50 protein-coding genes and 1 pseudogene (2 of these 51 only partly in view) are annotated in these 57,224 nt (G+C 73.1%); 29 read left to right on the plus strand and 22 right to left on the minus strand.

Annotation, left to right across the window (positions count from 1 at the left end):
• The 3 genes from H299_RS0113060 to H299_RS0113070 form a co-directional block, all read left to right on the plus strand.
• Positions 1-580 carry the 3' portion of an NAD(P)H-quinone oxidoreductase gene (locus H299_RS0113060; protein ID WP_027748775.1) on the plus strand. Its footprint begins 398 nt before the window's first position, so the window shows 580 of its 978 coding nt (coding positions 399-978); the start codon falls outside the window, past its left edge; the stop codon is at positions 578-580.
• Positions 581-660: 80 nt separating this feature from the next.
• Entirely contained in the window at positions 661-1,116 is a 456-nt protein-coding gene (locus H299_RS0113065; protein WP_027748776.1) for a hypothetical protein, read from the plus strand.
• Between the two features lie 66 nt (positions 1,117-1,182).
• Complete coding sequence (locus H299_RS0113070) at positions 1,183-1,749, plus strand: bacterial proteasome activator family protein (protein ID WP_027748777.1); 567 nt, start codon at positions 1,183-1,185, stop codon at positions 1,747-1,749.
• A gap of 66 nt (positions 1,750-1,815) precedes the next feature.
• Here H299_RS0113070 and H299_RS33890 read toward each other — a convergent pair whose 3' ends face one another.
• Entirely contained in the window at positions 1,816-4,050 is a 2,235-nt protein-coding gene (locus H299_RS33890; protein WP_051262419.1) for a phosphoinositide-specific phospholipase C-related protein, read from the minus strand.
• A gap of 157 nt (positions 4,051-4,207) precedes the next feature.
• Positions 4,208-5,932 carry a protein kinase domain-containing protein gene (locus tag H299_RS0113080; RefSeq protein WP_027748778.1) on the minus strand — a complete coding sequence of 575 codons (1,725 nt, stop codon included), beginning with the start codon at positions 5,930-5,932 and terminating at the stop codon, positions 4,208-4,210.
• 518 nt (positions 5,933-6,450) lie between these two features.
• Between H299_RS0113080 and H299_RS0113085 the strand changes: the two genes are divergently transcribed.
• Positions 6,451-8,163, plus strand: a complete 1,713-nt coding sequence (locus H299_RS0113085) for a protein kinase domain-containing protein (protein ID WP_027748779.1) — start codon at positions 6,451-6,453, stop codon at positions 8,161-8,163.
• Positions 8,164-8,409: 246 nt separating this feature from the next.
• Positions 8,410-9,489, plus strand: a complete 1,080-nt coding sequence (locus H299_RS0113090) for a phosphotransferase (RefSeq protein WP_027748780.1) — start codon at positions 8,410-8,412, stop codon at positions 9,487-9,489.
• A gap of 37 nt (positions 9,490-9,526) precedes the next feature.
• Here H299_RS0113090 and H299_RS0113095 read toward each other — a convergent pair whose 3' ends face one another.
• Positions 9,527-9,919 (minus strand): pyridoxamine 5'-phosphate oxidase family protein, encoded by a 393-nt coding sequence (locus H299_RS0113095; RefSeq protein ID WP_027748781.1) that lies wholly within the window; start codon positions 9,917-9,919, stop codon positions 9,527-9,529.
• A 188-nt stretch (positions 9,920-10,107) separates the two neighbouring features.
• Between H299_RS0113095 and H299_RS0113100 the strand changes: the two genes are divergently transcribed.
• Positions 10,108-10,620 carry a pyridoxamine 5'-phosphate oxidase family protein gene (locus H299_RS0113100; protein ID WP_027748782.1) on the plus strand — a complete coding sequence of 171 codons (513 nt, stop codon included), beginning with the start codon at positions 10,108-10,110 and terminating at the stop codon, positions 10,618-10,620.
• A gap of 38 nt (positions 10,621-10,658) precedes the next feature.
• Here the strand turns inward: H299_RS0113100 and H299_RS0113105 are convergent, their stop codons facing one another.
• Positions 10,659-11,321, minus strand: coding sequence for a response regulator transcription factor (locus tag H299_RS0113105; RefSeq protein WP_037758898.1), 663 nt, complete (start codon positions 11,319-11,321; stop codon positions 10,659-10,661).
• A 404-nt stretch (positions 11,322-11,725) separates the two neighbouring features.
• Here H299_RS0113105 and pdhA point away from each other — a divergent pair, with 404 nt between their 5' ends.
• The 4 genes from pdhA to H299_RS33895 all read left to right on the plus strand — a co-directional run bounded on the left by pdhA (position 11,726) and on the right by H299_RS33895 (position 17,209).
• The gene (gene pdhA, locus H299_RS0113110; RefSeq protein WP_027748784.1) at positions 11,726-12,937 is read left to right on the plus strand and encodes a pyruvate dehydrogenase (acetyl-transferring) E1 component subunit alpha; all 1,212 of its coding nucleotides are present in this window, start codon (positions 11,726-11,728) and stop codon (positions 12,935-12,937) included.
• A gap of 2 nt (positions 12,938-12,939) precedes the next feature.
• On the plus strand, positions 12,940-13,920 hold the full coding sequence (locus tag H299_RS0113115) for an alpha-ketoacid dehydrogenase subunit beta (protein WP_027748785.1): 981 nt from the start codon (positions 12,940-12,942) through the stop codon (positions 13,918-13,920).
• Positions 13,921-13,941: 21 nt separating this feature from the next.
• Positions 13,942-15,453, plus strand: a complete 1,512-nt coding sequence (locus tag H299_RS0113120) for a dihydrolipoamide acetyltransferase family protein (protein ID WP_027748786.1) — start codon at positions 13,942-13,944, stop codon at positions 15,451-15,453.
• Between the two features lie 286 nt (positions 15,454-15,739).
• Entirely contained in the window at positions 15,740-17,209 is a 1,470-nt protein-coding gene (locus H299_RS33895; protein WP_078512696.1) for an MFS transporter, read from the plus strand.
• A 65-nt stretch (positions 17,210-17,274) separates the two neighbouring features.
• On the opposite strand, the gene H299_RS33900 is transcribed toward H299_RS33895, so the two are convergent.
• A complete protein-coding gene (locus H299_RS33900; protein ID WP_037758900.1) occupies positions 17,275-18,183 on the minus strand; it encodes a LysR family transcriptional regulator in 909 nt (302 codons plus the stop codon).
• Positions 18,184-18,310: 127 nt separating this feature from the next.
• On the opposite strand from H299_RS33900, the gene H299_RS0113135 reads away from it, so the two are divergent.
• Positions 18,311-18,988: a GntR family transcriptional regulator gene (locus H299_RS0113135; protein WP_027748787.1), complete on the plus strand. Its 678-nt coding sequence runs from the start codon at positions 18,311-18,313 to the stop codon at positions 18,986-18,988.
• 65 nt (positions 18,989-19,053) lie between these two features.
• The gene (locus tag H299_RS0113140; RefSeq protein ID WP_078512727.1) at positions 19,054-20,292 is read left to right on the plus strand and encodes an MFS transporter; all 1,239 of its coding nucleotides are present in this window, start codon (positions 19,054-19,056) and stop codon (positions 20,290-20,292) included.
• Between the two features lie 33 nt (positions 20,293-20,325).
• Here H299_RS0113140 and H299_RS0113145 read toward each other — a convergent pair whose 3' ends face one another.
• A complete protein-coding gene (locus H299_RS0113145) occupies positions 20,326-21,156 on the minus strand; it encodes a maleylpyruvate isomerase family mycothiol-dependent enzyme (RefSeq protein WP_027748789.1) in 831 nt (276 codons plus the stop codon).
• Between the two features lie 117 nt (positions 21,157-21,273).
• On the opposite strand from H299_RS0113145, the gene H299_RS0113150 reads away from it, so the two are divergent.
• Entirely contained in the window at positions 21,274-22,098 is an 825-nt protein-coding gene (locus tag H299_RS0113150; RefSeq protein ID WP_051262456.1) for a carbon-nitrogen family hydrolase, read from the plus strand.
• Between the two features lie 16 nt (positions 22,099-22,114).
• Here H299_RS0113150 and H299_RS0113155 read toward each other — a convergent pair whose 3' ends face one another.
• Positions 22,115-22,618 (minus strand): LURP-one-related family protein, encoded by a 504-nt coding sequence (locus H299_RS0113155; RefSeq protein WP_027748791.1) that lies wholly within the window; start codon positions 22,616-22,618, stop codon positions 22,115-22,117.
• Positions 22,619-23,101: 483 nt separating this feature from the next.
• A complete protein-coding gene (locus H299_RS0113165) occupies positions 23,102-23,881 on the minus strand; it encodes a transcriptional regulator (protein WP_027748792.1) in 780 nt (259 codons plus the stop codon).
• 335 nt (positions 23,882-24,216) lie between these two features.
• Between H299_RS0113165 and H299_RS0113170 the strand changes: the two genes are divergently transcribed.
• From H299_RS0113170 to H299_RS0113190, 5 genes are all read left to right on the plus strand, one after another.
• On the plus strand, positions 24,217-24,675 hold the full coding sequence (locus H299_RS0113170; RefSeq protein ID WP_027748793.1) for a hypothetical protein: 459 nt from the start codon (positions 24,217-24,219) through the stop codon (positions 24,673-24,675).
• Between the two features lie 92 nt (positions 24,676-24,767).
• Positions 24,768-25,469, plus strand: a complete 702-nt coding sequence (locus tag H299_RS0113175) for a class I SAM-dependent methyltransferase (protein WP_027748794.1) — start codon at positions 24,768-24,770, stop codon at positions 25,467-25,469.
• Between the two features lie 66 nt (positions 25,470-25,535).
• The gene (locus H299_RS0113180) at positions 25,536-27,467 is read left to right on the plus strand and encodes an NHL domain-containing thioredoxin family protein (protein ID WP_051262420.1); all 1,932 of its coding nucleotides are present in this window, start codon (positions 25,536-25,538) and stop codon (positions 27,465-27,467) included.
• A gap of 59 nt (positions 27,468-27,526) precedes the next feature.
• Positions 27,527-27,922, plus strand: a complete 396-nt coding sequence (locus H299_RS0113185; protein ID WP_027748796.1) for a DUF6247 family protein — start codon at positions 27,527-27,529, stop codon at positions 27,920-27,922.
• Positions 27,919-28,209, plus strand: a complete 291-nt coding sequence (locus H299_RS0113190) for a hypothetical protein (RefSeq protein ID WP_027748797.1) — start codon at positions 27,919-27,921, stop codon at positions 28,207-28,209. Before H299_RS0113185 ends, H299_RS0113190 begins: the two co-directional genes overlap by 4 nt.
• 64 nt (positions 28,210-28,273) lie before the next feature.
• On the opposite strand, the gene H299_RS0113195 is transcribed toward H299_RS0113190, so the two are convergent.
• The 3 genes from H299_RS0113195 to H299_RS0113205 all read right to left on the minus strand — a co-directional run bounded on the left by H299_RS0113195 (position 28,274) and on the right by H299_RS0113205 (position 32,010).
• Positions 28,274-28,501, minus strand: coding sequence for a DUF6458 family protein (locus H299_RS0113195; RefSeq protein WP_027748798.1), 228 nt, complete (start codon positions 28,499-28,501; stop codon positions 28,274-28,276).
• Between the two features lie 184 nt (positions 28,502-28,685).
• Positions 28,686-30,020 carry a M18 family aminopeptidase gene (locus tag H299_RS0113200; protein ID WP_027748799.1) on the minus strand — a complete coding sequence of 445 codons (1,335 nt, stop codon included), beginning with the start codon at positions 30,018-30,020 and terminating at the stop codon, positions 28,686-28,688.
• Positions 30,021-30,177: 157 nt separating this feature from the next.
• A complete protein-coding gene (locus H299_RS0113205) occupies positions 30,178-32,010 on the minus strand; it encodes an acyl-CoA dehydrogenase (protein WP_027748800.1) in 1,833 nt (610 codons plus the stop codon).
• Between the two features lie 115 nt (positions 32,011-32,125).
• Here H299_RS0113205 and H299_RS0113210 point away from each other — a divergent pair, with 115 nt between their 5' ends.
• The gene (locus H299_RS0113210; RefSeq protein WP_027748801.1) at positions 32,126-32,644 is read left to right on the plus strand and encodes an SseB family protein; all 519 of its coding nucleotides are present in this window, start codon (positions 32,126-32,128) and stop codon (positions 32,642-32,644) included.
• A gap of 221 nt (positions 32,645-32,865) precedes the next feature.
• Positions 32,866-33,825 carry a pirin family protein gene (locus tag H299_RS0113215; protein WP_027748802.1) on the plus strand — a complete coding sequence of 320 codons (960 nt, stop codon included), beginning with the start codon at positions 32,866-32,868 and terminating at the stop codon, positions 33,823-33,825.
• 72 nt (positions 33,826-33,897) lie between these two features.
• Here the strand turns inward: H299_RS0113215 and H299_RS33905 are convergent, their stop codons facing one another.
• Complete coding sequence (locus H299_RS33905) at positions 33,898-36,297, minus strand: SpoIIE family protein phosphatase (RefSeq protein ID WP_078512697.1); 2,400 nt, start codon at positions 36,295-36,297, stop codon at positions 33,898-33,900.
• A 217-nt stretch (positions 36,298-36,514) separates the two neighbouring features.
• Here H299_RS33905 and aspS point away from each other — a divergent pair, with 217 nt between their 5' ends.
• A complete protein-coding gene (aspS, locus tag H299_RS33910) occupies positions 36,515-38,365 on the plus strand; it encodes an aspartate--tRNA ligase (RefSeq protein ID WP_051262421.1) in 1,851 nt (616 codons plus the stop codon).
• A gap of 84 nt (positions 38,366-38,449) precedes the next feature.
• Here the strand turns inward: aspS and H299_RS38310 are convergent, their stop codons facing one another.
• The 4 genes from H299_RS38310 to H299_RS0113245 all read right to left on the minus strand — a co-directional run bounded on the left by H299_RS38310 (position 38,450) and on the right by H299_RS0113245 (position 40,678).
• Entirely contained in the window at positions 38,450-38,983 is a 534-nt protein-coding gene (locus H299_RS38310; protein ID WP_078512698.1) for a hypothetical protein, read from the minus strand.
• A complete protein-coding gene (locus H299_RS0113235) occupies positions 38,967-39,470 on the minus strand; it encodes an RNA polymerase sigma factor (RefSeq protein WP_027748803.1) in 504 nt (167 codons plus the stop codon). Before H299_RS0113235 ends, H299_RS38310 begins: the two co-directional genes overlap by 17 nt.
• 141 nt (positions 39,471-39,611) lie before the next feature.
• Positions 39,612-40,250, minus strand: a complete 639-nt coding sequence (locus tag H299_RS0113240) for a class F sortase (RefSeq protein ID WP_027748804.1) — start codon at positions 40,248-40,250, stop codon at positions 39,612-39,614.
• Positions 40,247-40,678: a hypothetical protein gene (locus H299_RS0113245; RefSeq protein WP_027748805.1), complete on the minus strand. Its 432-nt coding sequence runs from the start codon at positions 40,676-40,678 to the stop codon at positions 40,247-40,249. The genes H299_RS0113240 and H299_RS0113245 overlap by 4 nt, the downstream gene beginning before the upstream one ends.
• 177 nt (positions 40,679-40,855) lie before the next feature.
• Between H299_RS0113245 and H299_RS0113250 the strand changes: the two genes are divergently transcribed.
• Together H299_RS0113250 and H299_RS0113255 are read left to right on the plus strand one after the other, a co-directional pair.
• A complete protein-coding gene (locus H299_RS0113250; RefSeq protein ID WP_027748806.1) occupies positions 40,856-41,218 on the plus strand; it encodes an MmcQ/YjbR family DNA-binding protein in 363 nt (120 codons plus the stop codon).
• 295 nt (positions 41,219-41,513) lie between these two features.
• Complete coding sequence (locus tag H299_RS0113255) at positions 41,514-43,190, plus strand: ABC-F family ATP-binding cassette domain-containing protein (RefSeq protein WP_027748807.1); 1,677 nt, start codon at positions 41,514-41,516, stop codon at positions 43,188-43,190.
• Positions 43,191-43,241: 51 nt separating this feature from the next.
• Here H299_RS0113255 and metG read toward each other — a convergent pair whose 3' ends face one another.
• A complete protein-coding gene (gene metG, locus H299_RS0113260) occupies positions 43,242-44,897 on the minus strand; it encodes a methionine--tRNA ligase (protein ID WP_027748808.1) in 1,656 nt (551 codons plus the stop codon).
• Positions 44,898-45,187: 290 nt separating this feature from the next.
• Here metG and H299_RS33920 point away from each other — a divergent pair, with 290 nt between their 5' ends.
• The 3 genes from H299_RS33920 to H299_RS39595 are packed head-to-tail and all read left to right on the plus strand — an operon-like array spanning position 45,188 to position 50,466.
• Entirely contained in the window at positions 45,188-45,961 is a 774-nt protein-coding gene (locus H299_RS33920) for an ABC transporter ATP-binding protein (protein ID WP_037758952.1), read from the plus strand.
• A complete protein-coding gene (locus tag H299_RS0113270) occupies positions 45,961-48,525 on the plus strand; it encodes an FtsX-like permease family protein (RefSeq protein ID WP_027748809.1) in 2,565 nt (854 codons plus the stop codon). The genes H299_RS33920 and H299_RS0113270 overlap by 1 nt, the downstream gene beginning before the upstream one ends.
• A gap of 51 nt (positions 48,526-48,576) precedes the next feature.
• Positions 48,577-50,466, plus strand: coding sequence for a hypothetical protein (locus tag H299_RS39595; RefSeq protein ID WP_037758954.1), 1,890 nt, complete (start codon positions 48,577-48,579; stop codon positions 50,464-50,466).
• Here the strand turns inward: H299_RS39595 and H299_RS33930 are convergent.
• On the minus strand, positions 50,350-51,873 hold the full coding sequence (locus tag H299_RS33930; protein WP_078512699.1) for an MATE family efflux transporter: 1,524 nt from the start codon (positions 51,871-51,873) through the stop codon (positions 50,350-50,352). The two genes, H299_RS39595 and H299_RS33930, sit on opposite strands and share 117 nt — an antisense overlap.
• Before the next feature lie 51 nt (positions 51,874-51,924).
• On the opposite strand from H299_RS33930, the gene H299_RS33935 reads away from it, so the two are divergent.
• Positions 51,925-52,485, plus strand: a complete 561-nt coding sequence (locus tag H299_RS33935; RefSeq protein ID WP_037758901.1) for a PadR family transcriptional regulator — start codon at positions 51,925-51,927, stop codon at positions 52,483-52,485.
• 69 nt (positions 52,486-52,554) lie between these two features.
• Positions 52,555-53,658: a hypothetical protein gene (locus tag H299_RS0113290; protein ID WP_027748810.1), complete on the plus strand. Its 1,104-nt coding sequence runs from the start codon at positions 52,555-52,557 to the stop codon at positions 53,656-53,658.
• A 23-nt stretch (positions 53,659-53,681) separates the two neighbouring features.
• Here the strand turns inward: H299_RS0113290 and H299_RS0113295 are convergent, their stop codons facing one another.
• On the minus strand, positions 53,682-54,020 hold the full coding sequence (locus H299_RS0113295; RefSeq protein ID WP_027748811.1) for a VOC family protein: 339 nt from the start codon (positions 54,018-54,020) through the stop codon (positions 53,682-53,684).
• 45 nt (positions 54,021-54,065) lie between these two features.
• A complete protein-coding gene (locus tag H299_RS33940) occupies positions 54,066-55,502 on the minus strand; it encodes a helix-turn-helix domain-containing protein (protein ID WP_158692322.1) in 1,437 nt (478 codons plus the stop codon).
• 444 nt (positions 55,503-55,946) lie between these two features.
• Here H299_RS33940 and H299_RS0113305 point away from each other — a divergent pair, with 444 nt between their 5' ends.
• On the plus strand, positions 55,947-56,870 hold the full coding sequence (locus H299_RS0113305; RefSeq protein WP_027748812.1) for an alpha-lytic protease prodomain-containing protein: 924 nt from the start codon (positions 55,947-55,949) through the stop codon (positions 56,868-56,870).
• 26 nt (positions 56,871-56,896) lie between these two features.
• Here H299_RS0113305 and H299_RS39095 read toward each other — a convergent pair.
• Together H299_RS39095 and H299_RS33945 are read right to left on the minus strand one after the other, a co-directional pair.
• A pseudogene (locus H299_RS39095) lies at positions 56,897-56,974 on the minus strand (pentapeptide repeat-containing protein); the annotation flags it as partial.
• Positions 56,975-57,022: 48 nt separating this feature from the next.
• Positions 57,023-57,224, minus strand: the end of a protein-coding gene (locus H299_RS33945; RefSeq protein WP_051262424.1) for a DJ-1/PfpI family protein. 764 nt of this gene lie beyond the right edge of the window; 202 of the gene's 966 nt are visible here — the last part of the coding sequence; its start codon lies off the right edge, out of view; its stop codon occupies positions 57,023-57,025.

Raw genomic sequence — 57,224 nt, forward strand, 5'->3', positions numbered from 1 at the left:
GATCGCCCACCTGCGGCCCGGCGAGACGGTGCTGGTGCACGGCGGCGCGAGCGGCATCGGGACGATGGCCGTGCAACTGGCGAAGGCCGTCGGCGCACGGGTCGCCGTGACGGCGGGCAGCCGGGCGAAGCTGGAGCGGTGCGCGGAGCTGGGCGCCGACATCCTGATCGACTACCGCGAGCAGGACTTCGTCGAGGAGCTGCGCGCGGCGACCGGCGGCCACGGCGCGGACGTCATCCTCGACCTGATGGGCGCCAAGTACCTGGAGCCCAACGTACGGGCGCTCGCCGTCAACGGGCGGCTGGCCGTCATCGGGATGCAGGGCGGCACCAAGGGCGAGCTGAACCTGGGCGCGCTGCTGGCCAAGCGCGGCGCGGTGACGGCCACTTCGCTGCGCGCACGGCCCGCCCACGAGAAGGCGGCGATCGTCGCGGCCGTACGCGAGCACGTGTGGCCGCTGCTGGAGGACGGCCGGGTGCGGCCGGTGGTGGACCGCACGCTGCCGATGCGGGAGGCGGCGCAGGCGCACCGGGTGCTGGACGAGAGCGCGCACGTCGGCAAGGTCGTGCTGATGACCTGACCGTGCCCGAGATGCCGGGTTCGGGGATGTGTGTGACGCTGGGTGAAGCCGCTCAACGGGTCCGGCACGGAGGGGAAGCAATGGGCCACTCGCGTCGTCACCGAGGCGGAATCGTCGGGACAGCCGGAGCCGCGCTGCTGGCCTGGGCGGCCTTGACGGCGCCGCCCGCCGCCGCCTCGTCCGCCGCCACGGAGCCGTCGCCCCGTCCGTCGCCCCCGGCGCACGCCGCGCACGCGGCCGACCCCGACCCCGCGCGCGCCGCGGACCAGGCACATCCCGCCGACCGCGCAGCGCTCGCGCACGGCACCGGCCCGGAGCCGTGGAGTCCGGAGCCGTGGAGCCCGGCGCCCGTCGCCTCCACCCCCGCGCACGACGGACGGGCGCTGGCCCGCACGGACGGCCTCGGCGACTTCGGCGAGGAGTCCCCGTCGCCCCGGAGCACCGGTCCGCTCCTGCCCGTGCTGCCGCTGGGCGCGGGGCTGACCTCGCTCGGCCTCGGCCTGGCCTTCCTCGCCCTGCGCCTGCGCCGCGCCTGACGGCCGCGCCTGCGCCGCATCGACCTGAACTCGGCGGTCGGAGGGAGGGGTGTGCAGAATGGGGGTATGACACAGCCGAGCAATGAACGGTCGCAGGAGAGCCCGCACGTCTTGGTCGTCGGCCCGGACGGCATGGCTCTCGGCAGCGCCGCCCCCCAGGGCGGCCAGGGAGAAGCCGACGCGCAGGCTGAGGTACCGGTGACGGAGATGGTGGAACAGCCCGCGAAGGTGATGCGGATCGGCAGCATGATCAAGCAGCTGCTGGAAGAGGTGAAGTCCGCCCCGCTGGACGAGGCGAGCCGGGTGCGGCTCAAGGAGATCCACTCCAGCTCGGTCAAGGAGCTGGAGGACGGCCTCGCGCCGGAGCTGATCGAGGAGTTGGAGCGGCTCTCCCTGCCCTTCACCGACGAAGGCGTGCCGACGGAGGCGGAACTGCGCATCGCGCAGGCCCAGTTGGTCGGCTGGCTGGAGGGCCTCTTCCACGGCATCCAGACGGCGCTGTTCGCCCAGCAGATGGCGGCGCGGGCCCAGCTGGAGCAGATGCGGCGGGCGCTGCCGCCCGGTTCCGTGCCGGACGACCTGCCGGGCCTGGACGACCAGGGCCACGCGCGCTCGGGCGGCCCCTACCTCTGACGCCCGCTGCCGCCCCTGCCGCCCTGAGCTGTGCCGGGGCGGCCCCAGCGCCGGGGCGTCAGGGCGTCAGGAGACGCGCGCCGCGTTCAGCTCCTCCACGGCGTCAGCCGCGTTGCCCAGGTTGGCGAAGTCGACCGCCACGAAGTTCACCGGCCGCCCCCGTTCCTCCGCGCAGCGCCGGGCACGGTCGAGGACGAAGCCCTTCGCGTTGACCTCCCCCGCGTCGATACGGCTGCCGCCGCCGTGCGTGATGAAGTGGTTGAGCAGGAACAGCTTCTTGTCCCGGCCGCCGCGATGGGGCGCGCAGCTCATCTCGTCGGGAGAGGCGAAGGCGTACGGGGTCTCCATCCCGTACTCGTAGTAGTTGCGGTACCAGGGGGCCGGGCCCTCCCCCTGCTCCGCGAACACGACCAGGCGGGTGTCCTTCTCGACCATCTCGCCCAGGCGCGGCCACCGCGCACCCGGATCGGCGTCCGGCGTGTACAGCAGGTCCTCGACGCCGGCCTTACGGAACGCGGAGGCCGTCTGCTCGCCGCTGATCCCGTTCTGCACGATCAGGGTGACCACCTCGCCCGGATGGTCGTCCAGCCAGCTGCCCACCTCTTGCAGCGTCTCGACCAGGGGGATGGCGCCGCCCCGGCAGATCGCGTGGCACAGCCAGAGTCCGGGCCGGGCCGGGCTGGCCTGGTCGATGATCCCGGTGAGCTGGCGCTGCGTGTCCGGTGCGAACTCGGAGACCTTCAGCCGCTCCGAGATCTCCTCGGGGCGCTCCCAGGTGTGGGTGTCGATCAGGAGCGCGCGGGCGCCGAGGTCGAGCTGCGTGGTGATGTCGGCGTCCTGGAGGGGGCTGATGAACTTGTCGGCGGTCGAGGACATCGCGTTGTGCGAGGCGAGGTAGGCGGCCTGGTCGTAGCGCAGGTCGCACAGCTGGGCCGAGCCGTTGCAGTACGTCCGCCCCGAACCCTGCGCCGCCGTGGGCAGCAGGGCGGGGCCCAGGACGATCGTGCTGGTGACGACCGCGCCGACGGCGGTCAGCAGGCTCCGCCGGGGGACGGGGGCCAGCCGCTTGCCCGCGGCGCGCCGCTCCCAGGCGAGCGAGACGCCGAGCAGCAGCAGCCCGGCCGCCACCGGGGTGAGCGAGGCGAGGAGCCCGGAGGTGGTCATCGAGCGCACGCCGGTCCGTTCCAGGTCCGCCACCAGGTCGACCAGCGAGGGCGGCCAGGAGTCGGGCGGCGTCCAGGTGAAGGATGCGGCTCGCCAGCGCACCAGCAGGAAGGCGACGGAGGTGAGCACGCCGCCCGCGACGAGCAGCGCGCCGAGGTTGCGCAGCCGCCGCGTACGGCGCTTCGGGCCGAAGACCCACAGGAAGACGACCGCACCGGCGCCGACGAGCACCGCGAGGCTCTGTGCCAGCCCCAGGCTGAGCTGGCTGATCTCGCGCGCAGACTTCAGCGCCCCCGTGTTCGCCCCGGACGCGCGCAGGTCGTCCGTCACGTTCCAGCGCCCGCCGTCGGCGATCTCGAGCAGGTCCTGCCGCGCCTTCTTGTCGCCGCTCCCCGCGTTCGTGCCGGGCAGGTACGGGCCGACGGCGGCGAGCGCGGTGGCCACGTCGCCGGTCGCGAGGGCGCCCTCGACCTGGGGGCGCAGCGCCGGACGCCGTTTCTCCGGCACGCTGGAGAGCAGCAGGTCCGCGGCGTCCGCGGCGGCCTTCTCGCTGAGGTCCACCCGTGGCAGGTCGGGCTTCCGGCCCTCGCCGAGCTGCTCCAGCGCGGTTTCGAGCTTCCGGAAGGTCGTGCGCCGGTCGGCGGCGGTGCTCTCCTCGACGCCGGAGACGAGGCTGCCCAGATAGATCTTGCCGAGGCCGCCCAGATTGGCCAGCACCGGTCTGAGGTCCACCGACAGGCGCAGCGTGTCGGTGTCGCCCCGGAGGTAGGCGAGGGCGGCGGCGATCTGCTCGTCCGCCAGCTGCCGCACCGTCGCGGCCGGGAGGACCGTCTTGAGGTTGGCCGTGATCACGGCTTCGGGCACCGGCAGGCGCGCGAGCAGGTCCCGGGTCACCGGCTGGGCCTGCGGGTCGACGAGCACCTCGTCGTAGAGCCGGTCGTACGCGCGCTCGTCGTCCAGGACGCCCTGGTAGAAGCCGCGGTTCAGCGCCGTGGCCCGCAGCGTGCCCGCGCAGGCGAGGGCCACGACGCACAGCACGGTCAGCACGCTCGCCGCCACCCGCGCCCGGCGCAGCCACCGCGTGTGGCGCCACCCGGCGGGAGGGGCCGGGGGAGGGGGATCGTCACTCTTCGTCACAGGAGTACGGCTACCGCCCACTTTCCCCCCTTTCCTGCTGGACCGGGCTCTCTGCGCCACACTAGGTCTTCCCGGCGCGTCAAGGGAAACCGCGCACGCACGCGTACGGCCCGGCGCCCCCCGAGGGGTGCCGGGCCGTACGCGGAGACGCGGGCCGTCAGTCCGGCTGGCCGGTGGAGACCGTCAGGTCGATCTTGTCGGTCTTCGGGTCGAACTCGTCCATGCTGTCCGGGTTCTGCTCGAGCACCATGTTCTTGCCCCAGACGTTCTCGTCCTCCTCGGTGACCTCGCCCAGCTTCCAGCCCGCCGAGCGGATGCACTCCTTGACCGAGGAGAGGTTCTTGTACGTGAACTCCGGGACGTACTTCTTCGTCTTGTCGCTGTAGTGGTCCCGAGCCTCGGTGCACTCGGTCTTGTCGATCTTCTTCGTCGTGTCCTCGGGCTTGAACTCCTCGGCCTCTTCGGTGGGCTCCGCGCTCGCCCCCGAGTCGCCCGTGTCACCGGTGTCGCCGGTGTCGCCACCTGTGCCGCCGGGGGCGACCGTCTCGGTGGGAGTGGCCTTCTGCTCGTCCGCCTCGGGGTTGCCGCCGTCGCCGCCGCTCGTCGCGACGACGACGATCACCGCGATGACCACGGCGACCGCCACCACGGCGGCGCCGATCAGCATCGGCGTGTTGTTCTTCCCGCCGTTCCCGTTCCCGCCGTGGCCGCCGTGTCCCCCGGAGGGCGACATCGTGTACGGCGGCGGGGTCTGCGCGCCGCCCCCCTGCTGGGCGTACGGGGCCGGGGTCGGGAATCCCTGCTGGCCGTAGGCCGGGGTGGGCGGCGGCGTCGTGGGCCCGTACGAGGGGTACTGCTGCGGCTGGTACGGCTGCTGCACGCCGGGCGGCGGCGGGGTGCCGGTGTCGCTGACGGGCGGGAAGACGGACTGCCCGAGCCCGGCACCGCTGGCGGCCGGACCGCCGCTGATGATGATCGGTGTGGCGCCCGAGGCCGAGCCGGAGCCGCTGATGCGGGCGCACTCGTCGCGCATCGCCTCGGCGGAGGGGAACCGTTCGTTCGGGTTCTTCTTCAGGGTGCGGGCGACGAGCGCGTCGACCGCGGGCGGCACCACCTGGTTGATGGTGGACGGCGCGACCGGCTCCTCCTGGACATGCGCGTACGCGATGGCCAGCGGCGAGTCGGCGTCGAACGGCAGCCGCCCGGTGATCAGTTCGAAGAGCATGATGCCGACCGAGTACAGGTCGGAGCGGGCGTCCACACCGCGGCCGAGCGCCTGCTCGGGGGAGAGGTACTGCGGGGTGCCGACGACCATGCCCGTCTGGGTCATCGAGGTGACGCCGGACTGCATGGCGCGGGCGATGCCGAAGTCCATGACCTTGACCACACCGCGCTTGGTCACCATGACGTTGCCCGGCTTGATGTCCCGGTGGACCAGGCCCATCTCGTGGCTGACCTCGAGCGCGGCCAGCACGTCGCTGGTGATCTTCAGCGCCTTGTCGGCGGGCATCGCGCCGAACTGCGCGACATCCTCGTCCAGCACCGTCCGCAGCGGCTTGCCCTCGACGTACTCCATGACGATGTACGGCACCATCGCGCCGTCGATCTCGTCCTCGCCGGAGTCGTAGACCGAGACGATGTTGGTGTGCGTGAGCTTGGCCACCGACTGCGCCTCGCGGCGGAACCGCTCGCGGAAGGACTGCTCGCGGCCCAGCTCGGTGTGCAGGGTCTTGACCGCCACCTGGCGGTCGAGGACCGAGTCGTACGCCAGGTACACGGAGGCCATGCCGCCCGCGCCGAGGAGGCTCTGGAGCTGGAACCTGCCCCCGCCGACCGTACGGCCCAGGTACTGCGCGGCTCCGTGTGCGCCGTCGTCGCTCATCTGACTGCTTCCCCCTTGGCGGCGCTGTACCGGCGCATGTGTGTCTGGGCGTTCCATGATCCGCGGGCCCGCCGGGCCCGGCGGCGGACCCAGGCGCCGGATCGGTTCAGCGGCCGGTCCCGTGCTCGTGCGTCCGTGCTCGTGGTCGTGCTCGTCCTGCTCTTCTGTGCTTCGCGTCGTGCTGCGTGCTCGTCTGTCCGTGCTGGTCGTACTCGCGATCCAGTGATCCCGATACTGGCCCAAGTCTGCCCGAGGGCTCCGACACGTCAAGCTCGTTGCCCGTTCCGTGACCGGATGCGCATCGTGTGCCCACATGGAAGAGACACAAGTCTCACGGATCGGGCGCGGCCTCCGGTGCCGGGGTGCCGCCGGGGTGCTGTGAACTTGCCAGCGGGATGTCGCAGCCGGTTGTATGGGAGTTCTGCCCCGGTCCCGGCACCCACCACGAGGCGGTAGCCTCCAGCGGGGGAGAGCCTACCCAACCGCATCACCCGCGGACCGATCGACGGCGAGGACTGATGGCACAGACGCAAGCCGCTGGGGGCCCCTCGGAGCCCGACGCGACGGGCGGGTCCGCGGGCGGCTCGATGCCCGATTCGCCGGAGATGTGGGGTAACGGCGGGCTCGTCGGAGACGGCCGGTACCGCCTGACGCACCGCCTCGGCCGCGGCGGCATGGCCGAGGTCTTCGGCGCGGAGGACGTCCGCCTCGGCCGTACGGTCGCGGTCAAGCTGCTCCGCTCGGACCTCGCCGAGGACCCGGTCTCCAAGGCCCGGTTCACCCGCGAGGCACAGTCGGTCGCCGGGCTCAACCACCACGCCGTCGTCGCCGTGTACGACTCCGGCGAGGAGTTCATCGGCGGCAACGTCACGCCGTACATCGTGATGGAGCTGGTCGAGGGCCACACCATCCGGGAGTTGCTGCTCAGCACCGACTCGCCGCCGCCCGACCAGGCGCTGATCATCGTCTCCGGGGTGCTGGAGGCGCTGGCCTACAGCCACCAGCACGGCATCGTCCACCGCGACATCAAGCCCGCCAACGTCATCATCACCGCGGCGGGCGCGGTCAAGGTGATGGACTTCGGCATCGCCCGCGCGCTGCACGGCGCCTCCAACACCATGACCCAGACCGGCATGGTCATGGGCACCCCGCAGTACCTCTCCCCCGAGCAGGCGCTCGGCAAGACGGTCGACACCCGCTCCGACCTGTACGCCACCGGCTGCCTCCTGTACGAACTGCTCGCGCTGCGCCCGCCGTTCACCGGCGAGACGCCGCTGTCCGTGGTCTACCAGCACGTCCAGGACATCGCGGTGCCCCCCTCCGAGGTCTCCGACGCGGTGCCCCCGGAGCTGGACGGGCTGGTCATGCGCTCCCTGGCCAAGGACCCGGACGACCGCTTCCAGAGCGCTGAGGAGATGCGCGGCCTGGTGCAGTACGCGCTGCGCATGCTCCAGGAGCAGGGCAGCCACACCGGCGGCCTGTGGAACACCGGCCCGGCCGGTGCCGGCGGGGGCACCACCCCGGCCATGGGCACCCCCGGTGTCGGCCCGCAGGGCCACCCGCAGCACGGCGAGACCTCGCAGCTCGGCCCGCCGCTGCTGATGGGCCGCGCCGACCGTGATGACGGGGGATTCGACGGCGGCCCGCGCGACGGGCGCGGACACGGCGGCGGCAAGGGCGGCGGGATCAAGTACGCGCTCATCGCCTTCCTCGTGGTGCTCGCCATCGGCGGCGGCATCTTCTTCGCGCTCAGCGGCGGTGACGGCGACGGGGGCAAGAAGGGCCCGGCGCCCGAGACCAGTTCCTCGGAGCCCAAGGAGAAGAAGACCTCCAAGGAGCCCTCGGAGCCGGCGCCCGAGCCGGAGGAGCCGGGCGACACGGGCGGCGGGGACGACGACGACTGGCAGCCCGACCCGGAGCCCACCGGCACGCTGCCCACCCAGGACCCGACCTTCCCGACCGCATCCCCCACGGGCCCGCCGAGCGAGACGGACACCGGCGCCACCGAGGGCACCCCGGGCGGCGGCGGCGACACCGACCCGGGCCAGGACGTGGGCGGTAACGAGGACCCGGCCGGGGGCGGCGGCGACACCGACCCGGGTGGCGACGCCGGCACCATCGAGGGCACTCCGGGCGGCGGTGGCGACACCGACCCGGGTGGCGACGCCGGCGGCGGCGAGGCCGGGGGCAGCGGCGAGACGGGCCAGGGAGCCCTGGGCGAGACCGGCTGAGGACGGCGGACCGGACCGCAGACGCGGCCCGGCCCGGCCACCCGGTGCCAACTCGCCCCGGGCCCAGCGGGGTTGCACCCCCTATATCACAGTCACGGTGGGCGACGGCTTCGTGGCCCGCAGTCGTTTACGATGCGGCTCGTGCAGCCGACAACCACACGCGTTCCCGCGCCCGCGCTCACCACCTGGGAGCGGTACGGCGCGGGCTCCCGGCGTCCCGCGGCGCCGCTCGCCGACCCGCTCCGCATCGCCCCCCAGGTCGTCACCGCGGTGCTCACCCGGTACCGCGTGGGCGAGGCCCTCTCCTGCGAGCCGATCACCCTCGGCCTGCTCAACCGCGGCTACCGGCTCACGACCACCCGCGGCCACTTCTTCCTCAAACACCATCTGGACGCCGACCCGGCCGACCCCGGCCCGCTGGAGGCGCAGCACCGGGCCACCGCCCGGCTCGGCGCGCTCGGCCTGCCCGTCGTGCCGCCGGTCGCCGCGCCGGACGGCCGTACGGTCACCGTCGTCCGCCGCCGCTGCTACGCCCTGCACCCGTGGATCGAGGGGCGCCACTGGCACGGCGACGAGCTGACCGACGGCCAGTGCCGGCGCCTGGGCAGCCTGCTCGGCCAGGTGCACACCCGGCTCCAGCAGGTCCTGCCCGACACCGCCGCCACGGCCGCTCCGGCAGCCCCGGCCCTGGCTCCGACCCCGGCCCCGGCCCCGGCCGACGGTGTCCCCGGGCCGCTGTCCGCCGACCCCGACGAGACCGACGCCCTCATCGACACGCTGCTCTTCCGCATCCGGTCCCGCCCGGCGCGGGACGGCTTCGACGAACTGGCCGAGCACCGCCTGCTGGAGCGCCGCCGCCTGCTGCGCCGCTACGGGGAGTGCCGCCCCCGCGCGGGCGCCGCGCCCGTGGCGGGCTGGGTGCACGGCGACTTCCACCCGCTGAACCTGCTCTACCGGGACACGGTGCCCGGCGGCCCCAGCGAGCCGGTCGCCCTGGTGGACTGGGACCGGCTGGCCGTGCAGCCCCGCGCGGAGGAGGCGGTGCGCGGTGCGGCGATCTTCTTCGTCCGCCCGGACGGCACGATGGACCTGGCGAAGGTGCGGACGTACGCGCGGGCCTACCGCCGCTGCGCGAGCGCCTCCCCCGACGAGCTGAGCGCGGCGGTGCACCGGGTGTGGTGGGAGCGGCTCAACGACTTCTGGATGCTGCGCTGGCGCTACGAGCTGCGGGACGGCCGCGCCGATCCGCAGTTCGCGGCGGCGGCGGCGCTGGTGGTGTGGTGGTCGCGGCAGTACGAGGCGGTGCGGGCGGCGTTCTGCGGCTGACAGCCGCCGCCGGGTCCGCCCGCCGCCGGTCCGCCCGTCAGGCCAGCCGCTGCACGGTCGTGAACCGCGGCTCGACCCGCAGGTACACGGGCACGAACGGCTCGGTGCCGGCCGGCGCGGCAGGCGGCCCGAACCGCGCCAGCTCGGCCGCACCCGGCTCCACCAGCCGCGCCTGACCCACGAACTGCACCGACCACACGTCCGTACGGCCCCCGCCCGCCGCGCCGATGTTGTCCGCCTCGTACGCGACGACGCTCCCGTCGAACGCCGAGTGGCAGCCGTGGCCGCGGTGGACGCGCAGCAGCACCGAACGGTCGACGACGATGTGGCGGGCGACGGTGATCAGCGGCATCGCGTGCCTGCTGGACGCGATCCTGCCGTACGGCGTGCCTTTCAGCAGCTCGATCGCGCGTGCTTCGTCGGAGGCCATCCGTCCACTGTGACGCACCCCGCCGCCTTGCCCAGCCGGTCGGGAGACCCTTGATGCGGGACCTTGGACCTATGGAGTGGCGGCGCCGCGCCCGTGCGCCGCCGCTGCCCGATGAGTTCGGCTCCGCCGGGGAGTCTGCACGGTGGCACACCCCCGACCCGCGGGGGCGTACGGGAAGGACCGGCGACATGACGGACAGGACACCGCGGACCGAACTGGCCACCGGGTTCAGCGACGACAAGGCGGTGGCTGTCCCGTGGGAGCGGGCCGAGGCGATCCTCGGAGGCGCCGAGCTGTTCTGGATCTCGACCGTGCGCCCGGACGGACGTCCGCACGTCACCCCGCTGCCCGCCGTGTGGCGGGACGGCTCCCTGCACTTCTGCACCGGGCCGAACGAGCGCAAGGCCCGCAACCTCGCGGAGAACCCGCAGGTCGTGCTGACGACCGGCACCAACACCTGGAACCGGGGCTACGACGTGGTGGTGGAGGGCGAGGCGGTCCGGGTCGTCGACGACGCCCGGCTGGCGGAGCTGGCCGGGGCGTGGGAGGCGAAGTACGGCAGCTTCTGGCACTTCGAGGCGCGGGACGGGCACTTCCACCACGGAGGCGGCAAGGCGCTGGTCTTCGCGGTGGAGCCGCACACGGTCTTCGGCTTCGGCAAGGGCGAGCCGTTCAGCCAGACCCGGTGGCGCTTCGCCTGAGCCGCCCTGCCCCCCGGGCCACCCCCCAGGGGGCAGGGTCAGCGCTCGTCCTCGGCCTGCACGCGCGCCACGTACGCCGCCGCCTGCGAGCGCCGGGCCATGCCCAGCTTCGCGAGCAGGCTGGACACGTAGTTCTTGATCGTCTTCTCCGCCAGGTGCAGCCGCTCGCCGATCGCCCTGTTGGTCAGCCCCTCCCCGATCAGGTCGAGGATTCTGCGTTCCTGGTCGGTGAGCCGGGCCAGCGGGTCGTCCTGCCTCGGCTGCGCGCCCTGCCGCAGCCGCTCCAGCACGCGCTGGGTCGCGTCCGGGTCCAGCAGCGACTTGCCGGCCGCCACGTCCCGTACGGCGGTGAGCAGCTCGGTGCCCCGGATCGCCTTCAGGACGTAGCCGGAGGCGCCCGCCATGATCGAGTCGAAGAGGGCCTCGTCGTCGGCGAAGGAGGTGAGCATCAGGCACCGGACCTCCTCGGACCGGGACCGGATCTCGCGGCACACCTCGACGCCGCTGCCGTCCGGCAGGCGTACGTCCAGCACCGCGACGTCGGGGCGTACGGCCGGGATGCGGGCCAGCGCTTCGGCGGCGGTGCCCGCCTCGCCGACCACCTCGATGTCCGGCTCCATGGCGAGCATGTCGTGCACACCTCGCCGGACCACCTCGTGGTCGTCGAGCAGGAATACCCTGATTTTTCCGTTTCCGTGCACGTTTTCAGTTTCCCATACCGGTCTGGGCCGTGCCGCTCGTGGCTGCTCGCGCCCGGCTGTGCCTGGCCGTGCCCGGTTGCGCCCGCGCGTGCCTGTCCACAGCTCTTCCCGTTCTCCCCGCGCCCGAGATAACGTGCGAGTGTCCCGTGGGCTTGCGAGGCTGTGACCAGCGATGTTCGAGACCTTCGTGGTTTTGCTTGGATTTCCAAGCAAAATCGCAGGTCAGGGCCCCTTCGCGGAGTCGCGGAGGGCTGGGTAACTTGTCCTTAGCGGGCCCCGACGGAGACACCTTGTCACCGCTCGGTTCCGTCCGCGCCGCACCCGACCCCGTGCGCCGTTCGGTACCGGGCGAGCCGCACTGGCCACCCGGAGACCCCGGGGGCCGGAAAGACGGAGGAGCACACGTGACCGTGGAAGGCACTGCCGCGCGCAGCAGCGCGACGCGCCGCACCAGCGGCACCGGGAAGCGCGCGAGCGCGGCCAGGAAGAAGAAGACGGCCGCGAGCGCCAGGGCGCAGGGCGAGCCCGAGCTGGTCCAGCTGCTCACCCCGGAGGGCGAGCGGGTCGAGCACCCGGAGTACGCCTACGACCCGACACCCGAAGAGCTGCGCGGGCTGTACCGCGACATGGTGCTCACCCGGCGTTTCGACGCCGAGGCGACCGCCCTCCAGCGGCAGGGCGAGCTGGGCCTGTGGGCCTCGCTGCTGGGCCAGGAGGCGGCCCAGATCGGCTCCGCCAGGGCGCTGCACGCCGACGACTACGTCTTTCCCACCTACCGGGAGCACGGCGTCGCCTGGTGCCGAGGGGTGGACCCGACCAACCTGCTGGGCATGTTCCGCGGTGTGAACAACGGCGGCTGGGACCCGAACAGCAACAACTTCCACCTGTACACGATCGTCATCGGCGCCCAGACGCTGCACGCGACGGGCTACGCCATGGGCGTGGCCAAGGACGGCGCGGACTCGGCCGTGATCGCGTACTTCGGCGACGGCGCCAGCAGCCAGGGCGACGTGGCCGAGGCCTTCACCTTCTCGGCCGTCTACAACGCACCGGTCGTCTTCTTCTGCCAGAACAACCAGTGGGCCATCTCCGAGCCCGCCGAGCGCCAGTCGCGGGTGCCGCTCTTCCAGCGCGCCGCGGGCTACGGCTTCCCGGGCGTCCGGGTGGACGGCAACGACGTGCTGGCCTGTCTGGCGGTGACCAAGGCCGCCGTGGAGCGGGCCCGGTCCGGCCAGGGGCCGATGCTGGTGGAGGCGTACACGTACCGCATGGGCGCGCACACCACCTCCGACGACCCGACGAAGTACCGGCGGGACGAGGAGCGCGAGGCGTGGGAGGCCAAGGACCCGATCCTGCGCCTGCGCAGGCTGCTGGAGCGCGAGAAGCAGGCGGACGAAACGTTCCTGACCGGCGTCGACGAGGAGAGCGACGCGCTCGCCAAGCGGGTGCGCGAGGCCGTACGGGCCATGCCGGACCCGGACACCATGGCGATCTTCGAGAACGTCTACGCGGACGGGCACGCGCTGGTCGACGAGGAGCGCGCGCAGTTCGCCGAGTACCTGGCGTCCTTCGCCACCGAGCCCGCCGACGGCAGTGCCGCGCAGGAGGTCAAGTGACCATGGCAGCCACCAAGATGCCGATCGCGAAGGCGCTCAACGAGTCGCTGCGCAAGGCGATGGAGGACGACCCCAAGGTCCTGATCATGGGAGAGGACGTCGGCAAGCTCGGCGGCGTCTTCCGGATCACGGACGGGCTCCAGAAGGACTTCGGCGAGGAGCGGGTCATCGACACGCCGCTGGCCGAGTCCGGCATCGTCGGTACGGCGATCGGCCTGGCCCTGCGCGGCTACCGGCCGGTCGTGGAGATCCAGTTCGACGGCTTCGTCTTCCCCGCCTACGACCAGATCGTCACCCAGCTCGCCAAGATGCACGCCCGCTCGCTGGGCAAGGTACGGGTGCCCGTCGTGATCCGCATCCCGTACGCGGGCGGCATCGGGGCGGTCGAGCACCACAGCGAGTCGCCGGAGGCGCTGTTCGCGCACGTCGCGGGGCTCAAGTGCGTCTCGCCGTCGAACTCCTCGGACGCCTACTGGATGATGCAGCAGGCCATCGAGTGCGACGACCCGGTGATCTTCTTCGAGCCCAAGCGGCGCTACTGGGACAAGAGCGAGGTGGACACCTCCGCCCTGCCCGACCCGCTGCACCGCGCCCGGGTCACGCGTACGGGCACCGATCTGACGCTGGCCGCCTACGGGCCGATGGTCAAGACGTGCCTGGAGGCCGCGGCGGCGGCCGCGGAGGAGGGCAAGTCCGTCGAGGTGCTGGACCTGCGCTCGATGTCCCCGGTCGACTTCGACGGCATCCAGCAGTCGGTCGAGAAGACGGGCAGGCTGGTGGTGGTGCACGAGGCGCCGGTGTTCCTGGGCACGGGCTCGGAGATCGCCGCCCGCATCACGGAGCGCTGCTTCTACCACCTGGAGGCGCCGGTGCTGCGGGTCGGCGGCTTCCACTCGCCGTATCCGCCGGCCCGGCTGGAGGACGAGTACCTGCCGGGGCTGGACCGGGTGCTCGACGCCGTCGACCGCGCGCTGGCGTACTGAGGATCGAGGAGAGTCGTGACAATGGCGAGTACGACGAGTACTTCGACCCGTATCCGTGAGTTCAAGATGCCCGACGTGGGCGAGGGGCTGACGGAGGCGGAGATCCTGTCGTGGTCCGTGCGGCCCGGTGACACGGTGTCGGACGGGCAGGTCGTGTGCGAGGTGGAGACGGCGAAGGCGGCCGTGGAGCTGCCCATCCCGTTCGACGGCGTGGTGCACGAGCTGCGCTTCGGCGAGGGCACGACGGTCGACGTCGGCACGGTGATCATCACGGTGGACACCGATCCCTCGGCGGGGCCGGTGGACGGCGGCGCTGCCGCGCCGGACACGGCCGAGGCCGGCGGGGCCGGTGGCGGCGCGGAGCAGGCGGACGCCGACGAGGAGGGCGGCGGTGAGCGCAAGCCGGTGCTGGTCGGCTACGGCGTGTCCACCAGCTCCACCAAGCGCCGTCCCCGCAAGCCGCAACCGGGCACCTCGGTGCCCGGGCAGGCCGGGCAGGCGCAGGCGGCGCTCCAGGGCGAGCTGAACGGCCACGCGGCCTCGAACGGCGGGGCGTCCGCGGCCTCGGCCGCAGCCCCGAACGGCGCGGCGGCCGGGACGGCGGACCGCCCGCTGGCCAAGCCGCCGGTGCGCAAGCTGGCCAAGGACCTGGGCATCGACCTGGCCACCCTCACCCCGACCGGCCCGGGCGGGGTCATCACCAGGGACGACGTGCACGCGGCGGCGTCCGGCGGAGCCGCCGCCCCCGCTCCGGCCGCCGCCCCCGACGCCGCGCCCGCCCCGGCGGGCGGTGCTGCCACGGCCGCCGCGCCCGTACCCGTCCTGGACGCGTCGCGCGAGATCCGCATCCCGGTCAAGGGGGTGCGCAAGGCGACCGCCGCCGCGATGGTGAGCAGCGCGTTCACCGCGCCGCACGTCACCGAGTTCGTGACGGTCGACGTCACCCGCACGATGAAGCTCGTCCAGGAGCTGAAGGAGGACCGGGACATGGCCGGGCTGCGGGTGAATCCGCTGCTGCTGGTCGCCCGCGCCTTCCTCGTTGCCATCCGGCGCAATCCGGAGGTCAACGCGGCCTGGGACGAGGCGAACCAGGAGATCGTCCAGAAGGGCTATGTCAATCTGGGCATCGCCGCGGCCACCCCGAGGGGGCTGATCGTCCCGAACATCAAGGACGCGGGCGCCCGTACGCTCCCCGAGCTGGCCACGGCACTCGGTGAGCTGGTCGCCACCGCGCGGGAGGGGAAGACCACCCCGGCGGACATGCAGGGCGGCACGGTGACCCTCACCAACGTCGGCGTCTTCGGCGTCGACACGGGCACCCCGATCCTCAACCCGGGCGAGTCCGCGATCCTGGCCTTCGGGCAGGTCAGGGAGCAGCCCTGGGTGCACAAGGGCAAGGTCAGGCCGAGGAAGGTCACCACGCTGGCGCTCTCCTTCGACCACCGGCTCGTCGACGGCGCGCTGGGGTCGAAGGTGCTGGCGGACGTGGCCGCCGTACTGGAGCAGCCCAAGCGGCTCATCACCTGGACCTGAGTCCTGAGCCCTGAGCACACCCGGTGCACCGAACGGCCGCGGCCCCCGCCCTCTCCCGGGCGGGGGCCGCAGCCGTTCCGCCGCCGCCCCGCTCCCAGAGATCTGTGAGAGCAAAAAGCTATACCGGAAGCCAGAAATTGGTCTTGGACAGTTTTCCGGCCCCCGTGTGAGCCTGGACGAGTCGATTCCCCAGGCCTTGTCCCTCGATATTCGCTGACGGCTGCCCGCGCCTTCTTCTGCGCCGTCCGCGCGAATTGAGCGGAATTTCGCACGGAAAGGTTCCACCGTGAGTTCTGCGCGCCGCAGATTCCTGCTTCTCCTGCTGTGTGTCACCCAGTTCATCGCCATTCTCGACTTCTCCATCACCACCGTCCCGCTGCCCGAGATCCAACGGGACCTGGGCTTCAGCTCGGGCGGTCTGCAGTGGGTGGTGAACGCCTACGGGGTGGCGATCGCCGGGTTCCTCCTGCTGGGCGGCCGGGCGGCGGACATCTTCGGCAGGCGCCGCCTCTTCGTCCTGGGCATGGTCCTCTTCACGCTCGCGTCCCTGGTCGGCGGATTCGCCGAGAGCCCGGCCGTCCTGGTCATCACCAGGGCCCTCCAGGGCCTGGGCGCCGCGCTGTTCTCCCCGGCCGCGTTCTCGCTGCTGACCACCGCCACGCCGCCCGGCAGGGAGCGGAACCGCGCCCTGGGGGTGTGGGCGGCGGTCGCCGCGAGCGGCCTGGCCGCGGGCGTCATCCTCGGCGGGGTCATCACCGACCTGCTGGGCTGGCGCTGGGTCCTGTGGTTCAACGTCCCCATCGGGCTGCTCGTCGTGCTCCTCGCCCGGACGCTGCCCGAGGGCAGGCCCGCGGCCGGCGAGCCGCGCCCCCGGCTGGACCTGGCCGGCGCGGTGCTGGTCGCCTGCGGCCTGGTCACCCTCGTCTACGCCTTCGCGAACAGCGAGCACGCGGGGCTGGGCGACCCGGTCACGCTCGCACTGGTGGCGGTCGCGCTGGTGCTGCTGGGCGTGTTCGCCTGGGTCGAGACCCGCACGCAGGACCCGCTGATGCCCGTCCGGCTCTTCCGGCGGCGCACCGTGGGCGGCGCGAATCTCGTCTCCCTGCTGGCCAACACGGGTCTCGGCCCGGCGTTCATCCTCATCGCGCTCCACATGCAGGAGGTGCTGGGCTTCTCCGCCATCCGGACCGGCCTGGGCCTGCTGCCGATGGGCGGCGCCTTCCTGGTCTTCAGCGCCTGGGTGGGCCCCTCGCTGGTCGCCCGGCTCGGCACCAAGCCGGTGGTGCTCCTGGGGATGGCGGTGTTCGCCTCCGGGCTCGCGCTGCTCGGGTTCTCGCTCTCCGAGAACGGTTCGTGGGCGGCCTCCGTCCTGCCCGGCGCGCTGCTCGCCGGGATCGGCTACGGGATCGCCTTCCCGGCGTGGACCGTCGCCGGGATCGAGGAGGTGGACGAGGAGTACCACGGCCTGGCGGGCGGCATGCTGACCACCACGCAGGAGGTCGGCTCGGCGGTGGGCCTCGCGGTGGGTGTCGCGGTGGCCGCCGGGGCGGTCTCCTCCGGCCACTCGATGGCCGACGGGTACGGCAGGGCCGTCCTGGTGGCGGCCGCACTGGTGACCGCCGGGCTCGTACTGGCCGCCGCGGTGCTGCCCGGACGGCGCGGCGGCGGTGGGGCGTCGGGGCCGTCCGCGGCGGCGGCGTCGGCGCCCGAGCCGGACGCCGCCGACCCCGGCCCGGCCGCCGTGCGGACCGGCTGACGGGCGCGGCCGGCCGGGTGGCCGCCGGGTGGCCGCCGGGGTGGACCGCACCGGCGGGCGGCCACTCAGGTACTACGGGGCGGCCCCAGCGACCGCACCACCTGCTCCGCGACGGCCACGAAGTGCTGCACGAGCGGCGCGCGCCCGTTGCGCCGCCAGGCGAGGGCGAGCGTGGACCGCGGCGCGTCCGTGATGTCGACGAACACCAGGTCGGGCCGGTTGTAGAAGCGGCGGGCGCTCTCGGTGGTGATGCTCACGCCGCGCCCCGCGGCGACCGACTGGAGTTCGCTCTCGAACGTGCCGGCCTCGGCGCCCACCGGCGCCGGGGCCCCGTTCCGTCGGTCGTTGAGCAGCCAGAAGTCCCGCCACGCCCCGTGCACGGGGGAGGCGATGAGCGGCTCCCCGAGCAGTTCGTCGACGGTCAGGCTCGGGGCGCCCGCCAGCCGGTGGCCGGTGGGCATGGCGGCGACCAGCCGCTCCCGCGCCAGGACCAGGTGGTCGAGTGCGACGGTGCCGTCGTGCGGCAGGCGGATGAACGCGAGGTCGGTGGTCCCGGCCGCCAGGCCCGCGGAGACGTCCGTGAAATCGAATTCACGGACGTCCACCTCGACGCCGGGAAAGCGCCGCTGGAAATCACTGAGGATGAGCGGGGTGAAATCGAGTCCGGCGCCGACGAGGAATCCGACGATGAGTTTCCCGGATTTCCCCTCGGCCGCGCGCCTGGCTTTTCCCAGCGCGTCGTCGAAGGCGTCCACCGCCGTGCGCGCGTCGGTCAGGAAATCCGCTCCGGCCGCGCTCAGGACGACCCCGTGCGGGCGCCGGATCAGCAGCCGCAAGCCCAGTTCCCGCTCCAGCAGCTGGATCTGCCGGGAGAGCGAGGGCTGGGCGACCCGCAGCCGGCCGGCCGCCCTGGTGAAACTGCCCTCCTCGGCGACCGCGATGAAGTACCGGAACTGCCGCAGGCCGACCGTCATGGTCCACGATCCTACGGGGCCGAAGGCGGCGGGCGCGGCGGCGCCGGGGCGGGCTACGTGCCCGGGGCCGCGTCCGCATGCTGGGACCGGCTTCCGTGCGCATCCCTGTTGTATCTAAGGTGTGCGCATGCCTGCCGCCCCCGCCGCCGCGCCCACCACCACCGCGCCCGCCGCCACCGCCGCGGAGCGGGTGTACGCGTACGTCAAGCAGGCCGTGCTCGACCGCCGGTACGAGGGCGGGATGCTGCTCACCGAGGGCGAGCTGGCCGAGGCCGTCGGCGTCTCCCGTACGCCGGTGCGCGAGGCGCTGCTGCGGCTGGAGGCCGAGGGGCTGCTCAAGCTCTACCCGAAGAAGGGCGCCCTGGTGCTGCCCGTCTCGGCGCAGGAGATCCGGGACGTGGTGGAGACCAGGCTGCTGGTCGAGGAGCACGCCGTGCGCAAGGTGGCCTCGGCCACCCCCGCCGGGCTGGTCGAGCGCCTGGCGGAGCTGCTGGAGCGGCACCAGGCGGAGGCCGCGGCCGGTGAGCTGGCGGCGGCGGCCGTCAGCGACCGCTGCTTCCACGCGGAGATCGTCCGCGGCACGGGCAACGCCATCCTCGTCCGGCTCTACGACCAGCTGCGCGACCGCCAGCTGCGGATGGGCGTCGCCGTGATGCACGCCCACCCCGACCGCGTCGCGCAGAACGTACCGGAGCACGCCGAGATCCTCGCGGCGATCCGGGCGGGCGAGGAGGAGGCGGCGGCCGAGGCCGTGCGGCGGCACGTCGGCCGGGTGCGGCACCTCATCCACGGTGACGTGCGGTGAGCGGCGCGCCCGAATCCCCAGCCGCTCCCGCCCCCTCCCCGCTCGGCGGCCCGCGCGCGGTCGCCATGTGGAGCATCGGCGTCACCGTCTACTTCGTCGCGATCACCTTCCGCACCAGCCTGGGCGTCGCCGGCATCGACGCCGCCGAGCGCTTCGACGTCAACGCCTCCGCCCTCTCCACCTTCTCCCTCCTCCAACTGCTCGTCTACGCGGGGATGCAGATCCCCGTGGGCCTGCTGGTGGACCGCTGGGGCACCAAGCGGGTCCTGACCCTGGGCATCGTCCTCTTCACCCTCGGCCAGTTCGGCTTCGCGCTGTCCGAGACGTACTCCATGGCGCTGGGCTGCCGCGCCCTGCTCGGCTGCGGCGACGCGATGACGTTCATCAGCGTCCTGCGGCTGGGCACCCGCTGGTTCCCCGCTCGGCGCGGGCCGCTGGTCGCCCAGCTCGCCGGGCTGGTCGGCATGGCGGGCAACCTCGTCACCACGCTGGTGCTCGCCCGGGTGCTGCACGCCTTCGGCTGGACCCCCACGTTCGCGGGCAGCGCGGCGGGCGGGGCGCTCGTCCTGGTGCTGGTGCTGCTCTTCCTCAAGGACCACCCCGAGGGCCACGAGCCGCAGCCCGTCGCGCACCTGGGGCGGGAGTACGTACGCCGGCAGATAGCGGACGCCTGGCGCGAGCCGGGCACCCGGCTGGGCCTGTGGGTGCACTTCACCACGCAGTTCCCGGCGATGGTCTTCCTGCTGCTGTGGGGCATGCCGTTCCTGGTGGACGCGCAGGGGTTCAGCCGGGGCGAGGCAGGTGAGCTGCTCACCCTGATCGTCGTCGCGAACATGGCGATCGGCCTGGTCTACGGCCAGCTGATCGCCCGTCGGCACGCGGCCCGTACGCCGCTGGTGCTGGGCACCGTCGCCGCCACGGCGACGGTGTGGGCCGCCGTCCTGGCCTGGCCCGGCCACGCTCCGGGGTGGCTGCTGACCGTGCTGTGCGTGGTGCTCGGCGCGTGCGGCCCGGCATCCATGATCGGCTTCGACTTCGCCCGCCCCGCGAACCCGCCGGAGCGCCAGGGCACGGCCTCGGGCATCGTCAACATGGGCGGCTTCACCGCCTCCATGACGACGCTGCTGGCGGTCGGCGTCCTGCTGGACGTCACGGGCGACAGCTACCGGATCGCCTTCTCCACGGTCTTCCTGCTGGAGGCGCTCGGCCTCAGCCAGATCCTCCGGCTGCGCCGCCGCGCCCAGCGCCGCGAGAGCGAACGCGTGGTCGCCAGCCGCGTCGAGGCCGTGCACGTGCCGGTCTGAGGCGGGTCTGCGGCCGGTTTGCGGCCGTTCCCGTCAGGGCGTGACCGCGAACGCGTCCAGGATCGCCTTCGCCAAGTCCGCGTCGCCCTCCGCCTTGACGTCCGCCGCGACCGCGTCCGCCCGGACCCGCCCGCACGCCAGGCGCACGTACGTCTCCCAGCTCAGCGACAGCGTGACCGCCGGGCCCAGCGACGGGCTGCCGCTGACCGTGCCCCGGCCCTCCTTGTCGACCCGCACCGTCCGCATGAACTCCACGGGCCCGCTCACGTCGATGACGACCGCCGAGTCAGCAGGCGCCCCGGCCCGCTTCGCGACGACCATCGGCAGCCCCTCGATCAGCACGTCACGGGCGATGTACGCGGCGGCCGAGTCCAGGTTGCCCGGCCTGCGCAGCGCCCGCCGGATGTCCTGCTCGTGCACCCAGACGTCGAACGCCCGCAGCATCAGCTGGCGCTCCAGGGTCACCGGCGGCAGTCCCGGCAGGACGTGGCGCACCTCGGCGTCCGGCTTCCGCTTCTCGTTCCGCAGCTGCCGCGAGCGCCGGATGATCGTGTACTCCAGCTCGGAGGTCATCTCCGGCCCGGTGTGGTGCCGCCGCACGTCGACCTGCACTTCCATGTGGCGGCTGGTCTCGTCCACCACGTGGTAGATGTCACGGGGAAGGCTGTGGATGGGGCGGGGATCGCCGAGCAACTCGCACTCGATCCCGATGACATGCGAGACGACGTCCCGGACCGACCATCCGGGGCAGTTCGTCGCGCGGTTCCACTCGCCCTCGGTGAGCGGTTTCACCAGCTCGGATATCGCCTCGATGGACTGCGTCCAGGCATCGGCGTATGGCTGAAGGCTTGGATGGTCGGACACGGGACCCCTCGGCGGTACGGTCGTGCGCGGGCTGGGTGCTCTCAAGTTACGCTGCGCGTGGGTGCCTCGGCAGCGCTTTCGTAGGACGATGCTATGCCCTTCTGGCCCCTCGACTGCATGGACGGTGGTACGGTGCGCGCTTCTTCGGCCCCTTCGACTCTCGACGTTGCTCTCGTGCAGATGCGTGTGGACGAGGACGAGGCGGTCGACTCCCGCCGTTCCCGTGCCGCCGCGCTCGTACGCGCCCAGGCAGGCGCGGACTTGGTCGTGCTGCCGGAACTGTGGACGGTCGGCGCCTTCGCCTTCGGTTCCTTCGCGGACGCGGCCGAGCCCGCCACCCCCGACGGGCCCACGGCCGCCGCGATGTCGGCGGCGGCCCGCGACGCACAGGTCTGGCTGCACGCCGGGTCCGTGGTCGAACGCGCCCCCGGCGGCGCCCTCTACAACACCTCGCTGGTCTTCTCGCCCGAGGGTGAACTCGCGGCCGTCTACCGCAAGATCCACCGCTTCGGCTTCGACCGCGGCGAGGCCGCGCTCATGTCGGCCGGCACGGAACCGGTCACGGTGCCCACCCCGGCGGGCGTGTTCGGCCTGGCGACCTGCTACGACCTGCGCTTCCCCGAGCTGTTCCGCGCCCTGGTCGACGGGGGCGCGCAGGCCCTGGTGGTCCCGGCGGGCTGGCCCGCCGCGCGCGCCGCGCACTGGTCGCTGTTCGCGCGGGCGCGCGCCGTGGAGAACCAGTGCTTCGTCCTCGCCTGCGGCACCGCCGGTACGCACGCGGACGTGCCGCAGGCCGGACGCAGCGCGGTGATCGACCCGTGGGGCGGCACGGTCGCGGAGGCGCCCGACGCGACGGAGCAGGTGGTGGGCGCGGTGCTCGACCTGGGCGAGGTGGCCTCCGTACGGGAGTCCTTCCCGGTGCTCAAGGACCGCGTGCTCTGAGGCGTCGGTCCGCGGGCTACTCCTCGTCGCCGTCCCCCTCGGCCCGCTCCACCAGCCGGTCCACGCACACGGCGACGGCGATCAGTACCACCGGGTCCGAGTCGTCCCGCTCGACCTGCACCGCGTAGGTGTCCCGCACCCGGAACCACTTGCGCGAGATCCGGGCCAGCCGCTCGCCCTCGTACTCGATGTCGTACTCCTTGCCGACCAGGTCGCCGCGGATCTCCAGCTCCTCGCCCGTCGCCAGCTCGGCCCGGTAGACGGTGCGCATCGGGGTGAACCGCTTCTCCCGCACGGTCACCATCACCTCGCCGTCCCGCTCGACGCGCATGGTGTCGCGCAGACTGACGGCCTTTTTGCGGATGACCGCCAGGACGTTCCCGTCCCGGTCCTTCAGCTCGAACGTCTCGCGCAGCCGCAGCGCCTTGCCGTCGATGAGGAAGGCGCGCTCGCCGTTCTCGTCCTCGACCCAGAAGTCGTCCCCGATCCCGAACACGCGTTCCCGTACCAGATATCTCATGCCCCACGCCTTCCCCCGGACCGGCCGGTTCTCACCGCGCCACCGGTCCGTCCGGGGGACGAGGCGGGTGTGCCACCCCGGCCGTATGACCAAGCGAGTGCGCGTACGGGCTCCTGAGCTGCAAGGTCGCTCCTGGCTCGACACCGGGGGCCGGGAGCTGTCCCTCGCCGCCCTGCGGGGGCGCATCGTGGTGCTCGACTTCTGAGTCTCTACAGATGGAACAGAGCAAAACGTCATTCCGTCACTTCGTCACTGGGGCTGTCGGAGAGTCGGCGCGAAGTTGCGCTGTGGTCACCATCCCGACCCCGGCCCCAGCTCGGAACACACTCGCTGGGTGCGACGCCATTTGCCGGGGCCCATCATCGCCCTGACCAGCGGATATCGACCGCCGCAGGCGCGAGAGCGACAGAGTTGACGCCCTGCAAAGCCCGCCGAAGGCCCCACTCCGTGGGGTCTTCGGCCCATCAGGTGCCCCGTCGGATGTCACTCCGGCAGCTGGCTGTACCTCTTCAGCGTCGCCTTGCTGGTGGACCGGTCCACCAGCCGCAGTTCCCAGGGGCCGGTATTCACGTCGAAGTCCTTGCCGAAGCCGACCCACTTCCCGGCCATACGCCGCCCGGTCGGCTCGACCAGGAGTTGGATGGCCCCGTGGTAGCGGGCCCCGTTGTAGTAGCCGTCTGCGGCAGTCTGCTCGACCCACGTACCCGTGACCACGTTGCGATCAACGGTCAGATCCAGCGTGAGTGGGCTGTCCGGGTTGCTGCTCGCCCCAGGCAGACTCTGAACGGTCAGCCGGTTCCCATGCTGGACGATCACTACGTAGTGCCTACCCTCGTACGAGTCGCCCCGGCTCGAAGAGAAGAACTCGTAGCAGCTGAGCCACACGCCCGAAAACGTCTCCTCACCCGTCTGCGCGGTGGGCTGCGCGCCTACAGAGGCAGACGCGACACCGGTTGTGCCGGTCTCCATGTCATGCCCTCCCTTCCCGTCTGCGTGGACTCGTGCCATCGGCAACGGCAGGGCGAACCCCAGTGCCTCGACCGGACGCCCAGTGACCCGTTCTAAGGCCCTGGCGTACACGCCCCGAGGCGTCTTGCTCGTGCCGGACTCCCAGCGCTGCACCAGCCGCTTGGAAGCCTCGTTCGGCTCCCCCAGTTCCGCACCTGCCCGGCGGAGCGCCTTGGCAAAGTCGTCCTGGCTTAAGCGCAGGCCGATACGCACGGCCCGCAGCACATCGTTCGGCACCACGGCGGTCGTCGTCATGACGGCAAAGCTAGACCGAACAGCCATGCAATGACACCGGTTTGACGCCCTGGAGCGCGTCATTACACCCCACTGAGTGACGCCCAGGCGACACCCGAAGCGTCGTCGTTCCGCCCGACCGGCGGCGGGAACATCGCTTCACCAACCGGACCCGGCAAGCGGAAGACCAACGATGACCATGACCGTGCGGGTGTCTCGCGACTCCGGCCAGACGTTCGGCTCTGAGGTGATCTACCCCAGCAGCAGCGCCGAGAAGCCGTTGACCCCCATGGCCTCCGCCGCCTGGCCCCCTGCAAGTGCCCCCGATGTTCCTCACAGACCAGGAAGGCACAGACGTGACGATCACCGACACGACGAAGACCGTGCACGACCTCATCACCCCGGAGCTGAGGGCCGACCTCATCACCATGGTCCGCGAGGACTTCTGGCCGGAGATGACCGACGACCAAGGCCAGCGCGGCGTCAACCAGGTGGCGGCCTTCCTCGCCGTCGCTGCGAACACCACGGAGAGGGCCACGCCCAGCCTTCGCGTGGACCTCTTCTGGCACGCACTCGTGCTCCACACCAAGGACTACGCCAGGGTCTGCGACGCGCTCGGTGGCGGATTCATCCACCACGTCCCCGACCGCAACAACGGCCACAACCCGGCCGAGGCCCGGGCCGCGATGCGTCGGACGGCCGAGATGATCCGATCGGCCGGCTTCGACGTGGACCCGGAGTTCTGGCCGGTCAACGGCGCAGCCGACTGCACCCAGAGCTACGCGGGCTGCTCCGACAGCCCTGTCGCCAAGTAGCTCCGACTCAGGCGGAGCGACTGACCCACGAGAGCTTCAGCCGCCCGGTATCGTGCCGGGCGGCTGTCGCCGTGAACGAGAACGGACAGGTAGTGACTGACGCTCGCAGCACCGCATGGGACACCTACTCGCAGAGCAAGCCCCAGCGGCGGAAGACCAACGCCAAGGGCGAGACCACATGGTTCAACTGGACCCAGTACCCGGACCACGGCCCCCGGGTCGACGTGCTCAAGCTCAACTCGGGAGACAGCGCACTCGACCTCGGGTGCGGGTCCGGAGGAAACGCTGCTCACCTCGCAATGCTCGGCATGAAGTCCATCGGGATCGACCTCTCCGCCAAGCAGCTCGACAAGGCACGCGAGCGCTGGCCGGGCGTGGACGAGATGGAACTCCACCAGGCCGACGCGCTCACCTACCTCGAGGACACGTTCACGATCTTCGATGCGGTCTACAGCGTCTTCGGCGCTGCCTGGTTCACCGACCCCGGTCTACTGCTGCCTATGGTTCACGCGAACCTCAAGCCAGGTGGCGTCTTCGCCTTCTCCCAGCGGCCCCCGGTTGAAGGGTGCTACGGCTGCCAAGCGTCATACATCCCGCGCGGGCCCGAAGAAGACCCCGCTGTCGTCAAGCGGTGGGACTACGAACCCGATGTGTGGGCGCTGATTCTCAAGGAACACGGCTTCGTGGACGTATCAGCGTCCGTGCTTGCCCCACCCCCCGGTAGTCGGCGCACAGGAACCCTGTTCGTCCGGGGCGTCCAAGGGAGCTGGTCCGTGGTGGAGCGGATCCCGTAGCTGCGCAGGGCAACGGCGTCGTACGTCCGTGATCCGGTGTTCATGGGCCAATGGCAAGCTTGAAACATGAACGATGCTGTCCCGGCGCCCACCCCCGCGCCCCGCCGTGCCCGTGTCCGTGCCCCCGAGTTGATCGGCAAGGGCGGCTGGCTGAACACCGGCGGGAAGACTCTGACGCTCGCGGACCTACGAGGTAAGTGTGTTGTCGTAGACTTCTGGACCTTCTGCTGCGTCAACTGCCTGCACGTGCTGGACGAGCTGCGGGAGCTGGAGGAGGCGCACCGCGACAGCCTGGTGATCGTCGGGGTGCACTCGCCGAAGTTCGCGCACGAGGCCGAGCCGCAGGCCGTAGTGGACGCCGTCGAGCGCTACGGGGTGCACCACCCCGTACTGGACGATCCCGAGCTGGCGACCTGGAAGCAGTACGCGGTGCGCGCCTGGCCGACGCTCGTCGTGATCGACCCGGAGGGCTACGTCGTCGCGCAGCACGCGGGCGAGGGCCACGCGCACGCCATCGAGGCCCTGGTGGGCGAACTGACCGCCGAGCACGCCGCGCGCGGCACGCTGCGGCGCGGCGCGGGCCCGTACGTGCCGCCCGAGCCCGCCCCCGGTGACCTGCGCTTCCCCGGCAAGGCGCTGCGGCTGCCCGGCAGTGGGCACCTGCTGGTCTCGGACACCACGCGGCACCAGCTGGTGGAGCTGGCGGCCGACGGCGAGACCGTCCTGCGGCGGATCGGCGACGGCACGCGCGGGCTGGCCGACGGGCCGCCGGAGCGCGCCCGGTTCAGCGAGCCCCAGGGCCTCGCGCTGCTGCCCGACGGCACGGTGATGGTCGCCGACACCGTCAACCACGCGTTGCGTGCCCTCGACCCCGCCGACGGCACCGTCCGCACGCTCGCCGGGACAGGCGGCCAGTGGTGGCGGGGCGCGCCGACCAGCGGCCCGGCGCGCGAGGTGGCGCTCTCCTCCCCGTGGGACGTGGCCTGGTTCGCGGACCGGATGTGGATCGCGATGGCGGGCGTGCACCAGCTGTGGGCGTACGACCCGGCCGAGGGCACCGTCGCGGTCACGGCGGGCACCACCAACGAGGGGCTGGTGGACGGGCCCGCTGCCGAGGCGTGGTTCGCGCAGCCCTCCGGGCTGGCGGTGGGCGGGGACGGCGCGGGCGGCGAGCGGCTGTGGATCGCCGACTCGGAGACCTCGGCACTGCGCTGGATCGACGCCGACGACCCGGCGGCGACGGTCCGTACGGCGGTGGGCACCGGCCTCTTCGACTTCGGGCACCGCGACGGCCCCGCCGCGACGGCCCTCTTCCAGCACCCGCTGGGCGTCACCGCGCTGCCCGACGGCTCGGTCGCCGTCGCCGACACCTACAACCACGCGCTGCGCCGCTACGCCCCCGCGACCGGCGAGGTGACCACGCTCGCCACCGACCTGCGTGAGCCCTCGGACGCGGTGCTCGCGGAGGGCGGCCACGGCGGGCGGCCCGACCTCGTGGTGGTCGAGTCGGGACGGCACCGGCTGACCCGGCTGCGGCTGCCCGAGGAGGCCGTACGGGTCGGGCCGGTGGCGCACCGTACGCAGCGGGCCGCGACGGAGGTCGCGCCGGGGCGGCTGCGCCTGGACGTGGTCTTCCAGGCCCCGGCCGGGCAGAAGCTGGACACCCGCTACGGGCCCTCCACCCGGCTGCGGGTGAGCGCCACCCCGCCGGAACTCCTCGCGCACGGCGCGGGCGACGGCACCGACCTGTCCCGCGAGCTGACCCTGGCCGGCGGGGTGCTGCCGGACGGCTCGGAGTCGGACGGCTCGGAGCCGTCCGGCCCGCTGGAGGGCGTCCTGCACGTCTCCGCTTCGGCGGCCTCCTGCGACGACGACCCGGCGAACCCGTACCCGGCCTGCCACATGCACCAGCAGGACTGGGGCGTCCCGATCCGCCTCACCCCCTCCGGCGCCACCCGCCTCCCCCTGGTCCTGGCCGGAATGGACGAGGAGGCGTAGGCGGCGGCCCGTATGGTGGAGGTGGCAACGGGTCCGCCGAATCCTTCTTGGAGACGTCGATGAGCATGCAGCCTGAGGCATCGGGCAATTCTCCCGGGTACCAGCAGTCCCATCGGATCGCCCAGCCTGCCGGCACTCCCGAGGAACTGCGGGCCGCCCTGGTGATGCTGGCGCCTGACGCGCTGCCGACCTTCGACGCGGAGCGTGCCACGGCGTTGGAGCAGTCCCGGGAGCAGGTGAGCGCTGCACCGCTGCGCCGCTTCGTCGGCCAATGGGCGGTGTACATCGCCGTCGAGCGCCATCCGCAACGCGCCGCACGCTTGCGCGCGCTCGAAGCCCGTGCGGCGGAGACCGACGATCTCGTGGAGGCGAGGTCCCTCGCGTCCGAGATCGGCGGCATCCTCGACTCCGCCTGCGCCGAGGCAGGGATCGAGCAGGGGCGGGGCGAGTTGTGAGCGATCAGGAAGTGTGGCGCTGGGAGTACGACCCGGACGCCGGACACGTCGTGGCTGGGCTTCCTGAGTACCTTGTGACGGAGGTCGAGCGCCTCGCGGGGGAGATGGTGGCGCTCGCAGAGGTCGGGGTCGATGTGACAGAGCTGGGCACAGGCCCCCGTCGAGGTGTGCCGGGCGGCGTGCGTCGGATTCCGCTGCTTGCCGACGGCTGGTTCTACGCCCTGCCGCTTCCTCGCCTGCGCCTCATCGCGGTCACCCGAGTCGTCCCTCCGTTCACCGACCTCTGAACCGCCGACCGGCCCTTCCAGCCCTTCCTGCCCCGCCGTGCGGCGGACACGTCGTGCCGTCGCCTCACTCCCAGGTGTGGCGGTTGGACTCCTCGATGACCGGGGCGGCCGGGCTCGGGGGCTGCATGCGGCGGCGCTTGAAGATGCTGACGTAGGCGGAGAGGCCGAGCAGGCCGACCGCCATCAGGATCAGTCCGGCCACGTCCAGATTGACGCCCTGGACGTCGAGGTCGACGGCCAGGCTGAGGATCGCGCCGAGCGCGAGCATTCCGATGCAGATGATGATGCCCATGGACTCTGCCTCCGTTCGGCTGTTTCCGGGGCGTGTGCTTCCGGGGCGTGTGTTTCCGGGGCGTGCGTGCACCGGGTACCCCGCCGGGCGGAGGTCAACCGGCCGCGCGGTGGGCGGACTTGACCGCGCCGCGCGGCCGGTGCTGCGGCCGGGCCCGCGCCCCGTCGCGCGCCCCGTCCGCGCCTCAGTCCGTCAGGAAGGCGGTCAGGGCGCTCGTCAGCAGGCCGGGGTCGTCGGCGCCGCACAGCTCCCGTGCCGAGTGCATCGAGAGGATGGCGATGCCGATGTCGACCGTGGTGATGCCGTGCCGGGCCGCCGTGATGGGGCCGATGGTGGTGCCGCAGGGGATGGCGTTGTTGGAGACGAAGTGCTGCCACGGCACCCCGGCCCGCTCGCAGGCCGCCGCGAAGATCGCCCGGCCCGAACCGTCGGTGGCGTACCGCTGGTTGACGTTGACCTTGAGGATCGGGCCGCGGTTGGGCATCGGGTGGTGGCCCGGGTCGTGGCGCTCGGCGTAGTTGGGGTGCACGGCGTGGCCGGTGTCGGAGGAGAGGCAGACGGTGCCCGCGTACGCGCGCGCCCGCTCCTCGTAGCCGCCGCCGCGTACGAAGACGGAGCGCTCCAGCACGCTGCCCAGCAGCGGACCGTCCGCGCCCGTGTCGGACTGGCTGCCGTTCTCCTCGTGGTCGAACGCGGCCAGTACGGGGATGTGGCGCAGGCGCGTGGCACCGGCGGCACCGGAGTCCCCGCCCCGCCCGGCCGCCGCCACCAGCGCCGCCACCCCGGCGTGCACGGAGACGAGGTTGTCCAGCCGGGGCCCGGCCAGCAGTTCGCGGTCGCGGCCGAGCAGGGCGGGCGGCTCGACGCTGTGCAGCATCAGGTCCCAGCCGGTGACGTCCTCGGCGGTGAGCCCGTCCTCGGCCGCGAGCCCGCTCTCCTCGACGAGGAAGCGGATCAGGTCGCCCTCGCCCGGCTCGCCGAGCCCCCACAGCGGCGTCATGTGGCGCTGGCGGTCCAGCTTCAGCCCGTCGTTGACCTGCCGGTCCAGGTGGACGGCGAGCTGCGGTACGCGCAGCAGCGGGCGGTCCACGCTGACCAGCCGGGACGTGCCGTCACGCAGCGAGAGCCGCCCGGCCAGGCCGAGGTCCCGGTCCAGCCAGGTGTTCAGCAGCGTCCCGCCGTAGATCTCCACGGCGACCTGCCGCCAGCCGCTCGCGCCGGTGTCGGGGAGGGGCTTGACGCGCAGGTTGGGGGAGTCGGTGTGCGCGCCCACGATGCGGTACGGGGTGGTGGGCCCGGCCCCCTCGGGCACGTACCAGGCCACCAGCGCACCGCCGCGCAGCAGGTACCGGCCGCCCGCCGCCGCGTCCCAGGCGGCGTTCTCCTCGACCCGCTGGAACCCGGCCTTCTCCAGGAGCCGCGCGGCGCTGTCCACCGCGTGGTAGGGGGTGGGCGAGTGGGAGAGGAAGGACATCAGGTCGTCGGTGTGTCCGCCGAGGGGGCGGCTGGCGTCGCTCATCGCTCCAGCATACGAACGCGTGCGCCGGGGGCGGGCGGGCGACCGCCGTACGCGGGACGCCGTACGGGGGCCGCGCGCCGCGCCCGTCCCGCCGGTGCCCGGACGCGCGCGTGCCCCGCTCCCTCCGACGACGGGGAGCGGGGCACGCGCGGGCCGGTCAGAACGCCGACTCGTCCAGCTCCATCACCGAGAGGTCGACCGCCTCGGCCAGGCCGCGCTGCATGGCGACGCCCGGCAGGACGTTCGCCGCGAAGAACTTCGCAGCCGCGATCTTGCCCTCGTAGAAGGGCCTGTCCTTCGCCGAGGCGCCCGCCAGCTTGCCCGCGGCGACGGCCGCGCCGCGCAGCAGCAGGTAGCCGATGACGACGTCGCCGGAGGCCATCAGGAAGCGGGTGGTGTTCAGCCCGACCTTGTAGATGGACTTGACGTCCTTCTCGGTGGCCGCGAGGTCGGTCAGCATCGCGCCGACGATCGCCTCCAGGTCGGCCGCGGAGCGGGCCAGCTGCTCGCGCCCGGCGGCCAGCTCCTCGCCGCCCGCCGCCTCGGCGAGGAACTTCTTGATCTCCTCGGAGAGCGCACTGAGCGCCTGGCCCTGGTCGCGGACGACCTTGCGGAAGAAGAAGTCCTGCCCCTGGATGGCGGTGGTGCCCTCGTAGAGCGTGTCGATCTTGGAGTCCCGGATGTACTGCTCGATCGGGTACTCCTGGAGGTAGCCGGAGCCGCCCAGGGTCTGGAGCGACTGCGCCAGCTGCTCGTAGGACTTCTCCGAGCCGTAGCCCTTCACGATGGGCAGCAGCAGGTCGTTGAGGCGCTGCTCGGCCGAACTGTCCTCGCCCGCGTGCTCCTTGAGGAGGATCTCGTCCTGCACGCTGGCGGTGTAGAGGACCAGCGAGCGCATGCCCTCGGCGTACGCCTTCTGGGTGAGCAGCGCGCGTCGTACGTCCGGGTGATGGGTGATGGAGACGCGCGGGGCGGTCTTGTCGGTGAACTGCGCGAGGTCGGCGCCCTGCACGCGCTCCTTGGCGTACTCCAGCGCGCTGAGGTAGCCGGTGGAGAGGGTGGCGATGGCCTTCGTGCCGACCATCATCCGGGCGAACTCGATGATCTTGAACATCTGGCGGATGCCGTCGTGCTTCTCGCCCAGCAGCCAGCCGCGCGCGGGCTCGTCGGCGTTCGCGCCGAAGGTCATCTCGCAGGTGTTGGAGACCTTGAGGCCCATCTTGTGCTCGACGTTCGTGGCGTAGACGCCGTTGCGTCCGCCCAGCTCGCCGGTCTCCCAGTCGAAGTCGTACTTCGGCACGATGAAGAGGCTGAGGCCCTTGGTGCCCGGCCCGTGGCCTTCGGGGCGGGCCAGCACGAAGTGGATGATGTTGTCCGAGAGGTCGTGCTCGCCGGAGGTGATGAAGCGCTTGACGCCCTCGATGTGCCAGGAGCCGTCGTCCTGCTGGACGGCCTTGCTGCGGCCCGCGCCGACGTCGGAGCCGGCGTCCGGCTCGGTGAGCACCATCGTGGAGCCCCACTGCTTGTCCGCCATCAGCTTGGCGATCTTGTGCTGCTCCTCGGTGCCCTCCTCGTGCAGCACCCCGGCGAACGCGGGTCCGGAGGCGTACATCCACACGGCCGGGTTGGCGCCGAGGATGGTCTCCGCGAAGCCCCACAGCAGCGAGCGCGGCGCGGGGGTGCCGCCGATCTCCTCCGGGACGCCCAGCCGCCACCACTCGGCGTCCATGTACGCCTGGTAGCTCTTGCGGAACGCCGCCGGGAGGGGGGCGGTGTGGGTCTCGGGGTCGAAGACGGGCGGGTTGCGGTCGCCCTCCTCGAAGGACGCGGCCAGCTCGTTCTCCGCGAGCCGGGCGATCTCCGCCAGGACGCTGCGCGCGGTCTCGACGTCCATTTCCGCGAACGGTCCGGTGCCGTACACGCGCTCGCGCCCGAGGACCTCGAAGAGGTTGAACTCGATGTCGCGGAGATTCGACTTGTAGTGCCCCATGGCGACGGCTCCGTTGTGACTCGTTCGTACCGGCAAGTATTCAATCATGATGCTACCCGTCGGTAATAAGAAGCAACCCCTCAACGCCCATGTGTGACTCGTTACTCTTGTCCGCATGTACGGCTACGACCAGAGCGCGCCCCAGGGGCACGGCCACCCGCACGCCGGGCAGCCGCACACCGGGCAGCAGTACGCGCACCAGCAGTACGCCGGTCAGCCGCAGCCGCAGCAGCCGCCGCCTCCGTACGGGCAGCAGCCGCTCTACCCCGAGCCGTCGCCGCCGTCCCTCGCGGAGGCCGTGCGCGGCTTCACCACCGGCACGATGGGTGGGGAGGACTTCCAAGGGATCTTCTCCGGCTCGCGCGTGTACTGCCCGCGCGGTGACACCCCGGGCTTCCTCGCGCTGCACAACACCCAGCAGCCGGTCATCCCGATGTTCACCTCGCTCAAGGAGCTGCGGCGGTACGCGGGCAAGGAGTCCAAGTACTTCGTGATCACCGGCGCCGAGGTGCTGGACCTGCTGCCCTCCGGGTACGGCTTCGTGCTGGACATGGAGGGGGACCACCGGGTCGTGTTCGACGCGAAGGCGGTCGAGGAGATGGTCGACTTCGCGATGCGCCGCATGTACGGCTGACGCGGCCACCGCCGCCTCCGCCCCCACGACAGCCGCCGCCACCGCCACCGCGGTGCCGTGTGCTGTGATCACCCTCACGTCCGCCCGCCTCCCGGGCCGGGTGCCGCCCGGCTGTGTGCTGGTGCCGTTCGCGGTCCCTCGTACGCGCGTCCGGGCAGGTCAGGGCTTCGTGGCATTCCGTTCAATGTTGAACTAGTCTGGGTGTCGAAGAGGAGGTCCACATGCCTGCGATCACCGTGGAGAACCCGCTCACGCTTCCCCGTGTGGCGGAGCCGGGGCCCGAGAACGCCGTGCCGCGCCCGGTGCTCGGCGTGAGCACCGCACCGTCGGGCTTCGAGGGAGAAGGCTTCCCCGTCCGCCGGGCCCTCGCGGGCATCGACTACCGGCACCTCGACCCGTTCATCATGATGGACCAGATGGGTGAGGTGGACTACGCGCCGGGCGAGCCCAAGGGCACCCCCTGGCACCCGCACCGCGGCTTCGAGACCGTCACCTACCTGATCGACGGCGCCTTCGTCCACCAGGACTCCGAAGGCGGCGGCGGCGTCCTGGGCGACGGCGACACCCAGTGGATGACCGCCGGGTCGGGCCTGCTGCACATCGAGGCCCCGCCGGAGGAACTGGTCGTCAGCGGCGGCCTCTTCCACGGCGTCCAGCTGTGGGTCAACCTCCCGGCCAAGGACAAGATGACCGCCCCGCGCTACCAGGACATCGGCGGCGGCCGGGTCCGGCTGCTCAGCACCCCGGACGGCGGCGCGCTGCTGCGCCTGATCGCCGGCGACCTGGACGGCCACCAGGGGCCGGGCGCCACCCACACCCCGATGACGATGGTGCACGCCACGCTCTCGCCGGGCGCGCAGATCACCCTGCCGTGGCGCCGGGACTTCAACGCGCTGGCCTACGTCCTCTCCGGCCGGGGCACCGCAGGTACGGACCAGCGGCCCGTGACGCTGGGTCAGACCGCCGTATTCGGGGCGGGGGACGCGCTCACGCTGCGAGCGGATGTCTCACAGGACTCGCGTACGCCCGCGCTCGATGTCATGCTTCTGGGCGGCCGTCCGATTCGGGAACCAATGGCGCACCACGGTCCGTTCGTCATGAACAGTCATGCCGAGCTGGTCCAGGCGTTTGAGGACTTCCAGGCCGGGCGGCTCGGGCGCGTACCCGCGACCAGGGCCTAGCGCGGCGCGCGGCGGGCCCGTGGCGGCACGGCTCGGCAAGACCCCCTGACCGGGCGGGTGGGATCCCCCCTCCTACTCGCCCAAGTCGGGGCGCGGCACCCCCAATCCCCCCGGCGGGGTGCCGCGCTCCGGCGCCTTCCCGGCCGCGCCCGCGTCGGACGTGTCGCCCGCGTCGGCCTCCCACAGCTCGTACCAGATGCACTTGCCGCCGCCCCGCGGATCGACCCCCCACGCGCCTGCGAGCGACTCCATCAGCAGCAGTCCGCGCCCGGAGGAGGCCAGCTCGCCGGGGGTGCGCCGGTGCGGCAGCTCGTCGCTGTTGTCCGCGACCTCGACGCGGAGCAGCCTCCCGTCCGGCTCGCCGCTGATCTCGGCGAGCATCAGGGCGTCCCCGTCGGTGTGCACCAGCACGTTGGTCAGCATCTCGGACAGCATCAGCACCGCGCCGTCCGCCTGGCCGCCGTCCCGCCAGTCGTGCAGGAGGGTCTGGAGCTGGTGGCGGGCGTCCGCGATGCGCTGGGGCTCGGCCTGCGCGATGGTCAGGACCGTGCGGCGGGCGAGGGCGTGCGGCCTGCCCTCCCCGCCCTCCTCGCCGGTGCCGGGCAGGCAGCGGAGCAGCAGCAGTGCGATGTCGTCCTCGCGGCGGTCGGCCAGCGGCCCCCTGCGGTGGTGCGAGGGCGGCCCGTGCACGGCCTGGACCATGGCGTCGGCCAGTTCCTCCAGCCCGCCCGCCTCCGGGTGCGCCGCCCATACGTCGCGCAGCCGGACCCAGCCGGTGGCCATGTCGTGGCCGCCGGTCTCGATCAGTCCGTCGGTGCAGAGCAGCATCGTCTCGCCGGGCTGGAGCACCAGCCTGGTCGTCGGGTAGTCGGCGTCCGCGTCGAGGCCCAGGGGCAGCCCGCCCTCCGTGGGCCGGATCATCATCGTGGCGTCGGGCATCCGGACCGCCGGGTCGGGGTGCCCGGCGCGGGCGATGTCGAGGAAGCCGGTGTGCGGGTCGGTCTCCATGTAGAGGCAGGTCGCGAACCGCTCGTCGCCCGCCGGGCCCTCGGCGTTCAGGCTGTCCAGGAAGCGGGAGGCGCGGGAGAGCACCCCGTCGGGGTGGTGCCCCTCGGTGGCGTACGCGCGCAGGGCGATCCGCAGCTGCGACATGATCCCGGCGGCGCGTACGTCGTGCCCCTGCACGTCGCCGATGACGATGGCCGTACGCCCCGAGGGCAGCGGCACCACGTCGTACCAGTCGCCGCCGATCTGGAGCCCGCCGCCGGTCGGCACGTAGCGGGCGGCGATCTCCATCCCCGCCACGTCGGGGTCGTGCACGGGCCGCATGGACTGCTGGAGGCCGTGGGACAGCTCCCGCTCCGTGTCGTGCAGAGAGGCGCGGGAGAGCGCCTGGGCCAGCATCCGGGCCACCGTGGAGAGCACCGCGCGCTCGTCCGGGGTGAAGGAGACGGGGTGCGAGAAGGAGGACATCCAGGCGCCGACGGTCCGGCCCGCCACGGTCAGCGGCAGATACGCCCACGAGTGGCGGCCGAAGTCCGCCACCAGCGGCCAGGCGGTGGGGAAGCGGCGGCGGTAGTCGCCGGGGGTCGGCAGGTAGACGGCCCGGCCGGTGCGCACCGCCTGGGCGCCCGGGTAGTCCGTGTCCAGCGGCATGTCCAGGAAGGGGCCCTCGTCGCCGGGGGAGTGCCCGCGGTGGCCGATGACCGTGAGCCGGTCGCCGTGGAGGCCGAAGACGGCGAGTCCGTCCGGGGTGAAGCCGGGCATGGCCAGGGCGCCGGCCACCCGCAGGACCTCCGCGGTGGAGTGGGCCTCGGCGAGCGCCCGGCCCGCGTCCAGCAGGAACGCCTCGCGGGCGCGGCGCCAGTCGCCGGTGACGGTGGTCTGCGCGGGGTTGGCCGCCCGGTCCGCGGCGTCCCGGCCGGGACGGGCGTGCGGGCCGTGCGGGGTGTCCTGGGCGCCGGGGGGCGGGTGCGGGACCTCGGAGATGAGGCCGATCAGGTGGAAGTGGGCGGCCTCGCGTACGGCGGGCGGCGGCGGCGCGGGGCCGGGCGAGGCGGTGCGGCGGGCTCCGGCGGGCGCGCCCGCCGTACGGGCGCCTTCTGTGCGCGCGCCCGCTGCCCGTGCGCCCGCTGCCCGTGCGCCGTTCTCCGGGTGGCCGCCGACGGGGCGCAGCCGCAGCCGTACGGTCCGCACGACCGCGCCGTCGTCCGTGACGACGCGGACCAGCGCCTCGGCGAGGGCGCGCTCCGCGACGGCGAGGGTGACGATGCCCTGGAACTCCACGAAGTCGACGACGTGGATGCGCGCGCGGACGGCCGCCTCGCTCACCGTGAGCGTGCCGTCGGAGCCGGACTCCCAGGGGAGGCCCAGCAGGCGGGCGGCATTTTCGTCCAGGGTCACCGTGCCGGCCGCGTTCTCCCACTGCCAGCGGCCCGTGTCCACGGCCGCCAGTACCTCCTCCGTGCGCATTGTCCTACTTTAACCAGTTCCCGGAGAGCCCCGGCCGCCGCCCCGACCGGTGCCCGCTGCGCGGGGAGGGGGAAATCCGGGCGAGTGCGGCCGGACGGGGACGGTAGCCTTTGGGGGTCCGGGCCGCCCCTCGGCGGCCCCGGCGGCACCCCAGACGCAGCGCAGAGCCCCACCCAGAACCACACCCAGACCCCGCGCCCGACGACTTGGATGAATGATGCATCGGTACCGGTCCCACACCTGCGGCGAGCTACGTGCCAGCGACGTCGGCGGCGACGTCCGGCTGAGCGGCTGGCTGCACAATCGTCGGAATCTGGGCGGCATCCTCTTCCTCGACCTGCGCGACCACCACGGCATCGTGCAGCTGGTCGTCCGGCCCGAGCAGACCGCGGTGAGCGAGCGGCTGAGCGCGCTGTCCAAGGAGAGCGTCATCCGGGTCGACGGCAAGGTCGTCGCCCGCGGGGCGGAGAACGTCAATCCGGAGCTGCCCACGGGCGAGATCGAGATCGAGGTCGGTGAGGTCGAGGTGCTCGGCGCAGCCGAGCAGATCCCGTTCACCATCAACGCCGAGGACGGCGTGAACGAGGAGCGGCGCCTCGAGTACCGCTTCCTCGACCTGCGGCGCGAGCGCATGCACCGCAACATCATGCTGCGCTCCGCCGTCATCTCCTCGCTCCGCCGCCGGATGACCGGCCTCGGCTTCAACGAGATGGCGACGCCGATCCTGTCCGCCACCTCCCCGGAGGGCGCCCGCGACTTCCTGGTCCCCTCCCGGCTGCACGCGGGGCGCTTCTACGCGCTGCCGCAGGCGCCGCAGCAGTTCAAGCAGCTGCTGATGATCGCGGGCTTCGACCGCTACTTCCAGATCGCCCCCTGCTTCCGCGACGAGGACGCGCGCGCGGACCGTTCGCCCGGCGAGTTCTACCAACTCGACGTCGAGATGAGCTTCGTCGAGCAGGAGGACGTCTTCCAGGTCATCGAGAAGGTGATGACCGACGTCTTCGAGGAGTTCGGCCGCGGCCGGCACGTGACCTCGCCCTTCCCGCGCATCCCGTTCCGCGAGGCGATGCTCAAGTACGGCTCGGACAAGCCGGATCTGCGTGCCGAGCTGGAACTGGTCGACGTCTCGCAGGTCTTCGCGGGCAGCGGCTTCAAGGCGTTCGCGGACAAGCACGTACGCGCGCTGGCGGTGCCGGACACGGCCGGCCAGCCGCGCAAGTTCTTCGACCAGATGGGCGAGTTCGCGCAGGAGCATGGAGCGAAGGGCCTCGCCTGGGTGCGGGTCGGCGACGACGCGCAGCTGACCGGCCCCATCGCCAAGTTCCTCACCGAGGAGGACGTGACCGCCCTGCTCGCGGCGGTGAACGCCAAGCCGGGCACGGCGGTGTTCTTCGGCGCGGGCGAGTTCGACGAGGTCTCCAAGATCATGGGCGCGGTGCGCGTCGAAGCGGCCCGCCGCACCGGCCAGTTCGCCGAGGACGTCTTCCGCTTCTGCTGGATCGTGGACTTCCCGATGTTCGAGAAGGACGAGGAGACCGGGAAGATCGATTTCTCGCACAACCCGTTCTCGATGCCGCAGGGCGGCCTCGAAGCCCTTCGGACCAAGGACCCGCTGTCCATCCTGGCCTGGCAGTACGACATCGTGTGCAACGGCGTCGAGCTGTCCTCGGGCGCCATCCGGAACCACGAACCGGAGGTCATGTTCGAGGCGTTCGGCATCGCGGGGTACTCGGCGGAGGAGGTCGAGCGCGAGTTCGGCGGCATGCTCCGCGCGTTCCGCTTCGGCGCCCCGCCGCACGGCGGCATCGCCCCGGGCGTCGACCGCATCGTGATGCTGCTCGCGGACGAGCCGAACCTCCGCGAGACGATCGCCTTCCCGCTCAACGGCAACGCGCAGGACCTGCTGATGGGCGCGCCCTCCGAGGTGGACGACGCCCGCCTGCGCGAGCTCCACCTGTCGCTGCGCAAGCCCGCGCAGAGCAAGCCCGCGCAGAGCAAGCCCGCGCAGAGCAAGCCCGCGCAGAGCAAGCCCACGGAGAGCAAGCCGCAGGACGGCGCGGCGGACTGATCCCGGCGGACTCTTCGACGACGCGCCCCCGGGCGCCCCGGCAGCGGGGCACCGGGGGCGCGCACCTGCCCGCGGCGTCGCCGCCTACGGGCGCGTGACGCTGCCGGGTGTGGCGCCGGCGCCGCCTCCGACAACCGGTGGCTCCGCGGGGTGCGAGGGGTCCGAAGGGTGCGGGGCGGGTGTGTTCGACTCCGCGCTGGGAGTGAGGGCGGCCGGACCGGACGGGGTGTCGCGAGGCTCGGGGCCGCTGGGGCCGCTGGTCGGGGGCTCCTCCGAGGGACCGGGGCTGGTGGGTTCGGGCGACACCGACGGTGCGGGCGGCGTGGGTGGTGCCGACGGGACCGAGGGGCTGTTCGCGGGCGGCGGGGTGAGCGGGGCCGTCGGGGACGAGGGGGCGCCGGGCGCCGAGAGCAGGAACGGCAGCGCGACGACGGCGGCGACAGCGCACGCCAGGCCTGTCCCGGTCGCAGCCCGCAGCAGCCGGCGGCGGGCCGCACCGCGGCGGACGGCTTCGTACCGGCCGGGGGGCGGACCGAGGTGGTCGGGGGCCGGCCGCAGGAGGACGGCGAGCGGGTCGTCGGCGTCGAAGTCCGGACCGTCGTCAGAGTGTGTGATCAAGACTTCTCCCCAGGTGGGCGCGGAGCAGTTCGCGGGCCGCGTGGAGGTCGGCCTTGACGGTTCCTTCCTTGCGCCCGGTCAGCAGGGACACCTCACGGATCGGCATGTCAGCGTAGTAGTGCAGCAGTATCGGGACGCGCAGCCGTTCCGGCAGCGACTGGACGAGCAGGCGCACCGACGGGTCCGCCTGCCCGGTCTCCGCGGCCGGCGGGCGGACGGTGGCCTCGACGGTGGCACGGTGCACGGCTCTGCGTTCGCGCTCCAGCTTGCGCCAGTGGTCCCGTACGAGGTTGGCCGCGGTGACGTAGAGGAAGCCGCGGGGCTGTGCCACGGACGTCCAGCGCGCCCAGAGCCGGGTGAACGCCTCCGAGGCGATCTCGTGGGCCGTCTCGTCGTCGTCGACCAGCCGTCGGCACCAGCCGGCGAGGCGCGGGTAGAGGGCGGCGAACAGCTCGGACGCTGCCTCCTCGCGGGACCGCTTCTTCAACGCTCTCCAGGGTTGTGCGGGTGGTGCGGTGTGTGCGGGCGCTCGGGAGGAAGGAGCCCGGACCGTGGGCGTACGTTCCCTCGGCCCGGGCTCAGGGTTCCCGATGGCGGCCCCGGCGGCTGGGCGTCGGCCCGTGACGGGTCAGCTGCCCGCCGGGCTGAGCGTGGCGAAGACGATCACGCTGTCGCGGTACCCGTCCTCGGTCAGGGGCCCGCCGCAGGTGATGAGCCGAAGCTCCGGACGGCCCACGTTCCCGTAGACCTCGTCCGTCGGGAAGTCCGCCTGGGCGACCGTCCGCACGCTGCTGACGGTGAACACCGCCTTCGTGCCGTTCTCCAGGCGCGCCGTGATCCGCTCGCCCCGCCGCAACCGGGCGAGGTCACGGAAGACCCCGTCCCCGAAGTCGCCGACCCTGACATGGCCGAGGATCACCGACGGGCCGGTCTGGCCCGGCGTGGGCGAGTGCCGGTACCAGCCCGCCCGGTCGTTCGCCTCGATCGGCGGCACCTCTGCGGTGCCGTCGGTGGCCAGCCCCAGCTGCATGACCCGGGTGTCGACCCCGATGGCCGGTATCCGCAGGCTCACCGGGACCGAACGCCTGAGGGCCTCCGCCGTGCCGGGGGAGGGCCGTGCGGACGACGGCGTGCTCCGGGGGTGTCCGGCCGGGCCCGGGTCTGTGACCCGGACACCCGAGCCTGAACCCGAGCCCGAGCCCGAGCAGCTGACGAGCAGCGAGGCCATCGCCGCCGTGGCGAACGCGCGCCTGGAGACCGGGGTCATGCCCCGGTCGCCCGCCGGCGGCGTACGAGGTAGACCGCCGCGCCGCTGAGGGCGAGCGCCGCGGCAGCGCCGCCGCCGAGCAGTGCACCGCCGGGCCCGGACTGCTCCTGCGCCGCCTCCGCACCGGTGTCGGGCGCGCCGTCCGGCACGGCGGAGACCTGGCTCGGCGCCGGGGTGGGCACCGATTCCTCGGGCGCCGAGTCCTCCGGCGCCTGGGACTCGGCCGGGGTCACCGGCGGTTCGCTGGGCGCGGGTGCCTCGGTCGGGGTCACCGGCGGTTCGCTGGGCGCGGGTGCCGAGGAGGGGGCCTCGCTCGGTGCGACGCTCGGAGCCGGGGACGGGCTCGTTCCGTCGGCGAACGCGGGCGCCGCGCCCGCGAACACGACGGTGCACGTGAGTGCTATGGCGCTGAGGACAGTTCGGCGCATGAGTCGCTCTCTTTCGTCGTCCCGCCGCGTTTCTGCTCGGCGCGGTGGGCTGGGGTGCGGATCGTGAGGAGAGACGAGGCAGCGGCGGAGCGCGTTGTAAAGAGATGGCAAAGTCGTCAGGCTCTCGCAAGAGGCGGGTCCCGGGCGGTTGTCAGTGGGCCTGCCTACGATGACGGGGTGACTGATCAGCAGCGGCCCGGGCCCGAGGACGTACGCCGTCTCTCGCTCTCCCTCCCCGAGACCACCGAGGTGCCGGCCTGGGGGATGCCCACCTTCCGGGTGGCCGGGAAGATGTTCGTGACGATGCCGGACGACGAGTCGTCGTTCGCGGTGCGCTGTCCCCGGATCGAGCGGGAGGAGCTGATCAAGGCGGAGCCGGAGAAGTTCTGGGTGCCGCCGCACGAGTTCAGCTCCGCGTGGGTCCGCGCCCGGCTCGCCGCGCTGGAGAACGTCGACGAGCTGCGGGACATCCTCACGGACTCCTGGCGCCAGGCCGCCCCGCCCGGACTGTCAGGGCCCGGCCCGGGCGCTGTCGGGTAGGGCGGCGCCGGGAGGCGGCGGGCGTTGCCCTCGCGCCTGGGCAGGGGCTATGGTGCCTGCGGCTCTGTTGTCTCCGATCGAGGTGGACGTTGCGCATCTGAGGTTCGCGATCACCGCGCCGTACGGCTCTCGCCGTACGCCCGTCACGCCGTAGCGCCCTCGTCGGCGCCCGTGACCTTGCGTGGAGGCGACCTCGGTGCACAGAGCCGTCCCCCGATCTCCCGGTACGGCCCGGTCGCCGCGTGGTGCTCGCAGACGAAGCCCCCGCCCACCACGCTGCGACTGCGAGAACCCCATGGCGACACCTCCCACCCCCGCCACCCCCGGCGCCTCCCTCACCTGCTCCGCCCTCTCGTTCCGCTGGCCGGACGGCACGGCCGTCTTCGACGGGCTGTCCGTCTCGGTCGGCCGGGGCCGCACCGGGCTCGTCGGCGCCAACGGCGCGGGCAAGTCCACCCTGCTGCGGCTGCTGGCCGGAGTGCTGCGGCCCGCCTCGGGGTCGGTGACCGTCGGCGGCAGCCTGGCCTACCTGCCGCAGAACCTCACCCTGGACACCGCGCTGCGCGTGGACGAGGCGCTGGGCGTCGCGGAGCGGTGCGCCGCGCTGCGCGCCATCGAGGCCGGGGACGTGCGCGAGGAGCACTTCGAGACGATCGGTGACGACTGGGACGTCGAGGAGCGGGCCGCCGCCACCCTCGGCGCGCTCGGGCTCGGCGAGGTCGCGCTCGACCGCACCGTGGGCCAGCTCTCCGGCGGCGAGACGGTCCTGCTGCGGCTGGCCGCGCTGCTGCTGGAGCGCCCCGACGTGCTGCTGCTCGACGAGCCCACCAACAACCTCGACCTGTACGCGCGCCGCCGGCTCTACGATGCCGTCGACTCCTGGCGCTCCGGCGTGCTCGTCGTCGTCAGCCACGACCGCGAACTGCTGGAGCGCGTCGACCGCATCGCCGAGCTGCGCGCCGGTTCGGTGAGCTGGTACGGCGGCGGCTGGTCCGCCTACCAGGAGGCCCTGGCCACCGAACAGGAGGCGGCGGGACGGGCGTTGCGCGCGGCCGAGGCGGACGTCCGCCGCCAGCAGCGGGAACTGGCCGAGACCCAGGTCAAGTTGGCCCGCCGCCAGCGGCAGAGCAAGAAGCTGGACGCGCAGCGGCGGGCACCGAGGATCGTCGCGGGGGAGAAGAAGCGCTCCGCGCAGGAGTCCGGGGACAAGCTGCGCGGCCTGCACGAGGACCGGCTCGACGAGGCGCGCGAGCGCCGCGAGGAGGCCGCGGGCGCGATCCGCGACGACGCCGAGATCCGGGTCCGCCTGCCGCACACCGCGGTGCCCGCGGGCCGTACGGTGCTGACCGTGCGTGAGCTGCGCCCCCGGTTCGGCAGGCTGCGCGAGGGCAGCTTCCAGGTGCGCGGACCGGAGCGGATCGCCCTGGTCGGGCGCAACGGCGCGGGCAAGACGACGCTGCTGCGCACCCTCACCGGCGAGCTGGCTCCGCACTCCGGCGAGGCCGAGACCTCCGTACCGCTGCGGTTCCTGCCGCAGCGCCTGGACGTGCTGGACGAGGAGCTGAGCATCGCGGCGAACGTCGCCCGCCTGGCCCCCGGCGTCACCGACAACCACATCCGCTCGCAGCTCGCGCGCTTCCTCTTCAAGGGGGCACGGGCGGAGCAGCTGGCGGGCACCCTCTCGGGCGGCGAGCGCTTCCGCGCCGCGCTGGCGGCGATGATGCTGGCCGCACCGGCCCCGCAGCTGCTGCTGCTGGACGAGCCGACGAACAACCTGGACGTGGCCAGTGTCGAGCAGCTGACGAGCGCGCTCGCCTCGTACGAGGGCGCGCTGCTGATCGCGGGCCACGACCTGGCGTTCCTGGAGGCGGTCGGCGTCACCCGGTGGCTGCTGCTGGACGAGGAGCTGCACGAGACGACGGCCGAGGACGTCCGCGCCCTCCTGGGCGCGACCGGACCGAACCCGGCCTGACCGGCGGGCCGCGCGCGTTCGCGGAAGGCTGCTCCAGGTTCGTGGCGGGCTTCAGCCCGCCTTCGGCTCCTCCAAGCGGGGGAAGAGGACCGCGCCCTTGGTGACCGTCGCGCCCTCCGGGAGCTGGCCCCAGCGGCCGGTGTCCTGGACGGGCTGGCCGGCGAGGGGGCCGAGGGCGGGTTCCGCGCCGAGGGAGGTCCACAGCTTCTCGGCGGTCTCCGGCATGACCGGGTGGAGCAGCACCGCGCAGGCGCGCAGGGATTCGGCGGCGGTGTAGAGGATCGTCGCGAGCCGGGCCTGGGCCTCCTCGGAGGTGTCCTTGGCGACCTTCCAGGGCGCCTGCTCGGTCAGGTAGCCGTTGACCTGCTTGATGAAGTCGAAGACGGTCGCGATGCCGCCGGAGAAGTCCAGCTCCTCGCCGATGCGCCGGTCGGCCTCGGTGACGGCGTGCGCCAGCCCGTCCGCCACGGCCCGTTCGGCGTCGCCCGCCTCACCGGGCGCGGGGAGCCTGCCGTCGAAGTACTTGCCGACCATCGCGGCGACCCGCGAGGCCAGGTTCCCGAAGTCGTTCGCCAGCTCGCTGGTGTAGCGGGCGGTGAAGTCCTCCCAGGAGAACGAGCCGTCCTGGCCGAAGGCGATGGCCCGCAGGAAGTACCAGCGGTAGGCGTCGACGCCGAAGTGCTCGGTCAGCTGCCGGGGGGAGATGCCGGTGAGGTTGGACTTGGACATCTTCTCGCCGCCGACCATCAGCCAGCCGTTCGCGGCGACCCGGCCGGGCAGCGGCAGGCCGTTCGCCAGCAGCATCGCGGGCCAGATCACCGCGTGGAAGCGGAGGATGTCCTTGCCGACCAGGTGGACGTCCGCCGGCCAGGTCTCCTCGAACTTCGCCTGGTCCGAGCCGTATCCCACGGCGGTGGCGTAGTTGAGCAGCGCGTCGATCCAGACGTAGATGACGTGCTTGTCGTCCCAGGGGACGCGGACGCCCCAGTCGAAGGTCGACCGGGAGATGGAGAGGTCCTCAAGGCCCTGGCGGACGAAGCTGACGACCTCGTTGCGCGCGGACTCGGGCTGGATGAAGCCGGGGTTGCGCGCGTAGTGCTCCAGCAGCTGGGGGCCGTACCGGGAGAGCTTGAAGAAGTAGTTCTCCTCCTTGAGCATCTCCACCGGCTTCTTGTGGATGGGGCACAGCTTCTGGCCCGCGAAATCGGCCGACTCCGCCGAGCCGTCGAGCAGGTCGCCGGGGGACTTGTACTCCTCGCAGCCCACGCAGTACGGGCCCTCGTAGCCGCCCGGGTAGATCTCGCCCTTGTCGTAGAGGTCCTGGACGAACTCCTGTACGCGGGCGGTGTGCCGGGTCTCGGTGGTGCGGATGAAGTCGTCGTTGGCGATGCCGAGGTGCTCCCACAGGGGCTTCCACGACTCCTCGACCAGCCGGTCGCACCACTCCTGCGGGGTGACCCCGTTGGCCTCGGCGGTGCGCATGATCTTCTGGCCGTGCTCGTCCGTGCCGGTGAGGAACCACACCTTCTCGCCGCGCTGGCGGTGCCAGCGCGTGAGCACGTCGCCCGCGACGGTCGTGTAGGCGTGGCCCAGGTGGGGAGCGTCGTTCACGTAGTAGATCGGGGTCGAGACGTAGTACGCCCGCCCCGCCTCCGCCGTCCCGCTCTGCCCGGTCTGCCCGGTCTGCTCAAGTCCAGTGGCCGCCATGGCCGAAATCCTAACGGGCGGTGCGGGTGCGCCCGCCCGTCGGCGGAGCGTGCCCGGACGGTCATCGTCCGCCGCCGGCGGACGGCCGCGTACGCCGGGCGGTGGACGCGGGCGTAGGGGTGTCAGGGGGTGCGGGGGTGGTGCTGGTGTCACCTGAAGAGGCCGGGTAGTGCCCTGGGAGCCGTGCCCCGCGCTCCCTAGCGTCATCGGTGACACCGGAGAGCACCGGTGACCAGAGCGCGGAGGCAGTCGTGGCAAGTCAGCACACGTACGACGAGCTGGGGTTTCCCCTGGCGAAGGAGCCCGGGGGTGACCGCTGGACGGTACGGCTCGACGACGTGCGCAGGGTCTACGGCAAGAGTGGTCGCGCCGCGTCCGTCGCCGCCCTGGACGGGGTGAGCGTCGGCTTCGCGCCGGGCAGCTTCACGGCGGTGATGGGACCGTCCGGCTCGGGCAAGTCCACGCTGCTCCAGTGTGCGGCCGGGCTGGACCGGCCCACCAGCGGGTCGGTGACGCTGGAGGGGCGGGAGCTGGGCGGCCTGCGGGAGCACGCGCTGACCAAGCTGCGCCGTGAGCGGATCGGCTTCATCTTCCAGAGCTTCAACCTGCTGCCCGCGCTGACCGCCGCGCAGAACATCACGCTGCCGCTGAAGTTCGCGGGCAGACGGCCCGACCGGGGCCGGATCGCCGACGTCATCGCGCGGGTCGGCCTCACCGACCGGGCGGGGCACCGTCCCGCGGAACTCTCCGGCGGCCAGCAGCAGCGGGTGGCCATCGCGCGCGCCCTGGCCGTCCGGCCCGCCGTGCTCTTCGCGGACGAGCCGACCGGCGCGCTGGACACCCGTACCGCCGCCGAGGTGCTGGGGCTGCTGCGCGAGACGGTGCGGGCGGAGGGCCAGACCATCGTGATGGTCACCCACGATCCGGTGGCCGCCGCGTACGCGGACCGGGTCATCTTCCTGGCCGACGGGCACCTCGTGGACGAGCTGGTGGCGCCGAGCGCCGACGCCGTCGCGGAACGCATGACGCAGGCGCAGGCCATGGCCAAGGGCGGGGTGCGCTGATGCTGGTACTCGCCGCGCGCACGCTGCGCTTCCGGATGGGCGCCGCGGTGGCGACCCTCCTCGCCCTCTTCTTCGGCGTCACGATCGTGATGGCCTGCGGCGGCCTGCTGGAGACCGGCGTACGCAACAACGCGCCGCCGGAGCGGCTGGCGCGGGCCGACGTGCTGGTCACCGGGGACCGCTCCTTCGCGGTGCCGGGACTGTCCGCCGAAGACGGCGAGAAGGCCGTGCTGGAGGAGCGGGTGCCGGTGGACGGCGCGCTGCTGGCCGCCGTACGCGGGGTGGAGGGGGTCGGGGAGGCCGTCGCCGAGCGGACGTTCGACGCGGCGCTGCTGCCCGGCGGGGGCGGGGGAGGCGGCCCGCGTACCGAGGTGCAGGCGCACGGCTGGGCCTCCGCGCCCATGACCCCGTACGGGCTGCGCGGTGACGGCCGCGCCCCCGAGGGTGCCGACGAGGTGGTGCTCGACGGGCGGACCGCCCGTGCCGCCGGGCTCAAGGCGGGGGACACGGTGCGGATCGCCGCGCGCGGCGGTTCCCGCGAGTACACCGTGACCGGTGTCGCCTCGCCTGCCGCGGGCGAGGCGAGCGTTCCGCAGCGCACCGTCTTCTTCTCGGACGAGCGCGCCGACTCCCTCGCGCACGGTGTGGTCAGCGACATCGCCGTCACGGCGGCGCGGGGCCAGGACGTCGGCGCCCTGAAGGCGGCCGTGGCGGAGGCGGTCGGTGACGCCCCGGTCAAGGTCGTCACCGGGGACGACCGGGGCGCAGTGGAGCACCCCGGCGTGCTCACCGGCAAGGAGGACCTGATCGTGCTGGCGGCCGTCTTCGGCGGGCTGGCCACGGCCGTCGCGATCTTTGTCGTCTCCTCCACGATCGCGCTCTCCGTCCAGCAGCGGCAGCGCGAGTTCGCCCTGATGCGCGCCGTCGGCGGCACGCCGCGCCAGCTGCGCCGGATGCTGCTGGGCGAGACGCTGCTGGTGGCCGTGGTGGCGGCGGCGGGCGGCTGGTTCACGGGGCCGGTGGTGAGCCGCTGGCTCTTCGACCGGCTGGTGGCCGGCGGCCTGGTGGAGGACGTGGTCGAGTACCGCCTCGGCTGGGTCCCGGCGGTCGCCGCAGGCGGCGCGCTGCTGCTCACCTCGCTGCTCGGCGGCTGGATCGGCGCCCGCCGCGCGGTGCGCGCCCGGCCCACCGAGGCGCTGGCGGAGGCCGCGCTCCAGCAGCGCTGGCTGCACCCCGTACGGCTGATCCTGGCGCTGCTCTTCCTGGCGGGCGCGGCGGCCCTGGCCATCATCACGCTGCTGGTGTTCGACGGCCCGATCGCCGCGAGCACGGCGGGGCCCACCGTGATGGTCGCCGCGATCGGCCTGGCGCTGCTGGGCCCCGGGCTGACCAAGGTGCTGACGGTGGTGCTGTCCTGGCCGGTGCGGGCGTTCAGCGGCGTGAGCGGCGAGCTGGCGGTGCTCAACAGCCGGGCGCGCACCGTACGGCTGGCCGCCGTCGTCACCCCGATCATGCTGGCCTCCGGCATCGCCACCGGGCAGCTCTACCTCCAGACGACCCAGATCGCGGCGAGCGAGGCGGCGTTCCGGGAGAACCTGCGCGCGGACGCGGTGGTCACCTCGGCGGCGGGCGGCGTCGATCCGGGCCTGCTGGACGCCGTACGGGCGGCGGACGGCATACGGGCCGCCGGCGCGTACGTGACCAGCACCGGGTTCCTGGAGGACGTCGACGGCGGCAGCCAGGACGAGGACGGCCTGCCGCTCCAGGGCGTCAGCGCCGACGCGGCCGGAGAGACGACGGCCGTCACGGTCACCTCCGGCAGCCTGGCGGAGCTGCGCGGCGCCGCGATCGCGCTGCCCCAGGCGCGGGCGGACGATTTCGGGGTGGAGCTGGGGGACACCGTACGGCTGCGGCTGGGTGACCGGGGTGCCGAACGGGTGCGCGTGGTGGCGCTGTTCGAGGGGCGGGCGGGCTACGAGACCGCGCTCACCCCGGCATCGCTGCTCGCGCCGCACACCACCGAGGGGCTGCCCGAGCAGCTGCTGGTGACCACCGAGCCCGGAGTGGACGCGAGGGCCGCGCTGGCCGGGGTGGCCGAGCGGCACCCGGGCCTGTCGGTGGCGGGCCGGGAGGCGCTGGAGGCGTCGAACGCCGAGGACGCGCGCACCCAGGCGTGGATCAACTACCTGATGGTCGGGCTGATCGTGGGCTACACGGCCATCGCGGTCGTCAACTCGCTGGTGATGGCCACCCGCAACCGGCGCCGCGAGTTCGGGCTGCAGCGGCTGTCCGGCGCCTCGCCGGGCCAGGTGCTGCGGATGATGACGGTGGAGGCGCTGCTCGCCACGGCGATGGGGCTGATCCTCGGCGTGCTGGTCGCCTCCACCTCGCTGATCCCGTTCAGCGTCGCCGCCACGGAGAGCTGGCTGCCGTCCGGGCCGCTGTGGATCTTCGGTGCGGTGGCCGGTACGGCGGCGGCGCTCGCGCTGACCGCGACGCTGCTGCCGACCTGGGCGGCGCTGCGGCAGCGCCCGGCGCGGGCGGCGCTGGCGAACACGGACTGACCGGGGGCGGGCCCGGCGCGGCTGTCAGTGCCGGGTGCCACGATGGCGCTCATGGAGACCGACGCGTGGGGGCCGCTGCTCAAGCGGTGGAGCGAGGAGTGGCTGGCAGCAGAGGCCGCGGAGTACCCGGAGGAGTTCGAGGGTCTGGATGAGGACCTCGTGCGGGAGCGCTGGCTGGGCTTCGCCCCGGCCGGCCCGGGGCGGATAGCGGCCCTGGAGGAGCGGCTCCGGGCGCTGGGGGTGTCGGCGCCGCTGCCGCCGTCCCTCCGGTCCTTCCTGGAGACGACGGACGGCTGGCGGCACGCGGGCGGCTCCGTGTATCTGCTGGCGGGGGCGGACGGCATCAGCCCCTACGCGGACGGGCACGGCCTCCAGGCCCTGTACGAGGAGAACCTGGGCGACGATCCGGCCGAGGAGGAGGTGCTCCGGGCCGGGATGTGGGGGCGGGCGCTCCAGCTGTCGCTCGACTCGGACATGACGGACGTGCTGCTCGACCCCGGGGACGTGGACGCCGACGGCGAGTGGGCGGTGTACGTGCAGAAGGGCTGGGATGCCGAACCTCCGCGCCGGTACGCCTCGTTCCGGGCGTTCATGGCGGCCATGTACAAGGAGTTCTACCGCTTGGGAGGCAGCCACCCCGGGTTCGAGACCGAGGTGACGCGTGACCTCGACGCCCAGGTGGAGGAGGCCCGGACGGCCGCTCTGCGCGGTGAGCCGGATGCGGCGCTCGCCGTCTTCGACCATGCGGAGGAGTTCGGCAGAGACCGGGCCGGACTGCTGGCCCGGCAGCTTCGGGCACTGACCGACCGGCAGGTCTGGGTGCCGGTCGACCCGCGTATGGACGATCCGCTGTACGCGCGGGAGGTGCTGCCCCTGAAGGTGCGGAACCACCTCGGTTCGCGTTCGCGCCACAACGACGACTGGGTGCTCGGCCCGGTGACGGAGGACTACGCCGCGGACCGGGAGCGGGCCGCGGCCGTGCTGGCCCGGATCAGGCAGCGCACCTACGAGTACAGCTCACCGGGCCCCTTCGGGCGCGCGGTGGAGGAGGCCCGGGAGCTGGCGCGGTGGGGGGACACGGACGGAGCGTGGCGGGTGCTCGCGGCGGCCGTTCCGCGGTGGGAGCCGTACGGGGAGGACCACGTGGCCCCGTTCGGCCTGCTCGGTGACCCGCTGCTCGGCCCGGTCGTCACACCGGAGCGGGGGCGGCAGCTGCTGACCACGCCCCGCGCCGGTCAGCGGGCGGCGGCTCCGGCCCCGCCACGGATGCCCGCCGCAGGGGCGGAGCCCGAGGGCCTCGGGTGGCTGGCGGAGTCGCACCGTACAAGCCCCCTGGGTCTCCAGAGCTACCGGTTCGTCCTCGTGGCGGGCATACGGCCGAAAGAGCTGGCGGAGCGCTTCGGCACGGGCCCGCTGGAGCCGGTGGCGAGCCAGGACGATCTGTGGGAGTTCCCGTCCTCCGGGCAGCCGCAGCGCCGCGGCCCCTTGGCCCGGATCGGGGCCCGGGACGGCTGGAGCTTCGCCTTCGAGACGGCCCACTGGCCCCGCTTCGACGCCGCCCGCCTGGCCGACCCCGGCACCGCGCTCTCGCGCGGCACCCGTGCCCTCACGGTGTGGTGGGAGCCGGGCCTGTTCCACTGCGCCGTCGCCGAGGACGGCGAGCAGCGGTACGCCTTCACGGTCCACCAGGCCGAGCGCCACCGGACGGGCGCTCTCCCCGCCGCCCTCTCCCCCGACCACCTCTTCCCCAACCCTGCCGGCCCCGCCGCCGACCACTCGGACGAGGCCCGCGCGCTGGACGCGATAGCGGCGGCGTTCGGGGTCTCACTGCCCCGGTTCGCGCTGACCGAGGGCAGGCTGCACGTCCTGCCGACCCGGCCGTGGACGAGGTCGCCGGAGCCAGGAGGGGCGTCTGCGTCGGTCTCGGTCACGCTCCGGTAGCCCGGGGCCGGGGCCGGGGCCGGGGCCGGGGAAGCGGCGGCGGAAGAGGCGGTACGAGAGGGCGTACTGCGCGGCCGTGCCCAGCACCATCGCGAGCCACACCCCCCGTACCCCGAGCGCGGGCACCGCGCTGAGCCCGTACGCGAGCGGGAGCTGCACCGCCGCGCCGTACAGCGTGATCCGGAACATCGCACGGGCCAGCCCGCCGGCCATGAACACACCGCCGAGGCTTACCACCCCCGCCAGCGCCACCAGATAGAACGCGAGGAAGACGAGCAGCACCCGGCCCTCAGCGATCACCTCGGGGTCGTCGGTGAAGGCGCGCAGCAGCGGCCGGCCGCCCAGCGCGAGCACCGCCCCCGCCCCGGCCGCCAGCACCGTGGCGACCCGCAGCGCCTGCCGTCCGACGACCGCACCGGCTCCCGGCGTGTCGCTCCCCTCCTGCGCCAGCAGGATGCTCGCGGCCTGCCGGACGGCGTAGCACGCCATGGTGGCGAAGAGGAGCACCTTCGTGCCGATGCCGTACGCGGCCAGCGGCGCCGCCCCGAACCGGGCCACGACGCCGACCATCGCCATCGCGAGGCCCATCCGCGTGACGAAGTCGCCGGAGGCGGGCAGGCCGACGGCCAGCACCCGGCGCAGCGCGGCGGCCGTCGCGCCGGGCGTGCACCGCCTGCCGTGCCGCCTGCCGCGCTGTCCGGCGCGCGGGCGCCCGTGCGGCAGGCGCCGCAGCAGCCGCCGTAGCAGCAGCAGGCTCACCGCGAGCGCGACGGCACGCCCCAGCGCCATGCCCAGCGCCGCGCCTTGGACGCCCAGCCGGGGCAGGCCCGCCAGGCCGTAGATCAGCAGCGGGTCGAGCAGCAGCACGAGCGCGTTGGCCAGGATCGCCGTCCGCATCGGGGTACGGGTGTCGCCCGCGCCCTTGAAGACACCGTCGACGGCGTTCTGCGCGAAGAAGACGGCCAGCCCGGGGAAGGAGACCGCGAGGAACTCCGCGGTGAGCCGGAAGACCTCGCCGCCCCCGCCGGTGAACAGCGCGGCGATCGGCCCCCTGGCCAGGAAGCCGCCGACCACGACGACGGGGGTGATCAGCAGCCACAGCACACCCGCCGCCCGTACGACCGGGACCACCTGTGCGGCGGCCCGGTCGCGGCCGAGCCGCTCGGCGAGGACGACGGTGGTGCCGACGTTCGCCAGCAGGATCACGCCGAGCAGCACGTTCTCCAGCGTCGTGGCGACGGCCACCGCGCCGACCGCCGCCGCGCCCAGCCGGGACACCCACAGGGTGTCGATGATCCCGGCCACCACGCCCGAGAGCAGCTCCAGGTAGACCGGCAGCGCCAGCCCGAGCAGCCTGCGGCGCACGGGCGCCGGGCCGGGGAGGGGCGCGGGGGCGGGCTCGGTCATACAAAGATGCTACCTCTAATAGAGTTACTCGAAAAGAGGTACCCTGGAGCCGTGCTCGCTCTCGCCGTCCTCGGCTTCCTCGCCGAACGCCCCCTGCACGCCTACGAGCTGCGCCGCCGCATCTCCGACCTGATGGGCCACACCCGCCCGGTCAGCGACGGCGCGCTCTACCCGGCGATCAACCGGCTGCGCGCGGCCGGGCAGCTGGAGCGGCACGAGGAGCCCGGCGACGGCGCCCCCGCCCGCCAGGTCCTGCGCCTGACCGAGCCCGGTCGGGCCGAACTGCTGCGGCGCCTGCGCGAGCCGAAGCAGACCGAGATCACCAACAGCGCCTCGTTCTTCACGCTGCTGGCATTCCTGAGCCTGCTGCCCGACGCCGCCCAGCAGGCTGCCCTGCTCCAGCGGCGGCTGGACTTCCTGGACGAGCCCGCCAGCTTCTTCCGTACGGGCACCGGGTCCGGCGGCACGCTGGTGCGGATCAAGGACGAGCCGGACCGCTACCGGCGCGGCATGCTGGAGATGGCCCGCGACACGCGACGGGCCGAACGCCGCTGGCTGGAACGGACGTTGGCCGAGCTGCACGCGGACGGAGCGGGCCCGGAGCAGGGGTAGCGGACGCAGCGCCGCCGCCCGGACGCAATGCGGCTGCGCGCCGCGTCACCGGCCTCGCACAATGGCGCCATGGACTCCCCGACGGCCCTCGCCTCCCGCCTCCTGAAGACGCCCCTCACCGACCCGGTCGACCTGGGCGGCGGCCGGTACACGACGGTGCTGCGCTGCCGTACGGGAGCGGGGGAGAGCGTGGTCGTCAAGGCGTTCCCGCAGACCGCCCAGGGGCGGCGCGGGTTCGCGGCGGAGGCCGCCGGGCTCTCGTTCGGCGCCGGGGGCCCGGAGCTGCTGGCGACCGACCGCTCCCGCGCGCTGGTGGTGATGGCGGACCTCGGCGACGTGCCCACGCTGGCCGACGCGCTCCTCGGCGACGACCCCGGCGCCGTCGAGGACGGCCTGCGCGCCTGGGCCCGCGGCCTGGGCCGGCTCGCGGCTGCCTCGGTGGACCGCCGCGACGAACTCGCCCGCCTGCTCGACCACTTCGGGAACCTCCCCGGCACGGAGGACGGTACGGTGCCGCCCGCCGACGCCTGGATCGCGGAGGACGCCGCGGCGCTGCCCGAACGGCTCGCGGAGGCGGACGTCGTACTGCCGCCCCGCGTCGCCGCAGAACTGGCCGCCGAACTGGCCGCGATCGGTACGGCGGGCGGCGCCCGCTACCCCGCCTACACGCCCGGCGACACCTGCCCGGACAACAACCTGCTCACCCCGGCCGGGCTGCGCCTGATCGACTTCGAGCACGCCTGCTTCCAGTCGGTCTTCCTGACTGCCGCCTACTGCCGGATGCCCTTCTCCAGCTGCTGGTGCGTCTTCCGCCTGCCGGACGCCCTGGCGGCGGCGAGCGAGCGCGCGTACCGCGACGAAGTCACCCGGGTATACCCGGAGTTGGTCGAGGACGCGGTGTGGGACGCGGGGGTGCGGCAGGCCATGGCGGTCTGGACGGTCGACGCGACCGTCCGCCTTCTCCCCTCATGCCTGCGCGAGGAGCGGCACATGCACCCGACCCGCCGCCCGGTGCCGACCGGCCGCGAACTGCTGCGGCACCGCTGGGAGATGGCCTGCGACCTGGCTGAGTTCCCGGCCTTCGCGGAGACGATGCGGCGGCTGCTCGCGCTGTCCGACACACACTGGCACGCGGCCCCGCTGCCGCCCTACCCCGCCTTCCGCCACGCTTAGGATCTCTCCGCCCAGCCCGGGGATCAGTCCAGGAACAGGCAGAACGGGTGCCCGGCGGGGTCACGCAGCACCCGGACCCGCTCCTGCGGCTGGTGCGCGGCCAGCTCGGCGCCGAGCGCGACCGCGTACGGCACGGCCGCCTCCAGATCCTCGACGAGGAAGTCCAGGTGCAGCATCTTCTGCTGCTCCGAAAGCAGTTCGGGCCAGATCGGGGGTACGTAGTCCGCCTCGGCCTGGAACGCCAGCCCGGCGCCGCCCCCGGGGCACCGCATCAGCACCCACCCCGGCTCCTCGGCCGTCACCGGCCAGCCCAGCAGGGCGCCGTAGAAGTCCGCGAGAAAGATCTGACCCTTCAGCCCGATCGGGGGAGGAGGAGGTCCGTCGCGCCTGTCGGCGCCGGCCCGGGGTCACCGGCCCTGGAACTGGCTCCGGCTCGGGTTCCCTTGTTCCAGGCCCGGTACCGGCCCCAACCGGTGCTGGAGGCCGCGGAGTTCGTTGGTGATCACCGCGCGGGTGGCGAGCGCGGCCGGGTGGAGGACGGGGGCGGCGGTCTCGCGTGCCGCGTCGCGGTCGCCCGCGCAGGCGTAGCTGTCGGCCAGGCGCAGGGTGAGCAGCAGCCGGGAGGGGAGCATCGGTTCGGGCAGGTGGTCCAGCGCGAAGCGGGTGGCCCGTACGGCCTGCCGGGCGATGCCCGGGTCCGCGCCGGTGATCGCCAGGTCCCGCAGGGCGCCGCCCGCGGTGGCCTCCAGGTGGAGCAGTCCGGCGGTCCCCTCCAGGCAGGGCAGTTCCTCGGCGTCGCGCTGGTCGAGGTGTTCGAGCCGCCACCTGGCGCGGGACAGGTGGCTCTGGCAGGCGCGGTGGTCGCCGGTGAGCGCGTGGCCGCGCGCCTGGTAGAGGTGGGAGAGGGTGTCGGTCCAGCCGCGGTCGGGCGCGAGGGCGCGCAGCAGCCGGGCGTAGGAGAGGGCCGAGGGGACGTCGTGCTCGGCGCGCGCGAGCATGGAGAGTTCGCCCAGCAGCACGGCCCGTACGACGAGGTTGCCGCTGGCGTCCGCCCACCGCGTGCCGTGGGTGAACCAGGCCATAGCGGCGGCGTTCTGCCCGCGCTGCCTGCGCAGGCGTCCGGCCAGCACCGCGTAGTGCGCGCCCAGGCTCAGTTGGGCGGCGGGCAGGCGGCCCGAGGTGTTCAGCCGTTCCGCCCAGCCGACCACCAGGCGCAGGACGCGCTCGACCCAGGCGCCGTCGGTGTGGGAGAGGCGCGTGCGGTTCCGTACCACGAGGCATTCCAGCAGGGCGGTGAGCCCGTGGATCACGTCGGCGTTCTTGCCGTCCCCGCCTGCCCGGCCGTCCCGCTCCTCCCGCGTCGGCGGCAGGCCGCGGGCGAGGGCGGCGGTGACGTACGGGTAGGCGGGGACGGGGCAGTGGCTGCGCCCGTGCAGGGGGCAGGTCAGTTCCGCGTGGGGCAGGCGGGCGGGCCAGTCGCGCGGGCCGGTGAACCCGCCCGCCAGCGCGCTGGGGTCGGCGGGCATGGGCCAGGAGGCGATCCGCTGCGGCAGGGGCGGGAGCCCGCCCGGCGGCGACGGCGACGGTGGCGACGGCGGCCCGGGACACGCCTCCGACAGTACGGAGGTCAGCGCGCCGTCGGTCTCCAGTACCTCGTCCAGGCGCCGCACCGCGTCGCCCAGCGGTTCGCGCTTGCCGCGCTCCCAGCGGCTGATCAGGCTGTGGTCGTAGCCCAGCAGGGTGCCCAGCTGGCGCTGTGTCAGGCCGCGTCGGCGGCGTGCGGTGCGTAGTTGGTGGCCGAAGGCCGTCCAGGGACGGACGTGGGGGACTCCGTGGGGCGACAAGGCTCCCTCGCAGGTGCGTTCGGTGGACCGGGACTTCCCGAGGCTGCCGTGGACCGCCATGGCCACGGCGGCGACCGCTTGCGTGCCACTGCGTACCGCTACCGCTCTGTACCGCTGAGTAGACCGTCACCGCTGTATACCGTGCCCGGCCCGTCCGGGGGAAGGTCCCCGTGCCCGGCGCCGCCACGGCCGCCACCGTCGTCACTTCCGCTTGCCTGGATTTGCCAACAGGCCGTCCGCGCGCTCCGGCGCGTTGCCCCGGCGGCCAACCGGGGTAATTTCCCGTTCGCCCCCGGTGAGCGTCATGGACATGATGTTCTCCCCCCTCCGGGAGCTGCACACGGATCTCCGTGGAGGCGGGGCAGGACAGCAGGACAGTTGGCGTGCTGCGACGCGGCCCAGGGGCCCACACCCCCGAAGGCTCGACACCTCCAGGAGGAAGAAGTGGCTCAGCGCCTCACAACCACCCGTGGCGGAGCGATCAGGCGGGCCCGGCTGACCGCCGTCGCCGCCGGACTCGCGGTGACGGCGGCACTCACCGTCTCCGCCGCCCACGCCGGTACGCCGGACGGGTCCGGCGACTCCGCCGACGCGCGCACCTTCAGCGCGGCACAGCTGGCGCAGGCCGGCGACGCCGTGCTGGCGGCGGACGTGGCTGGTACCGCCTGGCACACCGACAGCCGCTCCGGCAAGGTCGTGCTCAGCGTCGACAGACGCGTCTCCCAGGCCGAGATAGCCCAGATCAAGCAGGCCGCCGGAGGCAGCGCCGGGGCCCTGAAGATCGAGCGCGTCCAGGGCACGTTCCAGAAGTACCTCCAGGGCGGCGACGCCATCTACAGCGGCAACTTCCGCTGCTCCGCGGGCTTCAACGTCCGCAGCGGCAGCACGTACTACATGGTGACCGCCGGGCACTGCACCGAGGGCGCCGGCAACTGGTACACCAACTCCGCCAAGACCAACCTCATCGGCCCGACCGCCGGGTCGAGCTTCCCGACCAACGACTACGGCCTCGTCCGCTACAGCGGCAGTGTCAGCCACCCGGGCACGGCGGGCGGCACGGACATCACCAGCGCGGTCAACGCCACGGTGGGCATGTCCGTCACCCGGCACGGCAGCACCACCGGCACCCACAGCGGGTCCGTGACCGCGCTGAACGCGACGGTCAACTACGGCGGCGGCGACGTCGTCTACGGCATGATCCGCACCAACGTCTGCGCCGAGCCCGGCGACAGCGGCGGGTCCCTGCGCTCCGGCAGCCGGGCCGTCGGCCTGACCTCGGGCGGCAGCGGCAACTGCAGCTCGGGCGGCACGACGTTCTTCCAGCCCGTCACCGAGGCGCTCAGCGCGTACGGCGTCAGCGTGTACTGACGGGCAACGGGCACCGCACCGCGCAGCACCGCACACCGCAGCACCGCACCACGCAGCACCGCACCACGCAGCACCGCACCACGCAGCACCGCACCACGCAGCACCGCGCCGTACGGTCCCGGCCCGCGCCGGGCCCGTACGGCGCGCCGCGTTCAGCTCGCCGCCCGGGTGTGCGCGGCCCGCCCGTTCGCCTTCATCCGGGACGGCGGATGGCCGAAGTGGGCCAGGAACGCCTGCCGCAGCGTCTCGGTCGAGCGGAACCCGCACTGCCGGGCGACCGTCGCCAGCGCCAGGTCGCTGGTCGCCACCAGCCGCGCCGCCGCCTCCGTACGGGCCCGGCGGACCGCGCGGGCG

It is taken from the genome of Streptomyces sp. CNH287 (assembly GCF_000424825.1).

Bases quoted from the DNA above. Each gene is read 5' to 3' on its own strand.
- H299_RS33930 (WP_078512699.1), bottom strand. From the start codon at position 51,873: ATGACCGAGCCCGCCCCCGCGCCCCTCCCCGGCCCGGCGCCCGTGCGC.
- H299_RS33900 (WP_037758900.1), bottom strand. From the start codon at position 18,183: ATGACGGTCGGCCTGCGGCAGTTCCGGTACTTCATCGCGGTCGCCGAG.
- H299_RS0113240 (WP_027748804.1), bottom strand. From the start codon at position 40,250: ATGACCCCGGTCTCCAGGCGCGCGTTCGCCACGGCGGCGATGGCCTCG.
- H299_RS0113245 (WP_027748805.1), bottom strand. From the start codon at position 40,678: ATGCGCCGAACTGTCCTCAGCGCCATAGCACTCACGTGCACCGTCGTG.
- H299_RS0113140 (WP_078512727.1), top strand. From the start codon at position 19,054: ATGTGGAGCATCGGCGTCACCGTCTACTTCGTCGCGATCACCTTCCGC.
- H299_RS0113100 (WP_027748782.1), top strand. From the start codon at position 10,108: ATGACGGACAGGACACCGCGGACCGAACTGGCCACCGGGTTCAGCGAC.
- H299_RS0113205 (WP_027748800.1), bottom strand. From the start codon at position 32,010: ATGGGGCACTACAAGTCGAATCTCCGCGACATCGAGTTCAACCTCTTC.
- H299_RS0113290 (WP_027748810.1), top strand. From the start codon at position 52,555: ATGGACTCCCCGACGGCCCTCGCCTCCCGCCTCCTGAAGACGCCCCTC.
- H299_RS39595 (WP_037758954.1), top strand. From the start codon at position 48,577: ATGGAGACCGACGCGTGGGGGCCGCTGCTCAAGCGGTGGAGCGAGGAG.
- H299_RS0113115 (WP_027748785.1), top strand. From the start codon at position 12,940: ATGGCAGCCACCAAGATGCCGATCGCGAAGGCGCTCAACGAGTCGCTG.
- H299_RS0113255 (WP_027748807.1), top strand. From the start codon at position 41,514: ATGGCGACACCTCCCACCCCCGCCACCCCCGGCGCCTCCCTCACCTGC.
- H299_RS0113065 (WP_027748776.1), top strand. From the start codon at position 661: ATGGGCCACTCGCGTCGTCACCGAGGCGGAATCGTCGGGACAGCCGGA.
- H299_RS0113210 (WP_027748801.1), top strand. From the start codon at position 32,126: ATGTACGGCTACGACCAGAGCGCGCCCCAGGGGCACGGCCACCCGCAC.
- H299_RS33905 (WP_078512697.1), bottom strand. From the start codon at position 36,297: ATGCGCACGGAGGAGGTACTGGCGGCCGTGGACACGGGCCGCTGGCAG.
- H299_RS0113095 (WP_027748781.1), bottom strand. From the start codon at position 9,919: ATGGCCTCCGACGAAGCACGCGCGATCGAGCTGCTGAAAGGCACGCCG.
- H299_RS0113150 (WP_051262456.1), top strand. From the start codon at position 21,274: ATGGACGGTGGTACGGTGCGCGCTTCTTCGGCCCCTTCGACTCTCGAC.
- H299_RS0113200 (WP_027748799.1), bottom strand. From the start codon at position 30,020: ATGAGCGACGCCAGCCGCCCCCTCGGCGGACACACCGACGACCTGATG.
- aspS (WP_051262421.1), top strand. From the start codon at position 36,515: ATGCATCGGTACCGGTCCCACACCTGCGGCGAGCTACGTGCCAGCGAC.
- H299_RS0113185 (WP_027748796.1), top strand. From the start codon at position 27,527: ATGAGCATGCAGCCTGAGGCATCGGGCAATTCTCCCGGGTACCAGCAG.
- H299_RS0113165 (WP_027748792.1), bottom strand. From the start codon at position 23,881: ATGACGACGACCGCCGTGGTGCCGAACGATGTGCTGCGGGCCGTGCGT.
- H299_RS0113180 (WP_051262420.1), top strand. From the start codon at position 25,536: ATGAACGATGCTGTCCCGGCGCCCACCCCCGCGCCCCGCCGTGCCCGT.
- H299_RS0113085 (WP_027748779.1), top strand. From the start codon at position 6,451: ATGGCACAGACGCAAGCCGCTGGGGGCCCCTCGGAGCCCGACGCGACG.
- H299_RS0113155 (WP_027748791.1), bottom strand. From the start codon at position 22,618: ATGAGATATCTGGTACGGGAACGCGTGTTCGGGATCGGGGACGACTTC.
- H299_RS0113120 (WP_027748786.1), top strand. From the start codon at position 13,942: ATGGCGAGTACGACGAGTACTTCGACCCGTATCCGTGAGTTCAAGATG.
- H299_RS0113080 (WP_027748778.1), bottom strand. From the start codon at position 5,932: ATGAGCGACGACGGCGCACACGGAGCCGCGCAGTACCTGGGCCGTACG.
- H299_RS0113215 (WP_027748802.1), top strand. From the start codon at position 32,866: ATGCCTGCGATCACCGTGGAGAACCCGCTCACGCTTCCCCGTGTGGCG.
- metG (WP_027748808.1), bottom strand. From the start codon at position 44,897: ATGGCGGCCACTGGACTTGAGCAGACCGGGCAGACCGGGCAGAGCGGG.
- H299_RS0113195 (WP_027748798.1), bottom strand. From the start codon at position 28,501: ATGGGCATCATCATCTGCATCGGAATGCTCGCGCTCGGCGCGATCCTC.
- H299_RS0113070 (WP_027748777.1), top strand. From the start codon at position 1,183: ATGACACAGCCGAGCAATGAACGGTCGCAGGAGAGCCCGCACGTCTTG.
- H299_RS0113135 (WP_027748787.1), top strand. From the start codon at position 18,311: ATGCCTGCCGCCCCCGCCGCCGCGCCCACCACCACCGCGCCCGCCGCC.
- H299_RS0113270 (WP_027748809.1), top strand. From the start codon at position 45,961: ATGCTGGTACTCGCCGCGCGCACGCTGCGCTTCCGGATGGGCGCCGCG.